Origin of the sequence: Nocardiopsis akebiae, assembly GCF_018316795.1 — a bacterium.
Taxonomy (GTDB): Bacteria; Actinomycetota; Actinomycetes; order Streptosporangiales; family Streptosporangiaceae; genus Nocardiopsis; species Nocardiopsis dassonvillei.
This window is the reverse complement of the sequence record NZ_CP074132.1, coordinates 113383-171053: the sequence shown is the minus strand read 5'-3', so window position 1 is coordinate 171053 and position 57671 is coordinate 113383. Positions and strand designations below refer to the sequence as shown.

Below are 57671 nucleotides of genomic sequence, written 5' to 3'. Positions count from 1 at the left end.
GCGCTCGGACTACGACCGGGTGCTCAAGCAGCGCAACGCCCTGCTCAAGTCGGCCTCCGGCCGGATGTTCCGCCAGCGCTCGGCGCCCGACCTGAGCACGCTGGAGGTGTGGGACTCCCACCTCGCGGAGACGGGCGCGGAGCTGCTGGCGGCGCGGCTGGACCTGGTGGAGGAGCTGCGGCCGAGGATCGCCGAGGCCTACTCCGGGCTGACCGACTCCGGTGGCCCGGCCGTCCCCGACTACCGCTGCGGCGCGGTCCCCGAGGGCGCCGAGCCGCCGACCGGCCGTCCACAGCTTGTGGAAACCCTGCGCGACGCCATGGCCGAGGCCCGCGACCGCGAGCTCCAGCGCGGCGTCAGCCTGGTGGGCCCGCACCGCGACGACCTGGTCCTGCGGCTGGGCGGGATGCCCGCCAAGGGCTACGCCAGCCAGGGCGAGTCCTGGTCGTACGCGCTCTCGCTCAAACTGGCCGCCTTCGACCTGCTGCGCTCGGACGGCGACGACCCGGTGCTGATCCTGGACGACGTGTTCGCCGAGCTGGACAGCGAACGCCGCCGCAGGCTGGCCGAGCGCGTCGGCGACGCCGAACAGGTCCTGGTGACCGCGGCCGTGCCCGAGGACATCCCCAAGGAGCTGGACGGGGCCCGGTTCGGCGTGCGCGAGGGGGTCGTCACGGGTGAGTGAACGCTATCCACACCCTGTGGACCGGGGTCCGGCCCCCGACGCGGCCGATCGCGGCGGCGGAGGACTCCGTCCACAGCCTGTGGACGGAGCGCGGCGCCCGCCGGAGTCGGGACAGTCGGTCCCCCCGGCCCCGTCCGGGGCCGACCTGGCCCGCCAGGCTCTCGCCCGCGCCCGGGCCGAGGCCAAGGACCGCGGCGCGGTGCCCCGGGGGCTCCAGCGCTCGCGTCGGCGTGGCCGGTTGCGGTCACGCAACGAGCCCCAGATGTTCGGTGAGGCCGTGCGCACGTGGCTGATCGAGCACGGCTGGCAGGAGCAGGTGGCCATCGGCGGCGTGTTCGGCCGCTGGGCGGACATCGTGGGCGATTTCAACGCAGAGCACCTCCGCCCGGAGAGCTATTCGGACGGTGAGCTGGTCGTGGTGGCCGATTCGCCCACCATGGCGGCCCATGCGCGAGCGATGGTGCGCGATCTCATGCGCCGTCTCAACGAGGAGCTGGGCGACGGCACGGTCGTCGCCATCAAGGTCCGCGGCCCCGGTTTCCGGCGCCGCTGAGGCGAGCCCGTCCGGGCCGCGGGGCTGGGATGCCCGTTTCCTCCGCTTTCGCGGCCTGTGGATATCCCCAGGTGAACGCCGTTCCAGCGGGTGTCCGCCGAAGCCGGGGAGGGGACCGGGCCGCGTCGGGGCCGCCGGTCGCCGCAGGCGCCACTCAACCGCACCGGAACTTGCGCGCAGCCCCTCCCGCGTGTAGGGAGTCGTCTCCCTCCCTGAACGTTCGTTGTGAGGCGGCACAGGGCCGCCAATGCCACTTTGTCGCACCGTGCGGGGTATCATGGAGACGGTTCTTCAGACGCCTGTAGCCGGTCCCACGCCCCCAGAAGAGGGTGGGCGGACGGCCCCTGTGGCGAACGGTGATCCCCCAGGTGTCGCGGCACGCAGACCCTCCCGATCACCGTGTCACGGGTGACCGTCGCCGCTCGGCCGCGGTCGGCAGGCGTCCCCAGCAGGAGGGTGTTCCCACTTGGCCTACGACGCAGGTTCAATCACGGTTCTGGAGGGGCTTGAGGCGGTCCGCAAGCGCCCCGGAATGTACATCGGTTCCACAGGGGAGCGGGGCCTGCACCACCTGGTCTACGAGGTGGTCGACAACTCCGTCGACGAGGCGCTGGCGGGCCACGCCGACGCCATCGAGGTGACCCTGCTGGCCGACGGCGGCGTGTGCGTGGCCGACAACGGCCGCGGCATCCCCACCGACCTCCACCCGGTGGAGAAGCGCCCCGCCGTCGAGGTCGTCCTCACCACGCTGCACGCGGGCGGCAAGTTCGACGGCAAGTCCTACGCGGTCTCCGGCGGTCTGCACGGCGTCGGCGTCTCCGTCGTCAACGCGCTGTCCACCGCGCTGGAGGTGGAGATCCGCCTCCACGGGCACGTGTGGCGCCAGCGCTACGAGATGACCGCGCCCACCGGCGAACTCGTCAAGGGCGAGAGCACCGACGAGACCGGCACCCAGATCACCTTCTGGCCGGACGGCGGCATCTTCGAGACCACCACGTTCTCCTTCGAGACGCTCGCCCGCCGCATGCAGGAGATGGCCTTCCTCAACAAGGGGCTGTCCATCACCATCCGCGACGAGCGGCCCGAGCACACCGACGGCGGACCGACGGTCAACACCTTCCACTACGACGAGGGCCTGTCGGACTACGTCCGCCACATCAACGCCAAGAAGGAGCCGGCGCACGCGTCGATCATCTCCTTCGAGGAGGAGGGCGACGGCATCTCGGTCGAGATCGCCATGCAGTGGAACCAGTCCTACACCTCCTCCGTGCACACCTTCGCCAACACCATCAACACGGCCGAGGGCGGCACGCACGAGGAGGGGTTCCGCTCCGCGCTGACCACCCTGGTCAACCGGTACGCCCGCGACCAGAAGCTGCTGCGCGAGAAGGACGACAACCTCACCGGCGACGACATCCGCGAGGGCCTGACCGCCATCATCTCGGTCAAGCTGGCCGACCCGCAGTTCGAGGGCCAGACCAAGACCAAGCTGGGCAACACCGAGGCCAAGTCCTTCGTCCAGAAGGTCACCAACGAGCACCTGCGCGACTGGTTCGAGCGCAACCCCGGCGAGGCCAAGGACATCGTGTCCAAGGCCAGCCAGGCCGCCCGCGCCCGCGTGGCCGCCCGCCAGGCCCGCGACCTGACCCGCCGCAAGACCCTGCTGGAGACCACGTCCCTCCCGGGCAAGCTGTCGGACTGCCAGTCCACCAACCCGGAGGAGTGCGAGGTCTACATCGTCGAGGGCGACTCGGCGGGCGGCTCCGCGAAGGGCGGCCGCAACCCGCACAACCAGGCCATCCTGCCCATCCGGGGCAAGATCCTGAACGTCGAGAAGTCGCGCATCGACCGCATCCTCAAGAACGCGGAGGTCCAGGCGATCATCACCGCCCTGGGCACCGGCATCCACGAGGAGTTCGACGCCGAGAAGCTGCGGTACCACAAGGTCATCCTGATGGCCGACGCCGACGTCGACGGCCAGCACATCCGCACGCTGCTGCTCACCCTGCTGTTCCGCTTCATGAAGCCGCTGGTCGAGGCCGGGAACGTCTACCTGGCCGCGCCGCCGCTGTACAAGATCAAGTGGGACCAGAAGGGCAGCGACGCCAGCTACGCCTTCTCCGACGCCGAGCGCGACCGGGTCATCGAGGCCGGGATCGCCCAGGGCAAGAGGGACCCGCGCCCGCGCGACATGGTGCAGCGCTTCAAGGGTCTGGGCGAGATGAACGCCAACGAGCTGTGGGACACCACGATGGACCCGGACCGCCGCGTCCTGCTCCAGGTCAGCCTGGAGGACGCGGCCCAGGCCGACGAACTGTTCAGCGTGCTCATGGGTGAGGACGTCGAGTCGCGGCGCGCCTTCATCCAGCGCAACGCCAAGGACGTCCGCTTCCTGGACATCTAGCGCTCCGCGGATGTCCAGGGCCTCCCGGAGGACCCGGGCCCCGCTCCCACCCGTGCTCAAGCAAGCTTCGTAGAAGGGACCGACATCCGTGACGGATGCGAACAACCCCGACGCCCCTGAGGGCGGGGACTCCAACGTGGAGGCCCCGCCGCGCACGACCGACCGGATCGAACCCGTCGACATCCAGGTCGAGATGCAGCGCAGCTACCTCGACTACGCGATGTCGGTCATCGTCGGCCGCGCCCTGCCCGACGTGCGCGACGGCCTCAAGCCGGTCCACCAGCGCGTGCTCTACGCGATGTACGACGGCGGCTACCGCCCCGACCGCGGCTACTTCAAGTGCGCCCGCGTCGTCGGCGACGTCATGGGCAACTACCACCCGCACGGCGACAGCGCCATCTACGACACCCTGGTCCGCCTGGCCCAGTGGTGGTCCATGCGGATGCCGCTGGTCGACCCCAACGGCAACTTCGGCTCGGCGGGCAACGACCCGGCCGCCGCCATGCGCTACACCGAGTGCAAGCTCGCGCCGCTGGCCATGGAGATGCTCCGGGACATCGACAAGGACACCGTCGACTTCCGGCCCAACTACGACGGCCGCTCCGCCGAGCCCGTCGTGCTGCCCGCCCGCTTCCCGAACCTGCTGGTCAACGGCTCCTCGGGCATCGCGGTCGGCATGGCCACCAACATCCCGCCGCACAACCTGCGCGAGGTCGCCGACGGCGTCAACTGGTACCTCGACAACCCCGAGGCGCAGGACGAGGAGCTGCTCGACGCGCTCATCGCGCGCGTCAAGGGCCCCGACTTCCCCACCCGCGGGCTCATCGTCGGCAAGCGCGGCATCGAGGAGGCGTACCGGACCGGGCGCGGCTCCATCACCATGCGCGCCGTGGTCGAGGTGGAGGAGGACAAGCGGGGCCGCCAGACCCTGGTCGTCACCGAGCTGCCCTACCAGGTCAACCCGGACAACCTCGCGCTCAAGATCGCCGACCTGGTCAAGGACGGCAAGGTCACCGGCATCGCCGACGTGCGCGACGAGAGCAGCGGCCGCACCGGGCAGCGCCTGGTCATCGTGCTCAAGCGCGACGCCGTCGCCAAGGTCGTGCTGAACAACCTCTACAAGCACACCCAGCTCCAGGAGACCTTCGGCGCGAACATGCTCGCGCTGGTCGACGGGGTGCCGCGCACTCTGCGCCTGGACCAGATGATCCGGCACTGGGTCAAGCACCAGGTCGAGGTCATCGTCCGCCGGACCCGGTACCTGCTGCGCAAGGCCGAGGAGCGGGCGCACATCCTGCGCGCGCTGCTGCGGGCCATGGACCGCATCGACGAGGTCATCAACCTCATCCGGGCCAGCGCCTCCGCGGACCAGGCCCGCACCGGCCTGATGGACCTGCTGGAGATCGACGACATCCAGGCCCGCGCCATCCTCGACATGCAGCTGCGCAAGCTCGCCGCCCTGGAGCGCAACGCGCTGACGGCCGAGTACGACGAGCTCATGGCGCAGATCGCCGACTACAACGACATCCTCGGATCGGACACGCGCCAGCGGAGCATCATCCGCGAGGAGCTCGGCGAGATCGTGGAGAAGTACGGCGACGAGCGGCGCACGCACATCATCCCCTTCGAGGGCGACATGCGCATGGAGGACTTCATCGCCGAGGAGGACGTGGTCGTCACGATCTCCCGCGGCGGATACGCCAAGCGCACGCGCATCGACAACTACCGCGCCCAGAAGCGCGGCGGCAAGGGCGTGCGCGGGGCCCAGCTCAAGCAGGACGACATCGTCCAGCACTTCTTCGTCACCACCACGCACAACTGGATCCTGTGCTTCACCAACCAGGGCCGGGTGTACCGCACGAAGGCCTACGAGCTGCCCGAGGCCGCCCGCGACGCGCGCGGCCAGCACGTGGCGAACCTGCTCCCGTTCCAGCCGGGCGAGGAGATCGCGCAGATCATGGCACTGCGCGACTACGAGGCCGCCCCGTACCTGGTGCTCGCCACCCGTGAGGGCCTGGTCAAGAAGTCCCGCCTTGAGGACTTCGACTCGGCGCGCGCGGCGGGCATCATCGCGATCAACCTGCGCGAGGGCGACGAGCTGATCGCCGCCCGGCTGGTCTTCCCCGACGACGACCTGCTGCTGATCTCCAGCGACGCCCAGGCGATCCGGTTCCCGGCCTCCGACGAGTCGCTGCGCCCCATGGGCCGCGCCACCAGCGGCGTGATCGGCATGCGGTTCCTGGAGGACGACTACCTGCTGAGCATGGACGTCATCCGGCCCGGCGACGGCTCCACGGACGTCCTGGTCACCACCGAGAACGGCTACGCCAAGCGCACCCCGTCCGACCAGTACCCGGTGCAGAACCGCGGCGGCAAGGGCGTGCTGACGGCCAAGGTGGTGGAGGCCCGCGGCAAGCTGGTCGGCGCCCTGATGATCGACCCCGAGGTGGACGAGGTCTTCGCGATCACCTCAGTCGGCGGCGTCATCCGCACCGGCGCCGACGAGGTCAAGCGGTCCGGCCGCACGACCATGGGCGTCCGGCTGATGAACCTGGACAAGGGCAACAAGATCGTGGCCGTGGCGCGCAACGCCGAGGCCGCCGAGGAGGAGGCCGTCGAGACGGCCGAGGACGCGGGCGAAGCGGCCGCCGACACGGCCGAGGACGTGAACGAGAACGCCGAAGGCAACCCGGAGGCCTAGACTTCGCGTTAGGCCCCATATGGGCCGCGGGGTTCGTTTTGCGCGGACCCCGCGGACACCCTGGTCGCGCCAATCACCCGTTCTCAAGGAAAGTCCAGCGGTAACGTTTCTATGTCTGACAACCAGCGGAACACCACCACGAACGAAACCGACCCGGACACGGCGGAGAGTGCCAAGGGCGGGGACGTGGAGACGACCGAGAAGGACACGGCAGAAGCGGGGGCCGCCGTGACCGCCGAGGTCGACGACAAGGCCGAGGCGGCGACGGGCGCCACCGAGGCCGACACGGCCGAGGAGTCCGGCGAGGAGCCGGGGCGCAAGCCCGGCGCCGAGGACGAGGGTTCCGCCGACAGGGCGGACACCTGGTCCCAGACCGCCGCCGGACCGGCCGAACCCGTGGCGGAGGACCGCGCCGAAGCGGGGGGAACGCCAGTGTCCGAATCGAAGACCTCGGTGCCTGAGGGCCCGAACGCCGTGAAGGCCAGCCTGTCCAGCCGTAAGGCACACCTGTCGGTCTCCCGTGTGGAGCCGTGGTCGGTGATGAAGTTCAGCTTCGTCGTCTCCCTGGTGTGCTTCATCATCCTGTTCGTGGCGATCGCGGTGATCTACGCGACGCTGTCGATGCTGGGTGTCTTCGACGAGCTGACCAACATGCTCACGGCGCTCCTGGAGGGCGACGGGACCGAGGACGAGCTCGGCCTCGACCCTGCCTCCTGGTTCTCGCCGGGCCGCGTCCTGGGGTACACCGGCGTGGTCGGCGCGCTGAACATCGTGCTCATCACCGCCCTGTCCACGGTGGGCGCCATGCTGTACAACCTCGTCGCCGACCTGGTCGGCGGCGTCGACGTGACGCTGTCCGAGGCCGAGTAGCGCCGCCGTGAGGGCCCGGTCCCCGCTGGGGCCGGGCCCTCACGCGTCGGTTCCGAGCACTTCCGCGCCCGGGTAAAATGGGAGGTGGAAAGGGACGCGTGCGCCGCGTCCCGCCTCGCGTCCGCCCCGGATCACCGGTTCGCCCCGGTCCCGCCGATGCGGTAGAGTTCCACACGCAGCAAGGGCGTATAGCTCAGTCGGTTAGAGCGCATCCCTGATAAGGATGAGGCCCCAGGTTCAAGTCCTGGTACGCCCACACACGAGAAGGCTCCCCACGGGGGGCCTTCTCTCATGTCCGGGTGTCAGCGCCGTACGGCGCGCGGCCCGGCCGAGTCGCCGTGTCGACGACGGGACGTGTCGACCTGTCGATTCGTGCACGTGTCGATTCACGTACCTGTCGATTCGGGGGCCCGGTGCGAACACGGGCACCTGTAGGATGCGGCGCATCGGGAGGGCGTCGCCGCCTCCGCCCCGGAGCGCGGGACGCGGACGGCCTCCAGCGCGAGGACGGAGAAGCGTGGCGACGACATTCGACTACCGGCTTCCGTTCCACATCAACCAGGTGTGGAACATGCTCCCCCACTCCGTGTCGCGCACCAAGGGGGCCTCGGGCCCGGGGAACCCGGTGCCCGGCGCCGGTTACCGTTACGCCTTCTCCACCGGCATGAGCCTGCTCACCTGGGGGTTCAACGTGTACGTCGACCTCTTCCCCCACCCCCAGGGCACGCACATGAGGGTGACGCCCAGCATGAAGTTCGGCATCGTCGACTGGGGCGAGGGCAGCGAGGTCGCCGCCAGCCTGCACCACCACCTCAGCAACATGCTCCAGATCCAGATCAACCAGGGCTACGGCCGGGGCGGGCGGTAGAACCCGCGCCGGGACCGACCGGCGGAACGGACACCGCTCGGCTCCGCCGCCGGGCACGCCGCCCCGACCGGTGGGGCCGGGGAGGTGCTCCAGGCCGGGTTGGCCGAGCGAGCGGAACGGCCGCGGTCCGTCCGCCGAGAGCCTCCCCCAGCGCACGGAGGGAAGGCGCTGGGGCTCCTCCAGCCGCAGCAGGGCGGCGTCCGTCCTCCGGTCCGGCCAGACGACGGAACACCGCGGGAAACCGTTCGGCGGGTCGGCTCCCACGCGCACGTCGACACGCTCGTGGCCGTCGAGCACGTGGGCCGCGGCGAGCACGAGGGAGGGCCCGACGAGGTAGCCGGTCCCTCCCGGGGAGGCGCCCCCGCCCCTGACGACGCCGACGTCCGCGACACACCTCGGGTCCATCAGTCCAGGTCCCTGCGGTCCTCCCGGACCGCTCCGCTCTCGGAGGCGATCGCGAGCTTCCTTCCGTCCGCGTCGGTCGGTGCGAGCTTCAGCGTGATCCGGTGCGTGTCCCTGCGGCCGGCCTTGCCCTCGGCGTCGAGGGAGAGCACGCCGAAGCGCACACCGGCCCTCCCTGCCCCTCCTGGTGCGCCTCCAGGAGGAGTCCGACCTCGGTCTCGACGATCTCGACGCCGATCTCGCGGCTCTCCCCTCCGGCGCGCGGCGGCGACCTCCCGGCGCAGTTCGTCGATGGCCTGGGGCAGCCCGGTGGCGGGCACCTGATGACTCCCTGGGGGCGTTCCGTCGTGGGGACGGCGGGAACAGGGCTGTGATCCAGGCCACCTGACTGGTGTGACAGTCAGTTTTCCCCGCCGGTCCGCCGCCAGCCGCGTGTTTTCCGCTTTGCGTAACCGCTCCCGGGCGGGTGCCCGGTTTCTTCCTGTTCACGGCGTCCCTCCGCCGGAAGGCCGACTCGGCGCCATGTCGACTCGTCGATCCGCCGACATGTCGTCCGACCTGCACGGGGTCGTGGCTGGTTACGGGCCGCGAGCCACCGACAGTGCCATGCATCCAACCGACCGTTCGGTCAGTGCATGGCTTTCGAGCTGCGAAAAGTAGCCCCCGGTGTAGAAAGTGCCTTGAGTCACATGGCATGGTGTCCTGGGGCTCAGTCCGGTGTCGGACATGTCTTTCCTGTCGCTTGTGCGACTGGAGGGGTGGGTGGTTGTCACCGTGACTGCCGATACCAGGAGCCCACGAGCGGAATCCGACCCCCGGTCGGCAGAGAACATACGGAGCACCAATGGCAACTTCCGACTCGACGGCCCCAGGGCCGGGCAGCGCGATCGAGACCAGGGAGCGGCGGCGCGTCCTCGCCGGGACCATGGTCGGCACCACGATCGAGTGGTACGACTTCTTCATCTACGCGCAGGCCGCCGGCCTCGTGCTCGCGCCCCTGTTCCTGTCGCCGCTGACCGAGGACAGCCCGGGCCTGGCCCAGATCCTGTCCTTCGCGACCATCGGCATCTCCTTCCTCTTCCGGCCGCTCGGCGCGATCGTCGCGGGCGCCCTCGGAGACAGGTTCGGCCGCAAACGCGTGCTCGTGGCGACCCTGGTCATGATGGGGCTCGCCACCTGCCTGATCGGCGTGCTGCCCACCTACGCCCAGATCGGCGTGGCCGCACCCGTCCTGCTGATCGTCCTGCGCATCCTCCAGGGCTTCTCCGCGGGCGGCGAGTGGGGCGGCGCGGCGCTGATGTCGGTGGAGCACGCGCCGGTCGGCAAGCGCGGCTTCTTCGGCGCCTACCCGCAGATCGGCGTTCCCTGCGGCATGATCCTGGCGACCTTCGTCGTCTGGGTGATCACCGCGTCCATCGGCCCGGAGGCGTTCCTGGAGTGGGGCTGGCGCATCCCCTTCCTCCTGTCCTTCCTGCTGATCATCGTCGGCCACCTCATCCGCAAGTCCGTGGAGGAGTCCCCGGTCTTCAAGCTCATGCAGGCGCGCAAGGCCGAGGCCTCCGCCCCGCTGGGCCGCCTGTTCCGCAAGCACACCCGTGAGGTCGTCCTCTCCGCGCTGATCTTCATCGCCAACAACGCCGCCGGGTACCTCGTCATCGCCTACCTGGCGACCTACGCCTCCCGGCCGGTCGAGGACTTCGGCCTCGGCATGGAGCGCGGCCCCGTGCTCCTGGCGACCACCCTCGCCTCGTTCGGCTGGCTCGTCTCCACGCTCTACGGCGGCATCCTGAGCGACAAGCTCGGCCGGGTGCGGACCTTCCAGCTCGGCTACGTGCTGCTGGCCGCCTGGTCCGTGCCGATGTGGTTCATGGTCGACACCGGCAACATCTACCTGTACTTCGCGGGCGTCTTCGTCTTCACGCTCACCCTGGGCCTGAGCTACGGCCCCCAGTCGGCGCTGTACGCGGAGATGTTCCCGGCCGAGGTCCGCTACTCCGGCGTGTCCATCGGCTACGCCCTCGGCGCGATCCTCGGCGGCGCCTTCGCGCCCACGATCGCCGAGCTGCTGCTCACCGAGACCGGCGCCTCGTGGTCGATCGGCGTCTACATCGTCGTGGCCTGCGCGGTCTCCTTCCTGGGGGTCACCCTGGTGAAGGAGCCCAAGGGCGTGGACCTGTACGCGGACGGCACCAAGCCGTCCACGATCGGCGAGTAGGGGGCGCGACGGGGCGGCGGACCCGGTCCGCCGCCCCGTCCTCCGTCGCCTTGTCGCCTTGTCGTCGCGTCTCCTTGTCGCTCCGTCGCCTTGTCGACCCGCCGCCCCGGGGCGCGCTCACCGCCCCCGCGACTCCGCGCGCTGGCGCGCCGGGCCCCGGCGGTCCCGGTCCAGCTCATGGGCGGTGTTGACCAGGGCGATGTGGGACAGTGCCTGGGGGAAGTTGCCGACCAGCCGCCGCGCGCCGGTGTCGTACTCCTCCGCCAGCAGCCCCACGTCGTTGCGCAGGCTCAGCAGGTGCCCGAAGATCCGTCGGCCCTCGTCCACACGGCCCTGGAGGACGAGGTTGTCCACCAGCCAGAACGTGCAGGGCAGGAACACGCCCTCACCGGGTGGCAGGCCGTCCACGTGCCGGGTCCCCTCGTCCATGGAGTAGCGCTGGACCAGGCCGCCGCTGCACAGCTCCCGCTGGACGGCGTCCACCGTCCCCCGCATGCGCTCGTCGGTGGCCGGGAGGAAGCCGACGGTGCTCGCCATCAGGAGCGAGGCGTCCAGGGACTCGGAACCGTAGTACTGGGTGAAGGTCCGCCGACCGGGGTCGTACCCGTGCTCGCACACGTCCCGGTGGATCTCCCCGCGCAGGCGCTTCCAGTCGTCCACCGGGCCCTCCAGCCCGAACCTCTCCACGGCGCTGACGGCCCGGTCCGCCGCGGTCCACGCCATGACCTTGGAGTGGGTGAAGTGCCGCCGGGGCCCGCGCATCTCCCAGATCCCGTTGTCGGGCTCCCGCCAGTGCGACTCCAGGAAGTCCATCAGGTGCCGCTGGAGTCGCCAGGCCGGCTCACGCGGCGGGATGCCGTGCTCCCTGGCCTGGTGGAAGACGTCCATCACCTCGCCGTAGACGTCGAGCTGCCACTGCTGGGCCGCCTCGTTGCCGATCCTGACGGGGCGGGCGCCCTGGTAGCCGGACAGCCAGCCCAGCTCCAGTTCGGGCAGCCTGCGCTCCCCCTCGATCCCGTACATGATCCGCATCTGCCCGGGCTCACCGGCCACCGCACGCAGCAGCCACTCGCGCCATCCGGCCGCCTCCCGTTCGTACCCCGACTCCAGCAGCGAGAGCAGCGTCAGCGTCGCGTCTCGTATCCAGCAGTAGCGGTAGTCCCAGTTGCGCACGCCGCCCAGCTGCTCGGGCAGCGAGGTGGTGGCCGCGGCCACCGTGCCCCCGCCGGGCGCGTGCGTCAGGGCCTTGAGGGTGATGAGCGACCGGACCACCGCGTCGCGGTACTCGCCCCGGTAGGCGCACCTGGAGGCCCACTCCCGCCACACCTCCTCCGTGTGCCCGATGAGCGCGCCCACGTGGGGCGGGTCCGGCTCGGGGGCCCGCACCGGCGTCCACACCAGGGAGAAGTCCACGCCGTCCCCCGAGGCGACCGTGAACTCCGCTACCGGCCTGGACGGGGCCACGACCTCGAACTCCACGTCGGAGTCCAGGTAGCAGCTGTCCGGACCGGCCACCATGTGCAGCCGCCGCCCGTCCTTGCGCACCCACGGGACGATGGACCCGTAGTCGAAGCGCGGCACGGCCTCCGTACGCATGCGCACGCGGCCCTCCACCCCCTCGACCCGGCGCACCAGACCGGTCCCGTGCGCGCCGACGGGCATGCAGTCCACGACCCGCACCGCGCCGTCCGCGCACCGGAACTCGGTCTCCAGCACCAGGCTGTCGGAGCGGTACCGCCGCGCCGAGACCCGGTGCTCCCCGACCGGGGCCATGGTCCAGCGCCCGTTGCCCCCGTCGCCCAGCAGGGCGGCGAAGCAGGCGCCGGAGTCGAACCTGGGCAGGCACAGCCAGTCCACGCTCCCGTCCCTGCCGACCAGCGCCGACGTCCGCATGTCGCCCAGAAACGCGTAGTCCTCGATGGGCGGAGCCACGTCCCGCCTCCCTTCCGCCCCCCGGGCGGTGCCCGCGTCAGCGGTCTCCTCGCCCGCCTCCGGGCAGGAACTCCTGCGCCTTGGACACGACGCCCCGCTTGACCACGGACCACGCCTCGGGGTCGCCCTTGGCCAGGGCCTTGGCCACGCTCTCCATCTGGTCGAGCGTCGCGTGCGGCGGGATCGGCGGGACGGCGGGGTCGGTGACGAACTCGACCACGCAGGGCCGGTCCGCCGACAGCGCCCGCTGCCAGGCGTCTCGCACGTCGGAGGGGTCCTCCACCCTGATCCCCCGCAGGCCGATGCTCTCGGCGAACCCGGCGTAGGGGAAGTCGGGGATGCGCTGCGAGGGGAGGAACTGCGGCGCGCCGCCCATCGCGCGCAGCTCCCAGGTCACCTGGTTGAGGTCGCGGTTGTTGAGGACGGCGACGACCACCCGCGGGTCCTCCCACTCCCTCCAGTAGTGGCCGATGGTGATCAGCTCGTTGATGCCGCTCATCTGCATGGCGCCGTCCCCGACGAGCGCGACCACCGGCCGGTCGGGGTGGGCGAACTTCGCCCCCGTGGCGTAGGGGACGCCGGGGCACATCGTGGCCAGCGTGCCCGACAGCGTTCCCCGCATGCCCTCGCGGAACACCAGGTGGCGCGCGTACCAGTTGGCCGCCGAACCGGAGTCCGCGGTCACCATCACGTCGTCGGGCAGCAGCGGGGACAGTTCGTGGAAGACGCGTTCGGGGTTGACCGGGTCGGCGTCCACGTGGGCGCGCCGTTCGAGGACCTGCTTCCACCGCGCGACGTCGTCCTCGATCTTCTCCCGCCAGGAGCGGTCCGTCTTGCGGTCCACGAGCGGCAGCAGCATCCGCAGCGTCTGCGCGGAGTCGCCGACCAGGTTGCACTCGAACGGGTAGCGCATGCCGACCATGGTCGGATCGATGTCGATCTGGACGGCGCGCGCCTGGTCGAACTCGGGCAGGAACTGGCTGTACGGGAAACTGGAGCCCACCACGAGCAGGGTGTCGCAGTCCCGCATCATCTCGTAGGAGGGCCGGGTGCCGAGCAGACCGATCGACCCGGTCACGAAGGGCGGGTCGTCGGGGAGGACGTCCTTGCCCAGCAGCGCCTTGGCCACCCCGGCGCCGAGCCTGTCCGCCATCTCGACGACGGCGTCCGCCGCTCCCCTGGCCCCCTGCCCGACCAGCATGGCGACGCGCTCGCCGGAGTTGAGGATCTCGGCGGCCTCGGCCAGCCCCTCCGGGGACGGGGTGGACCGCGGGGAGGGGAGGCCGAGGCTGGAGGGCACCATCTTGAACTCGTGCTCGGGCGGTGAGTACTCCAGGTCCTGGACGTCGGCGGGGATGATGACCGCCGTGACCGTGCGCCTGCTCGCGGCGATCCGGATCGCCCGGTCGAGCACGTTGGGCAGCTGCTCGGGGACGGTCACCATCTGGAGGTAGTCGCTGGCCACGTCCTTGTACAGCGACATCAGGTCGACCTCCTGCTGGTAGGAGCCGCCCATCGCGCTGCGCGCGGTCTGGCCGAGGATCGCCACCACCGGCACGTGGTCGAGCTTGGCGTCGTAGAGGCCGTTCAGCAGGTGGATGGCGCCGGGGCCCGATGTGGCCGCGCACACCCCCACCCGGCCGGAGAACTTGGCGTACCCCGTGGCCTCGAAGGCCGCCAGCTCCTCGTGCCGTGACTGGATGAAGCGGGGCTGGTCACCGGCCCGCTCCCAGGCGGCGAGCAGGCCGTTGATGCCGTCGCCCGCGTATGAGAAGACGCGCTCGACCCCCCACTCGCGCAGACGCTTCAGTACGTGGTCGGACACCAGTTCCGCCATGACCGCTTACCTCCCGGGTTCGACGCCGTCGGTCGGCACCGTTCCCGCGGCGCCGCGTCCGCCGCGCGCAGGGCCTCGCCCCGCCGGCTCGCGGCCCCCGGTCCGCCGCGGGAGTGCCTCGCTGGCGCGACTACCCCGACTCCCGCGTCCGCACTCACCGCGCTGGCGGCGCTCCGCCCGCCGCGCTCCCCCGCTCCGGTCACCGCTCCCCCGCGTCGCGGGCCGGACGCTTGTTCCTACCCGGGGCAGGTCAGCGGCGTGTGGCGGTGGGCGGCACCGCCCGTCAAGGCGAGTGACACGAATCACGCCGGGTATCGGTTCACCATCAGCCCCTTGCGTCACGGGGACCCATGAAACGGACGCGACACGGTGGAGGTGACCATGTCCAACCGGACATCGGCCCAGGGCGTGACCAGGATTCCCGGAAAGCCGATCCGTATCGCCGCGCTCGTCTACGGCATCGTCTTCCTGCTGGTGGGCGTGCTGGGCTTCATTCCCGGACTGACCACGAACTACGACCAGATGCAGTTCGCCGGACACCACTCCGAGGCCATGCTGCTGGGGATCTTCCAGGTGTCGGTCCTGCACAACCTGCTCCACCTGATCCTCGGCGCGGCCGGGGCGGCGATGGCGCGCACCGCCGGTCTGGCGCGCGTCTACCTCATCGTCGGCGGTCTGGCCTACCTGGTGCTGTGGGTCTACGGGCTCCTGGTCGAGTCCGGCGACCCGACGAACATCGTGCCGCTCAACGACGCCGACAACTGGCTGCACCTGGTGCTGTGGGTGAGCATGCTCGCGCTCGCCATCGTCCTCGCGCCCTCCCGGCGCAGCCGCGCCGGGCGCTGACGCGTCCGCGCGGCTCCCGCCCGGACCGGGAGTGACACGGTGACGGCCGCCGCCCCGCACGGGGCGGCGGCCGCGTCGTTTCGCTCGCCCGTGCCGGGGCCGGACGCGTGCGGGTCAGCGCCGGTCGAGCCACTCGTAGGCGGCGCTGGCGGCGCAGGCGTAGACCGTGTGGTGCAGCAGGTCCACGCCGACCTCCTCGGCGCCCCACTTCCATGCCGGGGGCGCCGTGCCCGTGGCCGGGAGGGCGACCTGCTCGCCGCCCCACACCAGTGCCAGGTGCGCGGCCGCCGCCGCGGTCCCGTGCAGTCCGGCGGCGCCCAGCAGCCCCCGGACCGCCCCCCACGAGACCCCGTAGCCCCAGTGCACCGCGGTGTTGAACCGCTGCTCGCCCGAGGGGCCCTCCGGGCGCACCCCGAGCACCTTCCCGGCGGCGTCGGCGGGCGAGGTGCTGCCTCCCCTGCCGCGCAGCCTGGCCTCGGCGGTGCTGGAGACCGTCATCGCCGCCGTGCCGACCAGCCCCGCCAGCAGCCCCCTGCCGACGGCGGACGAGGTGTGCGCGAGGGCCCGTGCCAGCCTTTCCACCACGCCCGCCTCAGCGCTCCACCACGTGCCGCTTGTTGGGCACGCAGTGGGTCATCGTCAGCCCCGACACGTCCCGGGGGCCGTTCTTGCCCAGGTTGGCCATGCGCTGGCGCTCCCCCTCGTCCAGGGTCTGGCTCCGCAGCGGCCCCAGGCGCGCCACGTCGCCCGGGCCGATGCCCAGCCCTTCACCGACGCGCAGCCCCAGGTCGTCGTCGACCATGAGGAAGTGCCAGACCATCCGCTCCTGGATCGGCCGGTCGCACTGGGAGAGCTGCCCGGTGAAGTTGCGCACCAGGTCGTCGCGCTCCCACTCCTCCATCAGCGTGTACCGCTGCCCCGCCTGCTGGTAGTCGTTGGTGCGGGAGATGCGCTTGCGGGTGAGCCGCCCCCGGATCTCCGGCCCCTGCTCGTCGTGCGTGGGGTACTGCCCCTCGCGCAGGCCGCCGTTGATGGAGGGCTCGTAGTTGACGTGCGGGTTCTCGCCCCCGGAGTCCTGGTGGTAGGCCATCAGGCCGTCGCGCTGGTTGGTGCGCACGTCGGCGTTCTTGGCCTGGTTCACCGGCAGTTGGAGGTAGTTGGGCCCCACCCGGTAGCGCTGCGTGTCGCTGTAGGAGAAGGTGCGCCCGACGAGCATCTTGTCGTCGGAGAAGTCCAGGCCGTCCACGAGCACGCCGGTGCCGAAGGAGATCTGCTCGTTCTCCGCGAAGTTGTCCGACACGTTCCGGTCGAGCACGATCCGCCCCACCGCCTTGGGCGGGAAGTCCTGCTCCGGCCAGGTCTTGGTGTCGTCCAGCGGGTCGAAGTCGAGTTCGGGGTGCTCCTCGTCGCTCATCATCTGTACGAGCAGCTCCCACTCGGGGTACTCGCCGCGGTCGATGGCCTCGTGCAGGTCCTTGGTCGCGTGCCCGGTCTCGTCCGCCTGGACGTTGGCGGCGTCGGCCTCGGTCATGCTGCGCACGCCCTGCTTGGGCATCCAGGTGTACTTGACCAGGACGGTCCCGCCCACGTCGTTGACCCACTTGTAGGTGTTGACGCCGAAGCCCTGCTGGTGCCGGTAGTCAGCCGGGATGCCGCGCGGGCTGAACAGGTTGACCAGCATGTGCATGCACTCGGGGGTCTGCGACATGAAGTCGAAGATGCGGTTGGGCTCCTGGCGGAAGGTCACCGGGTCCGGCTTGAGGGAGTGGATCACGTCGGGGAACTTGATGGCGTCGCGGATGAAGAACACCGCCAGGTTGTTGCCCACCAGGTCCCAGTTGCCGTCCTCGGTGTAGAACTTGATCGCGAACCCGCGCGGGTCGCGCGCGCACTCCGAGGAGTCCCTGCCACCGATGACCGTGGAGAAGCGCAGCGCGATGTCGGTCCGCTTCCCCTTGCCCTGGAAGAGCTTTGCGCGCGTGTAGCGGCTGATCGGCTCGTCGCCCCACGCGCCGTAGGACTCGAAGTAGCCGAACGCGGTCACCCCGCGCGCGTGCACCACCCGCTCCGGGATGCGCTCCCGGTCGAAGTGGCTGATCTTCTCCAGGAACTGGTAGTTCTCCAGCGTCGCCGGCCCCCGCTCGCCGACCGTGCGCTGGTTCTGGTTGTCGTAGACCGGGTGCCCCTGCCGGTTCGTGAGCACCTCGCGGTCGTCTCCCGGCGCGGATCCCTGGCTGGATACGTCGGTCATGGAACTGGTCCCCCACCACGTCGTCATGATCCCTGTCCCGGTGCCCCCTGCCCACTGCCGCGGTGCCGGACGCGCGTCGGGGGAAGTTCTTACCAACTGGAGGGGGTACCGCAACCCTCCCCCCGTCTGGGAAGTCCGGAAAGGGGGATTTTCGGCCCTCTCCGCTGCCGCTGTTTCACGTGAAACACCGCTGTCCGGGCCGCGTCACAAAAGCCCCATGGAACCGCCACGGGCGGCGTGTCCCCGCCCGCCCGGAGGCGCGTCCGGCGCACGGTGGGAATTCCGGACCCATGCTCCCCCTCGTCGGTGGGTAGCGGCAGACCTGGAGACCATCGACGGGCCCCGGGCCCGAGGCGGAGGCGAGCATGGGCGTGCGCACCTGGATCGAGTCGTGGCCGGTGTACCGGCAGTTCACGGGGGACGACCCGACGGGACGCGGGGCCGCCGCGAAGTCCCGCCGGTCGGAGGACCTCAGGTCCCGCACCGAGGAGGCCGACCGGGTCGTGAAGTCGGTCTGCCCCTACTGCGCGGTGGGATGCGGGCAGAACGTCTACGTCAGGGACGAGAAGGTCGTCCAGATCGAGGGCGACCCGGACTCGCCGATCAGCCGCGGTCGGCTGTGCCCCAAGGGGTCTGCCAGCCTCCAGCTCACCACCGGCTCCGCGCGCGAGGAGAAGGTCCTGTACCGGCGCCCCTACGGCACCGAATGGGAGGAGATCGACCTCGACACCGCCATGCGGATGGTCGCCCACCGCGTGGTCCGCACTCGCGAGCAGACCTGGGAGCGGGAGCACGAGGGGCAACGGGTGAACCGCACGCTGGGGATCGCCAGCCTCGGCGGCGCCACACTGGACAACGAGGAGAACTACCTCATCAAGAAGCTCCTGACCTCGCTCGGCGTCGTCCAGGTGGAGAACCAGGCCCGTGTGTGCCACAGCTCCACGGTCGCCGGGCTCGGGACGTCCTTCGGGCGCGGCGGGGCGACCATGTTCCTCCAGGACCTGCAGAACTCCGACTGCATCGTCATCGAGGGGTCCAACTTCGCCGAGGCCCACCCGGTCGGCTTCCAGTGGGTCATGGAGGCCAAGGCCCGCGGCGCGGTGGTCATCCACGTCGACCCCCGCTTCAGCCGCACCAGCGCGCTCGCCGACATGCACGTGCCCATCCGCGCGGGCACCGACATCGCCTTCCTCGGCGCGATCATCAACCACGTCCTCACCGAGGAGAAGTACTTCCTCGACTACGTGCGCACCTTCACCAACGCCGCCACGATCGTCGGCGAGGACTTCCAGGACACCGAGGACCTGGACGGCCTGTTCTCCGGCTTCTCGGAGGAGGACAAGAGCTACGACGCCAGCACCTGGAGCTACGAGGGGGCGGAGGTCGCGGCCGCCTCCGGCAACCGCAACCAGCTGTTCAAGGAGCGGCTCGAGGAGAACCTCGGCACCAGCCACTCCGGGCGGCCCGAGCAGCAGGGGTCGGGCGGCGCGGCCATCCGGGAGAAGCCCAGGGAGGACCCGACGCTCACCGACCCGCGCTGCGTGTTCCAGGTCCTCAAGCGCCACTACGCGCGCTACACGCCGGAGCTGGTCGAGCAGGTCTGCGGCATCCCGCGGGAGACCTTCCGGAGGGTGTGCGACCACCTCACCGAGAACTCCGGCCGCGACCGCACCAGCGCCTTCTGCTACGCCGTGGGCTGGACGCAGCACACGGTCGGCTCCCAGTACATCCGGGCCGCCTCCATCCTCCAGCTGCTGCTGGGCAACATCGGCCGCCCGGGAGGAGGCATCCAGGCGCTGCGCGGACACGCCAGCATCCAGGGCTCCAGCGACGTGCCGACCCTGTTCGACCTGCTGCCGGGCTACCTGCCGATGCCCCACGCGCACGAGGAGCAGTCCCTGGAGACCTACATCATGGCCGCCGGCAACCCCAGGAAGGGGTTCTGGGACGGGATGGAGGCCTATACCGTCAGCCTGCTCAAGGCGTGGTGGGGCGAGCACGCGACGGCCGAGAACGACTACTGCTTCGACCACCTGCCCCGGCTCACCGGCTCCCACAGCCACTACGACACCGTGATGGGACAGATCGCCGGGAAGTGCAAGGGCTACTTCCTCATGGGCGAGAACCCCGCCGTGGGTTCGGCCAACAGCAGGGCCCAGCGCATGGGCATGGCCGAGCTGGACTGGCTGGTCGTGCGCGACTTCTCGCTGATCGAGAGCGCCACCTGGTGGAAGGACGGTCCGGAGATCGAGTCCGGCGAGATGCGCACCGAGGACATCGGCACCGAGGTGTTCTTCTTCCCGGCCGCCGCGCACACCGAGAAGTCGGGCACCTTCACCAACACCAACCGGCTGCTCCAGTGGCACGACCGAGCCGTCAGCCCGAGCGGTGACCAGCGCAGCGACCTGTGGTTCATGTACCACCTGGGACGCGAGATCCGCGGTATCCTCGCCGGCTCCGACGACCCCAAGGACCGCCCCGTCCTCGACCTCACCTGGGACTACCCCCTGGAGGAGGACGGCGAGCCCGACGCCGCCGCGGTCCTGCGCGAGATCAACGGCCACGACGCCGAGGGCCGCCCGCTCACCGTCTACACCGAGCTGCGCGACGACGGATCGACCTCGTGCGGCTGCTGGATCTACTGCGGCGTCTTCAAGGACGGGGTCAACCAGGCGGCGCGCCGGAAGCCCCACACCGAACAGGACTGGATCGCCGGGGAGTGGGCCTGGGCGTGGCCGGACAACCGGCGCGTCCTGTACAACCGCGCCTCCGCCGACGAGAACGGGGAGCCCTGGAGCCCCCGCAAGAGCCTCGTGTGGTGGGACGCGGAGCGGGAGCGCTGGGTCGGGCACGACACCCCCGACTTCGAGAACCGCAAGGCCCCCGACTACGTGCCGCCGGAGGACGCCGAGGGCGTTGCGGCGCTGACCGGGCGGGACGCCTTCGTCATGCAGGCCGACGGCAAGGGGTGGCTGTACGCGCCCGCGGGCCTCAACGACGGCCCGATGCCCACACACTACGAACCGCAGGACACCCCGTTCGAGAACCCGCTGTACGGTCACCAGCGCAACCCGACGCGCCTGCTGTACCCGCACGAGTACAACCGCTACCACCCCGCCCCCGGCACGCCCGGCTCCGACGTCTTCCCGTACGTGGTGACGACCTACCGGCTCACCGAGCACTTCACCGCGGGCGGGATGACCAGGTGGACGCCCTACCTGGCCGAACTCCAGCCCGAGTTCTTCTGCGAGGTCGGGCCCGAGCTGGCCGAGGAGCGCGGGCTGGAGCACGGCGGCTGGGCCACCGTCGTCACGGCGCGCAACGCCATCGAGGCCCGGGTCATGGTCACCGACCGGATGGCGCCGCTGCGGGTGCAGGGACGGGTGGTCCACCAGATCGGGATGCCCTACCACTGGGGTCCCAACGGGTACACGACCGGGGACGCGGCCAACGAGCTGATGCCCATCGCGCTCGACCCCAACGTGCACATCCAGGAGGTCAAGGCGATCACGGCCGATATCCGGCCGGGGCGCAGGCCCCGGGGCGCCGAGCGCCTCGACCTGGTGCGCGAGTACCGGGAGCGGGCCGGAATCACGGAACAGACGGGACTGGAGGTGTGAGCGTGTCCGCGGAGAGCAACGGGGACGGCAGGCACGAGAGGGTCGGCTTCTTCACCGACACGAGTGTGTGCATCGGCTGCAAGGCCTGCGAGGTCGCCTGCAAGGAGTGGAACATGGTCCCCGAGGACGGCTTGGACTTCACGTCCATGTCGTTCGACAACAGCGGCGGACTGAGCGCGGACACGTGGCGGCACGTGGCCTTCGTCGAACAGCGCGAGCCCCTGGGCCACCAGGACCCGGGCGTGGGACGCCCCGGGGCCGTGGACCTGGGCATGCCGTCCTTCGAGCTGCCCGGCGCCGCCACGGGTGCCGACGAGCGCGGCGAGTTCCGCTGGCTGATGTCCTCGGACGTTTGCAAGCACTGCACCAGCGCCGCCTGCCTGGACGTGTGCCCGACCGGCTCGCTGTTCCGCACCGAGTTCGGCACGGTGGTGGTGCAGGAGGACATCTGCAACGGCTGCGGGTACTGCGTTCCGGCCTGCCCCTACGGTGTCATCGACAAGCGCGAGGAGGACGGCCGGGTCTGGAAGTGCACCCTGTGCTACGACCGGATCGGCGACGGCCTGGAGCCCGCCTGCGCCAAGGCCTGCCCCACCGACTCGATCCAGTTCGGCAACCTCGACGAACTGCGTGCGCGCGCCGAGGCGCGGGTGGCCGACCTGCACGAGGCCGGGGTGTCCTCCGCCCGCCTGTACGGCGAGGACCCCGAGGACGGGGTGGACGGCGCGGGGGCGTTCTTCCTGCTGCTGGACGAACCCGAGGTCTACGGGCTGCCGCCGGACCCGGTGGTGACCACCCGGGACCTGCCGTCGATGTGGCGGCACGCCGGTGTCGCGGCGGCGGCGCTGGTGGTCGGAGCGGCCGCGACGTTCGCGGGGAGGCGCTGATGAGCTCGTCGGACGTGACCAAGGAGGGCATGCGCGGGCAGCGCCCCGGACGGGAGGCGGTCACGGGGGCCGCCGACGTCGTCGGGGAGGAGCAGCGCCGCGAACACGGGGAGGGGCGGCGCAGGAGGAAGGGGCGCGGCGAGCCCACGCGGGTGCCCGACGCCGACTTCCGCTCCTACTACGGCAAGCCGGTCCTCAACCAGATCGTGTGGAAGGCCTCCGACATCGGCGGCTACCTGTTCCTGGGCGGGCTCGCCGGGGCCTCGTCGGTGCTGGCCGCCGGCGCCGAGCTGACCGGCCGCCCGGAGCTGGCCCGCCCCCTCAAGTACACGGCCCTGGGCGCGATCTCCGGTTCGACGGCCGCGCTCATCCACGACCTGGGGCGCCCCGAGCGCTTCCTCAACATGCTGCGGGTGGTCAAGCCGACCTCGCCGATGAGCGTCGGGTCCTGGATCCTCATGACCTACGGCCCCCTCGCCGGGGTCGCCGCGGTGACCGCCGCGACCGGGTGGTTCCCGCGGATCGGCCGGGCGGCCACCCTGGGCGCCGGGATGGTGGGGCCGCTCGTGGCCACCTACACGGCGCCGCTGGTGTGCGACACCGCGGTGCCCTCCTGGCACGACGGCTACCGGTACATGCCGTTCGTGTTCGCCTCCTCGGCGGCCTCGGCCGCGGGCGGGATGGGCCTGGTCACCGCGCCCCTGGCGCAGAGCGGCCCCGCGCGCCGCGCCGCCGTGGGCGGCGCCCTGGTGGAGACGGCGGTCTCCGGCGCCATGGAGCGCCGGATGGGGTTGTCCGGCGAGCCCTACCGGCAGGGGAAGGCGGGTGCCCTCATGCGCGCGGCCAGGACGCTCACCCTGGCCGGGGCGGCCGGTGCGGTGCTGGGCCGCCGCAGCCGGGCGGCCTCCGCGGTGAGCGGCGCCGCCCTGCTGGCCGGTTCCGCGTGCACCCGGCTGGGCGTCTTCCAGGCCGGCAAGCAGTCCGTGGCCGACCCCAAGTACACGGTGGTGCCCCAGCGCCGCAGGCTGGCCGAGCGGGAGGCGGAGCGCGTGGGCACCGGCGCGGCCGCCGTTCCGCAGGCCCGTACGGCCGGGGACTGAGGAGCGGCCGTCCTCCCCCCGCGGCTCGGGCGGGGGGAGGACGGCCGTGCTGCGGTCGGGACCGCCGGATGCGGTCAGGCGTCGCGGACCTGGTCGGGGCGGCTGACCACCGGGGGCTCCACCGACCAGGGGAAGTCGATCCAACGGTCGGTGCGCCGCCACACGTACTCGCACTTGACCAGGGACCGCGGCTTCTCGTAGACGACCGCGCTGCGGACCTCGGCGACGTGCTCGGCGCAGAAGTCGTGGACGAGCTTGAGGGTCCTGCCGCTGTCCGCGACGTCGTCGGTGACCAGGACCCTCTTGCTGCCGAGGTCGACCACGTTGGGCACCGGGGGGAGCATGACGGGCATGTCGAGCGTGGTTCCGACCCCGGTGTAGAACTCCACGTTCACCACGTGCAGGTTCTTCACGTCCAGCGCGTATCCCAGGCCGCCCGCCACGAAGAGGCCGCCGCGCGCGATGGAGAGGATCATGTCGGGCTCGAACCCGTCGTCGGCGATCGCGCGGGCCAGGTCGCGGATCGCGGTGCCGAAGAGCCCGTAGTCCAGGTTCTCGCGCTCGTCGCTCACGGGGTCGCCTCTTCCCGGTGGTGTGGTGTGCGCAGCGGCTCGGTACCGCCCCAGGCTAACCACCGCGGCGCCGCTCCGTGCCCGCCCGGGGACGCGGCGCGGCGGTGCGGACCACTTGTCCACACCGAAGGGTGTTCTGAGTCACACGGTTGGACGCTTGGCCAGGAAAATGGGCGAAATCCTCGACGTTTTCTTGATTTTTGCGTGGTTGTGGCGAACAGATGGCAATGAACAGCACCATGTGTCTGAACACATCTTTCTGACACAGGAGGCTGGCGCCATGGCTGATGACCGGGACCTTCTCCCCTCCGGGCAGCCGGTCCGGCTGCTCGACGAGACCGGAAGCCCGGTGGACGGGGCCGCCCTGCCGTTCCCGGACCGGGAGCGGCTGCTCGCCGCGTACACCTCCCTGGTGATCGGCCGCCGCGTCAACGACCAGGCCAGCGCCCTCGTGCGGCAGGGCCGCCTGGCCGTGTACCCCTCCTCACACGGGCAGGAGGCCTGCCAGACGGGCGCGGCCATGGCCCTGGCGGAGGGCGACTGGCTGTTCCCGACCTACCGCGACACCGCCGCCGTGGTCGCGCGCGGGGTGGACCCGGTACAGGTGCTCACCCTGCTCAAGGGCGACTGGCACTCGGGCTACGACCCCTACGCGCACCGCGTCGCCCCGCAGGCCACGCCGCTGGCCACCCAGCTCCTGCACGCGGTGGGCGTCGCGCACGCCGCCCGCCTGCGCGGTGAGGACACCGTGGTCATGGCGCTGTGCGGCGACGGAGCCACCAGCGAGGGAGACTTCCACGAGGCGCTGAACTTCGCGGCGGTGTTCCGGGCCCCGGTCGTGTTCTTCGTGCAGAACAACGAGTACGCCATCTCCGTCCCCCTGGCCCGCCAGACCGCCGCCCCCTCGCTCGCCCACAAGGGCGTCGGCTACGGGGTGAACGCGGAACGGGTGGACGGCAACGACACCCCCGCCGTGCTCGCCGTGCTCGACCGGGCCGTGGCCGCGGCGCGGGCGGGCGAGGGACCCCGGCTCGTGGAGGCGCACACCTACCGCATGCAGGCGCACACCAACGCCGACGACGCCACCCGGTACCGCGCCCAGGAGGAGGTGGACCCCTGGGAGGCCCGTGACCCCCTGCTGCGCATGGAGGCCTACCTCACCAGGAAGCGCGTCCTCACCAAGGCCCGCAAGGCGCGCATCGCCGAGGACGCGGAGGCCGTGGCCGCCGCCATGCGCGAGGGCGTCGCCAGGGACACCGACCCCGAGCCCGCCGAGCTGTTCGCGCACGTGTTCGCCGCCCCCACGCCGCAGCTCGACGAACAGGCCGCCTTCCTGGCCGACGAACTGAGCAGAGAGGGCAACTGACATGGCGACCGACCCCATCAAGCTCTCCATGGCCCAGGCCCTCAACCGGGCCCTGCGCGACGCCATGGCCGAGGATTCGACGGTCTACGTCTTCGGCGAGGACGTCGGCCCCCTCGGCGGCGTCTTCCGCATCACCGACGGCCTCACCGCCGAGTTCGGCGAGAACCGCTGCTTCGACACCCCGCTCGCCGAGTCCGGGATCGTGGGCATGGCCGTGGGCATGGCGATGAACGGTATGCGCCCCGTGGTGGAGATGCAGTTCGACGCGTTCGCCTACCCGGCCTTCGAGCAGATCGTCAGCCACGTGGCCAAGACGCGCAACCGCACCCGCGGCCGGGTCGGGCTGCCCATGGTCATCCGCGTCCCCTACGCGGGAGGGATCGGCGGCGTCGAGCACCACTGCGACTCCTCCGAGGCCTACTACGCCCACACGCCCGGCCTGACCGTGGTCACCCCGTCCACGCCCGCCGACGCCTACTTCCTGCTGCGCGAGGCGATCGCCTCCGACGACCCGGTCGTGTTCATGGAGCCGAAGAAGCTCTACTGGGGCAAGGACGAGATCGACCCGGCCGCGCCCGAGCCGCCCATCGGCCGCGCCGTGGTGCGCCGCCCCGGCACCGACGCCACCCTCATCGCCTACGGCCCCTCGGTGCCCACCGCGCTGGAGGCGGCCGAGGCCGCCGTCCAGGAGGGCCGCAGCCTCCAGGTGGTGGACGTGCGCTCCCTCGTCCCCTTCGACGACGCCACCGTGTGCGAGGCGGTCCGCTCCACCGGGCGCGCCGTCGTGGTCGCCGAGGCCAGCGGGTTCGCCAGCGTCGCCTCGGAGATCGTCGCGCGGGTGACCGAGCGGTGCTTCCACTCCCTGGCCGCGCCGGTGCGCCGCGTCACCGGCTTCGACATCCCCTTCCCGCCGCCGAAGCTGGAGCGCTTCCAGCTCCCGGGCGTGGACCGGATCCTGGACGCCGTCGACGACCTTCAGTGGGAGGACCAGTGACGACGCAGACCTTCGACCTCCCCGACCTGGGCGAGGGGCTCACCGAGGCCGAGGTGGTGCGCTGGCTCGTGGCCGTCGGCGACGCGGTGGCCCTGGACCAGCCGATCGTGGAGGTGGAGACCGCGAAATCGATCGTGGAGGTGCCCTCCCCCTTCGCGGGCACCGTCAGCGAGCTGCACGGCGAGGAGGGGCGGGTCATGGAGGTCGGGCGCCCCCTGATCAGCGTGACCGACGGCTCAGGGGCCGACGCCGCGTCCGGGTCCGCCGCCGCGAAGGCGTCGGCGGAGGGGGAGCGCTACCGCGAGGAGGAGCGCGCCGGAACGGGTTCGGGCAACGTGCTGATCGGCTACGGGACGCCGGAGGCAGCGGCCTCCGGGCGCCGTCGGCGTCCGCGCGAGCGCCCGCCCGCGCGCCCGGCGCAGCCCGCCGCGCCGGCCGCCGCAGCACCGGTCCGATCCGCCGTGCCCGTCTCCGCCGCACCGCCCGCTCCCGCGGCCGCGCGTCCGCCGCTGGTCACCTCGCCCCTGGTGAGGCAGATGGCCCGTGAGGCGGGGCTGCGGATCTCCGAGGTCTCCGGGAGCGGCCCGGGCGGACTCATCACCCGGCGCGACGTGCGCGAGGCCATCGACGCGGCACGGGCCCCGGCCGCCGATCCCGCCGCCGGACCGGAGCCCGTCGCGGCGGGCTCCGTGGACGCCCGCACGGGACTGGCCGAGTCCCGGCGCGTGGCCATGAGCGGTTTCCGCCGCAGCGTGGCGGCGTCGCTGTCCCGCAGCCGCAGCGAGATCCCCGAGGCGACCGTCTGGGTGGACGTGGACGCGACCGAGCTGGTCCGCCTCCGGCAGTCCGACCCGTCCGGACCCGGCCTGATGTCCTACGTGGCGCGGTTCGTGGTCGCGGGCCTGCGGGCCCACCCCGAGCTCAACGGCAGGGTGGACGCCGAACGCGGTGAACTGGTCCAGTACGACGGGGTCAACCTGGGCCTGGCGGTGCAGACCGACCGGGGCCTGGTCGCCCCGGCCGTGCTGGGCGCGCACCGGCTCACCACGACGGAGCTGGACCGCGAGATCCGACGGCTCACCGCCGCCGCGCGGGAGGGCAGGGCCTCCTCGGCCGAGATGACCGGTGGCACCTTCACCCTCAACAACTACGGGTCGCTGCGTGTGGACGGCAGCGCCGCCATCATCAACCACCCGCAGGTGGCGATCCTGGGCCTGGGCCGGATCATGGACCGCCCTTGGGTGGTGGACGGCGAGCTGACCGTCCGCAAGATCACGCAGCTGTCGTTCGCCTTCGACCACCGCGTGTGCGACGGCGGGGCCGCCGCGGGCTTCATGCGCGTGGTGGCCGACGCCATGGAGAACCCGGCCGCGGCCGTCGCCCGCCTGTAGACCGGGACGGAGCGGGCGCCCCGGGACACCGGATCCCGGGGCGCCCCCGCGTGTGCCGGTCCGGTCGGCGCCGGAGCGGTCGGCCCCGCGCTCGTCGGGGCGCCGCGTGTCGACTCGTCGCCATGACGACTCATCCCCATGGCGACTCATCCCCATGGCGACCCGTCCACACGTCGTCCCGGGCGGGGCCGGGCGCTGCCTCCCTACCTGCCAGCGATCCGCGCCATGAGGCCCGCAACCAGGGCGACCTGGTGCGGCGTCCCGCCGACCAGGACGTGCTCGTCGCGCGAGTGCGGACCGGCGCCCACCGCGCCCAGTCCGTCGAGCACCGGGCGTCCCAGCGCGGAGACGAAGTTGGCGTCGCTGGCCCCGCCCACCGAGACCTCCTCCAGGGACGCGCCCAGCTCCCCGGCCACTTCGCGCAGCAGACCGAACGCCTTCTCCGAGGGCGGGTTGGGGTTCATCGGAGGACGGTTCCACCCGCCCGTGACCTCGACCGCCACGCGCGGGTCGGCGGCGGCGAGCGCGGCCAGCCCGGTGTCCACGCGGGCCATCTCGGCGGGGTCCTGCACCCGCACGTCCACCCCGCAGCGTGCGTGCCCGGCGACGACGTTGTACCCGGTCCCCCCGGAGACCAGGCCCACGTTCACCGTGGTGCCCGCCTCCGGCGCGGACAGGGCGGTGAGCGCGGGCACGACCTGGGCCAGGGCGTGCACGGCGCTCGCCCCGGCCGCGGGGTCCAGGCCCGCGTGGGACTCCACGCCGCGCACGTCCACGTCGAAGATCCCCATGCCCTTGCGCCGGGTCTTGGGCATGCCCTCCCGGCTGGGTTCGAGGACCAGGGTCAGGTCCACGCCCTCGCTGGCCCGCTCGATGTGCGGGCGCGACGCGGGGCTGCCGATCTCCTCGTCCCCGGTGAGCAGCATCCGCACGGTGGGCCGGGGCAGGTCCAGTTCGCGCAGGAGCCGCAGAGCCCAGGCGCTCTGCACGATCCCGGCCTTCATGTCGAAGCAGCCGGGGCCGCTGAACCGGTCGCCCTCGACCGTCACCGGCCACTCGGCCAGGGTTCCGGCGGGCCAGACGGTGTCGTAGTGGCTGACGAAGAGCACGGTCCCCGCACCGGTGCCGGGGTAGGACACCTCCAGCACGTCGCCGAAGGAGCCGCCGTCGTAGCGGACCCGGGTCTCGGGCGCGCCCAGCCGCCGGGCCAGCCACCCCTCGATGCCGTCCAGTCCGGCGGACAGCAGGTCCCTGTCGCCGCTGGGGGTCTCCAGCTCCACGAGGGCGCGCAGGTCGTCGATCATGCCGGGCAGGGCGCGCTCGGCCGCGTCCGCCAGTCTCGCGGTCACCGTCTGGCTCATCTGTCACTCTCTTCGTTGCGGTGTGCAGGGGATCCCGCGCGGGGCGGGGAGGGACGCGGTCAGCGCACCGGGACACCCGGTCCAAGCGGGATGCCGAGCGTCCACCAGCCCAGGAACAGCAGGGTCCAGCCGACCAGGACGGTGAGGCACAGCGGCAGCGTCAGGGAGATCAGCGTGCCGATGCCCGCGTCCCTGCGGTAGCGCTGGAGGAAGCCCAGCGCCATGACGAAGTACGGGCTCATCGGGCTGATGACGTTGGTGCTGGAGTCGGCGATGCGGTAGACGGCCTGGGTCGTCTCGGGCGGCACGTCCAAGAGCATGAACATGGGCACGAAGACCGGCGCGATGAGGGCCCACTGCGCCGAACCGCTGGTGATGAGCAGGTTCAGCACCGTGGAGAACACGATCATGCCGAGGAAGAGCGCCAGGGGGTGCACCCCCGCCGAGTCCAGCAGCGCGGCGCCGCGGACGGCCACGACCTCGCCGATCCCGGTCCAGCGGAAGTAGGCGAGGAACTGCGAGGCCGCGAAGAACAGCACGACCACCGGCGCCAGGTCCCGCACTCCCGCGGTCATCGCCTCGGGGACGTCCCGCGCCGAGGCAACGGTGCCCGTGGCGCGCCCGTACACGACTCCGGCGAGCAGGAACAGGACGCCCAGCACGTAGGCGACCCCGGTGATGATCGGCGAACCGAGGACCGTTCCGTCCTCCCCGCGCAGGGGCGAGGCCGGGGGCACGAGCGCCGCCGCGAGGACCGCCACGGCCGCCAGCACGGACAGCCCCGCGTTGCGCAGCCCCCGGCGCTCGGCGTCGGTGAGGTTCATCGATCCCAGCTCCTGCGCCTCCCGGTCCCCCTCGCCGTCGCCGTCCTCGGCCAGGCCCTCGGAACGCCTGCTCAGCAGGAACTCGGTGACGAGGGTGATCAGGACGGCGAGCACGACGGCGGAGACGACGCTGAAGAAGTAGTTGTCCAGCGCGGTGACCGTGTAGCCGGGGTCGATGATCGAGGCCGCCTCGGTGCTCAGGGCGGCCAGGAGCGCGTCGGTGGGCGTGATGAGCAGGGACGCGTTGTACCCGGCGGAGACGGAGGCGAAGGCCACGACCAGGCCCAGGACGGGGCTTCGCCCCGCGGCCTTGAAGAGCAGTGCGCCCAGCGGGATGAGCACGACGTAGGCGGCGTCGGAGGCGACGCTGCCGGTGATGCCGGTCAGCGCCACGGCGAAGGTCAGCCACCGGGCCGGGACCCTGGTGACGCTGCCGCGCAGCATCGCGTTGAGCAGGCCGCTGCGTTCGGCCACCGAGACACCGAGCATGACGACGATGATGATCGCCAGCGGCGGGAAGGTCGCGAAGTTGTCGATCGCGTCGCCGACGATGGTCTGCACGCCCTCGGGCGAGAGCAGGCTGCGGACCGCGATGCGCTCGCCGTCCACCGGTGAGACCGCGGAGACGCCCAGCGCGTTGAGCAGGGCGCTGAGCGCGACGACTATCCCGGCCATGATCGTGAACAGCCAGAACGGGTGGGGCAGCTTGTTGCCCACCCGTTCGATCACCTGGAGGGAGCCCAGGAGCAGCCGCATCGGCAGCCTGGGGCGTGTGGAATCGGTCGTGGTCACCCGTGCTCCCCTGACGTCCGGGCGGGCTGGCGCCCCTCCCTCGCTGCGTTGACCAGTACATTGCATGTGTGGTGGATGGATATGTCAACCACCAGCGATAAAGTGGTGGAATCATTCATCTCATGCGGCATATTTGGTGACAGCGGTCTTGGCGAAGGCGGAAGCGGTGCTGGACGAACTCGACATGGACTTGGTCGCCGCCCTCCAGCTGGCGCCCCGTGCGCCGGTCAGCGCCCTGGCCGAGGCGGTGGGGAGTTCGGCGAGCACCGTGGGGCGGCGGCTCCAGCGCCTCCAGGCCGAGCGGTCCGTGCGCGTGGTCGGCCAGGTGGACTGGCCGCTGCTCTCCGACGCCCACCCGCACCACGTGTGGATCACCACCGCCCCCGGCCACTCGCGGCGGGTGGCCCGCCGCCTGGCGGAGCGGCCCGAGACGCAGTTCACGGCCGTGACCAGCGGCGGGTCCGACGTCTACTGCGTCGTCCACCCCTTCCGCCGCGACCGGGCGGCGGACCTGCTCGCCGACGGGATCCCCTCGGTGGAGGGCGTGGCGGCCACACGGTCCGACCTGGTCCTGCGCGCGGTGAGCCGGGCCGACTCCTGGCGGCTGGACCGGCTCGGCCCCGCGCGGTCCCGGGCGCTGGAGCCCTACACCGACACGGGGGAGAACGGGGCGGCGGAGCAGCCCCGCGGCCCGCTCGGCGCGCAGGAGGCGCTCGTGGTGCGGATGCTGCACCGCGACGCGCGCGCCGGTTCGGGAGAGGTCGCCCGCGCGCTCGGGGTCAGCCAGTCCACGGCCTACCGCCTCGTCCAGTCCGTGCTGGAGCGCCGCATGGTGCGTCCCCGGGTGGAGGTGGAACCCGCCCTGCTGGGCATGGGCGTGGAGGCGGTGCTGGCCCTGGAGGTCAGCCCGCGCGAGATCGGCGGCGTCGCCGACGCGCTGGGGGCGCACCCCTCCGCGCGCTACGTCTCGGTCGTGGCCGGGACCTCGTCCGTCATCCACCACGCGGTGTTCCGCGACGAGGCGGAGTTGGCCGGTTTCCTCTCCGCGGACCTGGGGCGCCTCTCGGGCATCACGGGCCTGCGGGTCTCGGTGGTGCTGGACGTGCTGCGCCGCTACTGGACGGCGCGCGAGGGGGTGCGGCTCGGGCCGCCCGGCCCGTCGGCGCTGCTGGACGGGGAGCCGTCCGCCGGGGGGTGAGCGGAGCCCCCGGCCGCGCCACCGCCGGGGGCACCGTCTGTCGGCGGGCCGTCGCGTCCTTTCGCCGTCGTGGCCGTTCGCCGCCGTGCCGCCCGGCGACACGACGTGTCGGTTTGACGACATGCCTGTTCGGCGACCCGTCCACTCGTCGGTTCTCCCGCTCGCGGACTCGTCCGTGAGCGGGAGAACCGACGCGCCTACCCCTCCTCGCCCTTGGCGACCAGCGTGAGTACGTCGTAGGTGGCCACGGCCTCGCCGTCCTGGTCGGTGACCAGGGCGTCCCAGCGCACCTCGCCGTAGTCGGCGTTCGTGCGCGGAGTGATCTGCTTGGCGGTCAGCGTCACCCGGATCGTGGCGTCCTCCTTCACGGGGGTGAGGAAGCGCAGGTTGTCCACGCCGAAGTTGGCGAGCACCGGGCCCGGGGCCGGGTCCACGAACAGGCCCGCCGCCAGCGACACCACCAGGTAGCCGTGCGCCACGATCCCGCCGAACAGCGGGTTGGCGGCGGCGGCCTCCTCGTCGGTGTGCGCGTAGAACGTGTCGCCGGTGAACTCGGCGAAGTGGTCGATGTCGGCCCGGGTGACGGTGCGCTCCGCCGACCGGATCGTGTCGCCGATCCGCAGCTGCGACAGGTCCTTGCGGAACGGGTGCACGTCGCCCACGGTCCGCTCGGAGCCGGTGGTCCAGTGGCCGGTGATCGCGGTGACCATGTCCGGCGGGGCCTGCACCGCGGTGCGCTGCATGTGGTGCTTGACGCCGCGCACGCCGCCCATCTCCTCGCCGCCGCCCGCTCGGCCGGGGCCGCCGTGCACCAGCACGGGCAGCGGGGAGCCGTGGCCGGTGGACTCCTTGGCGTCGTCGCGGTTGAGCACCAGGATGCGCCCGTGCCAGGGCGCCAGTCCCAGGACGACCTCGCGCGCAACGTCGGGGTCGCGGGTGACGAGCGACCCCACCAGGCTCCCGCTCCCCCGGGCCGCGAGCTCCACGGCCTCGGCGACGCCGTCGTAGGTGATCACGGTGCTGACGGGACCGAAGGCCTCCACCTCGTGCGGCTCCCGCGCGCCGGGCTCGGCGCGCAGCAGGATCGGGGACATGAACGCGCCCGCCTCGTCGTCAGCCCCGGCGACCTCCACGCTCTCCGGATCGCCGTAGACGACCTCGCTGGTGGCGCGCAGGGCCTTGACCGCCTTGCGGACCTCCTCGCGCTGGTCGAGCGAGACCAGGGCGCCCATCCGCGTGTCCGGGTGGTCGGCCGCGCCGACCACCACCTTGGCCAGTCGTTCGGTCAGGGCCCCGGTGACGGCCTCCGCCATCGCCGCGGGCACGATGACGCGGCGGATGGCGGTGCACTTCTGTCCGGCCTTGACCGTCATCTCGGTGACGACCTGTTTGACGTAGAGGTCGAACTCGGGGTCCTCCTCGGTCACGTCCGGGCCGAGGATCGAGCAGTTGAGGGAGTCGGCCTCGACGTTGAGCTGCACGCCTCCGCTGACCACGTTGGGGTGGTTGCGCAGGATGGCGCCGGTGGCGGCGGACCCCGTGAAGCCCACGACGTCCTGCGGGCCCAGGGCGTCGAGCAGGCCCCGGTGGCTGCCGACGAGGAGCTGGAGGGAGCCCTCGGGCAGCAGACCCGACTCGACCATGCGCCGCACGACCGCGACGGTGAGGTAGGCGGTCTGCCCGGCGGGCTTGACGATGCTGGGCATCCCCGCGAGGAAGGCGGGGGCGAGCTTCTCCAGCATGCCCCACACCGGGAAGTTGAAGGCGTTGATCTGCACGGCCACGCCCGGGCGGGACGTGTACACGTGCTGGCCCACGAACGTGCCCTGTCCGCCGAGCGGCTCCAGGGGCCCGTCCAGGATGACGGTGGAGTTGGGCAGCTCGCGGCGGCCCTTGCTGGAGAAGCTGAAGAGCGTGCCGAAACCGCCGTCCACGTCCACGGCGGTGTCCCGGGCGGTCGCACCGGTCCGGTGGGAGAGGGCGTAGAACTCCTCCTTGTGCCCCGTCAGGTGCTTGGCGACCTCCTTGAGGATGTTCGCGCGCTGGTGGAAGGTGAGCGCGCGCAGCGCGGGGCCGCCGACGGTCCGCGCGTGGTCGACCATCCCCGCGACGTCGGGGCCTACGGACGAGATCCGGGCGACTGTCTCCCCGGTGTTCGCGTCGGCCAGGGGCGCGCCCCCGTCCGCGGGGGTGAACCATGTTCCCCGCGCGTAGCTCTGGAGTGTTTCGGGCACCGGACGGTCCTCTCCTCGGGCTGTGCTCTCTGACGAACAGTATTACAGACCGATCGGTCAGTAAATAGTCACGGGGGAACCGCGCCGCCTCCCACCTGCCCTTTCCCCCGTTGTCCACAGGTCCGCGCGGAGGGCTGCCAGGACCCCCGGCGGGAGAACCCGCGCGCCCGTGCGCAAACCCCGGCCCGACGCTGTAACACGGGGGCCCCACCGGACAGAAGGGGGTGGGACCGCACGGAGGGAAGTCGATGAGCAGTGAGGACACGGACGCGGGCGAACCCGCGAAGAGCGGGTTCACCCGGTTCTTCGAGCGCTACCACGGCGACGTGTACCGGTACGCCGTGCGCCGCCTGGGCCCGGACCGCGCGGACGACGTCGCCGCCGAGACCTTCGGCGTCGCCTGGCGCAGGTACGACCGCCTGCCCAAGGACCAGCCCCTGCCCTGGCTCTACGGGGTGGCGCGCAACGTCATCCGGACCCGGCTGCGCGGCGAGCGCCGCCGAGGCGAGGTGCTCAGCGCCCGTGCCTCCGCGGACGTCCCCGGCACGGCCGACACCGTCCGCCAGGTGGAGGAGCGCGACGCCGCGCTGCGCGCCCTGGACCGGCTCAGCGCCACCGACCGCGAACTGGTGATGCTCCTGGCCTGGGAGGGCCTGGAACCGGCCGAGGCGGCCCGGGCCCTGGGCTGCACCACCGCGACCGTGCGCGTGCGCCTGCACCGGGCCCGCCGCCGGATCGAGCGCTTCCTGGACTCCTCGCCCCCGGCCTGCCCGGACCGGCCCCCACCCGGTCCGGCGACGCCGGGCCCCGCGCACGTCCGAGTTCCCCTGGAGGAGAAGTGAACCGCAACCCCGCCGACCGCGGCTCGCGCGGCGACACCGAAGCCGTGCGCGGGATGCTCGCCGCGCACGACCCCGCGGCCTCCGTCCGGCCCGGCCCCGCGGCCCGCGACCTCGCCCGGATCGAAGCGATCGCCTCGGGCGACCGCCTCCGGGCCCGCGGCCTGAACCCCCGGCGCACCGTCCCGCGCCTGGCGCTGGGCGCCGCCGCCGCGCTCACCGCCGTGGCCGTGCTCGGGGCCCTGGGCTGGAACTCCGTCCAGCCCGCGTACGCCGGTCCGCCCCCCGCGCCGCTGGAGGTTCCCCAGGCCGCCGACGCGCCCGCGGGCCGCGAGCACCTCCTCGCCCTGGCGGAGGCCGCCGGGGAGCAGCCCCCTCCGCCAGTCGGGGGAGAAGTCGCCTACGCGCACACCGCGGAGTGGACTCTCACCTACTCCCAGGACGCCGACACCGGCGAGGCGGGCTGGGGCGTCCTGCCGACGGACGAGCAGGTCTGGCGCACCCCGCACCGGTCCGGGCGCAGCGTCTCCACGCCGAGCCTCCCCGAGCACGGGGGCGGCGACCCCGCCCCGCTCCGGTGGCTCTTCGAGAGCGGGCCCCAGGAGTTCGAGTGGGGCGGCGGCGAGGGCGGGAACGGCATGTTCTTCACCTTGGAGCCCGCCAGCCTCTCCGCGGACCCGGACCAGCTCGCGGAGCAGCTCCTGGCGGTCGGCGGCCAGGCCTCCGGGGCCACGCGGGACCCCTCCCCCGCGGTCGGGCTCGTGTACGCCCTCCAGCTGCTGTACGAGGAGGCCCCGGTCGGCCCCGACGTGCAGGCCGCCGCGCTGCGCGCGCTCGCCGGGCAGGAGGACGTGCGGTACGCGGGTACGGCCAGGGACCGCGAAGGGCGCGAGGGCGAGCTGTTCCTGGTCGAGGAGGACGCCGGGGACGGCAGCGTCCTGGAGCGCAGGATCATGTTCGACGCCGACACGGGCGCGCCGCTCTACCACGAGACGGTCGCCGTGGAGTCGCCCGGGGAGGAGGGGCTGCCGAGGGTGAACAACTACACCGTGCTGGTGGAGACCGCCTGGGTGGCTGAGGTCGGCGCCGCCCCCTGACCGGCGCTCCCGGCGCGGGGACCGGCACCGGTCCCCGCGCCGGGAGCACACCGCTCGGTACCAGCTCGGAACCAGCCGCAACCGGGGCGGAGCACGCCGAAACCACACATCGATTTGTCGACATTCGTACCCGCATGGCGACGAGTCCGCAGGTGGACGTGTCGACACGCGGCCGGGCGTCCCGCCCGGCCGCGTGGCCGCTCCCCTACCTGGTCAGCGCCAGGACCTCGGCGCCCGGCAGGTCCGCGAGCAGCTTGCCGGGCACCAGCAGCTTGGAGCGGCGCACCCCGCTGCCCACCACGACCTCGGCCTCGGCGGCGACCGCCTCGTCCACCAGGACCGGCCACCCCTCCGGCAGGCCGAGCGGCGTGATGCCGCCGTACTCCATCCCGGTCAGCCCGGTGGCCTCGTCCATCGGCGCGAACGAGATCTTGCGGGCGCCGAGGCGGCGGCGGACGATCCCGTTGACGTCGGCGCGCTGGGTGGCCGGCACCATGCACGCCGCGTAGGACACCTCGCCGCCGCGCCTGGCCGCGACCACCACGCAGTTCGCGCTGGTGGCCAGGGGCATCCCGTACCGTTCGCAGAACTGCGCCGTGTCCGCGAGCTCCGGGTCGATGGGCGCCACACGCGCGTCCTCACGGCCGCGCACCGCGGCCAGGACCGGGTCGGCCAGCAGCTCCGGGTGCTCGTCCGCACGTACCCAGTTCAGTCCACCGGACATGGCACACCTCGATGTCGTCGTGAAGGTCGTTCGGAGGGGGTCCTCCGACGAGGGGACACCGCCAGGCTAACCGCCGCCTCAGCGGCGCCCGGCGATCCCCAGCGCCAGGTCGGCCAGGTCTGCGGCCCGGTAGCCGGGCCACCCGTGCACCGCCTCCAGGTACTCCCCCGGGATCGCGCCCGCGCCCCACCGGGCGCCGAGCAGCGCCCCGGCTATCGCGGCCACGGTGTCGGTGTCGTCGCCCGCGCGCACGGCGGCCCGCAGCGCCGGGGCGAACCCGTCCGGGTCGCGCACCACGGCCGACCACGCCGCCTGGAGGGCGGTGACCACGAACCCGTTGGGGCTGAAGGCCCGCGGCGGGCGCTCCTCGGCCTCGTCCAGCCGCGCCGCCCACTCGCCGCGCCGCTCGGGCGGCAGCAGATCCAGACCCGCGCGCACACCCGCCAGGTCGCCGTGCGCGACCGCGTGCCGGATCCCCTCGCACCACAGCACGCAGGCCTCGGAGGCCAGCGGGTCTCCGTGGGTGAGGCGGCTGTAGCGGTCGGCCGCAGCGGCCAGGCCCCGCGGGTCGTCCGGGTAGGCCAGGGCCAGCGGTCCCGTGCGCATGAGCGACCCGTTGCCCGCGCTCGGCACCCCCTCGGCGAAGCGCTCCGCCGCCACCCGCTCCATCACCTCGGCCACCTCCGGACGCCGGTAGGCGTGCCCGGCGCGTTTCATCACCCACGCCGTCTGGTTGCCGATGTCGGTGGCGCCCTCGTTCCTCCAGCGCAGGAAGGCGTCCGCGGTGTGCCGCAGCGCCTCCGCGGACAGCGGGTCGCGGTGCTCGCGCAGGGCCTCGGCGATGCACACGGCCATCTGGGTGTCGTCGGAGTACTCGCCCGGGGCGTAGGGGCCCAGGCCGCCGCCGACCATCTCGGGGACCCTGTCCTCGGTGAGCGGCGGACCGAACTCGTAGGGAACGCCCAGGGCGTCGCCGCACGCCGCGCCGAGCAGGACGCCGACCGCGCGGTCCTCGCGGGTTCCGGGGGAGGGGAGGTTCACAGGGGCCTCACAACGTTTCGGTACCAGGGGTGCTGCGAGTCGACCCTACTGTTCGGCGCATGTCCGCAAAGGGCCGGGAACGGGGGGTTGGGGAGGGTACGGGGACATAGAATCCGTCCCATGGAGACCCCCACTCCCGATCCCCTCTTCGGCATTACGCTGCACGAGCGCTACATCCTCGGGAAGCGGCTGCGCAGCGGCGCCTCGGGAACCGTCCACGTCGCGCACGACCTCGGCGGCGACCAGACCGTCACGGTCACCGTGCTGCACCCCTGGCTGATGGGCGACCACGGCGCCGTGCACGCGTTCCTGGACCGTGCCCAGACCCTGGAGGGCCTGTCCCACCCGGGGATCGCCCGGGTCCTGGGCCACGGCCGCGACGGCGACCACGTGTACGCGGTCGGCGAGTACCTGCCGGGGCACACCCTCGCGGAGGCGCTGGACGAGGGCGGCGGCGGGCTGCGCTACCCGGTGCAGGCGGCACTGGCCATCGTGGCCGGGACGCTCACCGCGCTCGACGCCGCCCACGGCGCGGGCGTCGTGCACGGCGCGCTCGACCCCCGCACGGTCGTGGTGGACGGTGCGGGAGGCGTGCGGGTCACCGGTTTCCCCCTGCTCTTCGACGCGGAGGAGGACGCCGGTCCCGAGACCCCTACCGACGTGCACGCCGTCGGGCGGCTCCTGTACACGCTCCTGACCGGCGTGCCCGCGGACCCGGAGGCACATCCGCTGCGGCCCTCGGCCGTCATCCCCGGCCTGCCGTCCGACCTGGACATGCTGGTCGCCAACGCCACCGACCCCAACCCGCGCTACCGCCCGCGCGACGCGGGACAGTACCTCACCGTGGTCGAACAGGTGCTGCGGTCGCTGCCCGGGGCCCCGGTGGACACCGCCGACGTCGACACCCGGCCCATCCCCGTGATCACCGACGCCCCGCCGGAGCGCGGGGAGGAGCGCGCCGCGCCGGTCCCGCTGTGGCGGCGCGTCCCCGTGCTGGTCACCGCGGGCGTGCTGGCGCTGGTCCTGTTCGCGGCCGGGTGGGCGCTGGCCCCGGAAGACCGCGTCGCGCTGCCCGACCTCGTGGGCGCCTCCAGCGAGCAGGCCGAGGAGCGGCTGACCGGGCTGGGCATGGACCTGGCCGTGCGCTTCGAGGACGCCTACAGCGACACCGTCGGCGCCGGGGCGGTCGCCGACAGCACGCCCGCGCCCGGCAGCGACGTGGCGCGGGGAGCCGAGGTCCTGCTGCACGTCTCCACCGGGCCGCGGCACTCCGAGGTCCCCGACGTGGTCGGCGGCACCGAGAACGAGGCGCGCGAGACCCTGCGCCAAGCCGGGTTCACCGGTATCGAGATCGTCCAGGAGCACTCCCCCGACCAGCCCCCGGGCACCGTCCTGTCCACCGAGCCCGCGGCGGGCGAGGAGGGCGACCGCGAGGAGCCGGTCGTGCTCAGCGTGAGCGAGGGCGTCATCGTGCCCGCGCTGATCGGTATGGGCCGGGAGGAGGCCGCGACCGCCCTGGCCGGGCTCGGCCTGGTCGTACAGGTCACCGAGGAGCACCACGACACCGCGCCCGTCGGCGAGGTCAGCGGGCAGACCCCCGAACCCGGCACGATCCTGCCGGAGGAGGCCGCCGTCTCCCTCACCGTCTCCCTCGGACCGGAGCCGGAGGAGGAAGAGGAGGAGTCCGGGGAGGAGGCGTCCCCCTCCGACGAGGACGACCCCCGCGCCGACGAGGAGGAGCAGAGCGGCCGGGGCGGACAGGACGGCTGGGGCGGCCGGGGGGATGACGACGACCGCGGACGCGGCGACGGCGGCGGCTCCTGCGACGCCCCCCAGTGGAACGAGGGCACCGTGTACGACACCGGCGACCGCGTCCAGCACGAGGGCCGCGAGTACGAGGCGCGCTGGTGGATCCAGGGCTACCCGCCGAGCAGCGACCTGTGGGGCGTGTGGGAGGACAAGGGCTCCTGCTGAGGCGCGCCGCCGCCCCGTGCCGGGGCGTTACCACGTCGCCCACCGTGCCACCGGGAGCACGCGCCCGGAGCCCGTCAGGCCCCGCCCCCGCCGCGCGCCAGTCGCCCGAAGTGGCTCACCGCCGCGCCCAGGGCGAAGTGCGCGGCCTGGTGCTCGGTCATCGGGACCACCCCGGCCGGAACGGTCACCCGGAAGGGGAACTCCTCGTCCGGCCGGATGCGGAAGTCGTCAATCACTCCCTGGGACAGGAGCATGGTCAGGGCCTCACGGACCTGACCGCTGCGGTTGTCTGACGCCCAGATCGACATGTCCCCAACCCTAGCCCGGCGGCGGTCCTCCCTCGGGTGGAACGGCGGACACTCCCCCGGGCCGACAACGGAGACGGGCGGGCCGCGACCGCGACCCGCCCGTGCTCCGGGGACGGACACGACCCCCGTGGTGTCCGTCCCCGCCGCCCGCCGCTGCCGTCCGTCGTCCCCCGACGGCGGACGCGGCGGACGGAGTCCGTGGCGCCTCAGCCGCCCTCGGGCAGCCGGGCCTGTCCCGCGAGGACGTTCGCGGTCAGGCGGCGCAGCGCCAGCCTGGTGGCCTCGAACTCCTCCTCGGGGAGGTCGATGACCCTTCCGATCGCCTCCGGGATCCCCTCGGCGCGCTCCCTGAGCCGCCGGCCCTCCTCCGTGAGGACGACGAGGACGGAGCGCTCGTCCCGCGGATCGCGTCCCCGGACCAGCAGTCCCCGGGCCTCCAGCCGCTTGAGCAGCGGCGTGAGGGTTCCGTAGTCCAGTTGGAGCACGGAACCGAAGTCCTTCACCCAGCACTCGCCGCGCTCCCAGAGCAGCATCATCACCAGGTACTGGGGATAGGTCAGCCCCAACGGCTCGAGCAGCGGCCGGTACAGGTTGGTGACCGCACGCGACGCCGCGTAGAGGGCGAAGCACATCTGCTCGTCCACTGCGGGAAGAGGGAAGCCGCCCGCGGGGGCGGGGGATCGGTCGGCCATCGCCACCATCGTAGTTACCCCGCGCCCGATTTCCAAAGCCCGCAATTACCTTGCGCACAAAGAAAAGTGGTACGGGGTCCCCCATGCGCGCCGAACGGGGTCGTCGCAGGTCGGACCGGGCGCCGTCGCCGCGTCCCGGAGTCCCAGCCGTCACCCGCCGTCGCACGGGCGCCGCCGCGCGAGGACGGCGCGAGTCCACCGAGGGCGGTGCGCCCACGGCGGACGCCGGCGGCGCGGTGTCCCCCGCCCCGTATCTGTTCGCGCACCCGCGCGTCCGGCCGAGCGGGCACGAGGAACCCCCGGACTATCCGCGATCCTCCCGGCGGGGCAGCAGGCGCTTGACCACCTTGCCCGTGGCGTTGCGCGGCAGCTCGTCCACGACCACCACGTCGCGCGGCACCGAGAACCGCCCGAGCACCCGCCGCACGTGCATCCGCACCCGGTTCGGGTCCACTCCCCGGCCCTCGTGCGGCACCACGTACGCCGCGAACCGCTGCCCGAACTCCTCGTCGGGCACACCCGTCACCACGACCTCACGCACCTCGGGAAGCGTCACGATCGCCTCCTCCACCGGCCGGGGAAACACGTTCTCCCCGCCCGAGACGATCATGTCGTCGTCCCGCCCCGCCACGTGCAGCAGCCCGTTCGCGTCCACGTGACCCCGGTCGCCGGTCTCCATCAACCCGTCCGCGACCCTCCTGCTCCGACCGTCCGTGTAGCCGTCGAAGAGCATGTCGTTGCCGACGTGGATCGACCCCTCCGTCCCCGGAGGCACCTCCGCCCCGCCGGAGTCCAGGACCGCGATCCGCGTCCCCAGGGGCGGACGGCCCGCCGTCGTCGGAGACAGCCGCATCTCCCCGGGCGTCGCGATCGTCGCCCACGACACCTCGGTCGACCCGTACAGGTTGTAGAGCACGTCGCCGAACGCGTCCATGAAGCCCGTGATCAGCTGCGGGCTCATCGCCGAGCCGCTGCACGCCACGATCCGCAGCGACGACGTGTCGTACCGCTCGCGCGTGGAGCGGGGCAGGTCCATGATCCGCCGCAGCATCACCGGAACCGCGAACAGCGCCGTGCACCGCTCCTCCTGGACCGTGCGCAGCGCGTCCTCCGGCTCGAACAGCCGCCTCATCACCAGCGTCGCCCGCATCGACATGCCCAGCTGCACACCCGCCAGCCCCCACGTGTGGAAGATCGGCGCCGACACCAGGATGCGGTCCGAGGAGCGCAGCGGGATACGCGACAGCACCGACGCCGCGTCCTGCGGACCCCTCGGAGTGGGCCTCCGCGCCCCCTTGGGCGCGCCCGTCGTCCCCGACGTCAGCACGACCAGCCGACCGGGACGCTCCGGCGGCTCCGGATCGGCCTCCGAGACCTCCCGCGCCCGCCACGGCAGCCCCGACCCCCCGTCGGAGGTCTCCCCCCAGGCCGTCACCCGCGCGACACCGGGACCGAGCTCGGCGCACACCCCCTCGAACTCGGCGTCGGCGACGACCACCGACACCCCGTTGTCCCGCACGGTCGCGGCCAGCTGACCCGACGACAGCCCCGTGTTCAGCAGCACGGTGTCGGCCCCCAGGCGCCCGCAGGCCACCATCGTCTGCACGAAACCGCTGTGGTTGCGGCACAGCACGCCCACGCGCGCACCCGCGCCCACACCCGCGCGACGCAGGTCCCGGGCCAGCTCGCGGCCGCGCAGGTCCATCTCTCGGAAGGTCGTGGGACCCCGCTCGTCGACGACCGCGACGGCGTCGGGCACGCGCTCGTTCGCGGCGGCGTAGCCCCCGGCGATCGTGGCGCCCCAGACGCGCAGCGCGCGGAGCTGGCGGGCGACCCTGTCGGGGCGTCCCGGGCTGAGCACACCGGCGCGGACGAGCACCCGCACCGTTTCCAGGACGTGTCGCGTGCGGGAGGGGGCGGGCGGGCCTTCGGCGTTGGGCGCCATGGTGTCTCCGAGGGGCCGACGGGGACGGGCGAAGCGTTCCGCGCCTCACCGGGGAGCCTTCGCCGCGTGACTCCCCGGAAGTACTGCGACCGTAGGCGAGGAACCCCCGCCGTTTCTCCGTCCCCGGATGAGTCCCCGTCGGCGCGCGGTTGTCACCCCCGCACGAAGGACGGGTGCGCGGCAACCCCCGGGCACCGCGGCGGGGCCGCCGCGCTCGCCGGGCGCCCGCGAACCCCGGACGCCCGGCGGCGTTCCTCCCCGTCCCGAGCGGCGTCGCCCGCCGCGCACGGTTCCCGAGGACCGAGGGGCCCGCCCGGTCCACCGGCCGACGCGCACGGGCCCCGGCCCGAGGGAGGGGTACGGGACCCGCCCGGTTCACATGTCGATGACCATCTGCTCACCGGTCGGCTCCGTGCTCCCCGCCTCCGCCTCCAACGACACGCGCAGCTCGTCCGGGTGCCCCATGTCGTCGGCCATCCCCGCGTGCCTGCCCTCCGCCGACGGCTCCAGCGTTCCCGCGGGGCGCACACCGCCCTCGTCCGCCCACCACATCCGGTAGGTCATCCCGGACGGAGCCGACGGCAGCCCCTCCACCATCAGCACCGCCGCGTCCTTCTCGTAGGAGGCGAAGACCGTCGCCCGCGCGTCCCCGAGCGGAGCCTCCAGCATGTTCGTGTCGGAGGCGGCGAGCAGCGCCTCCAGTTCCGCCGCGTGCCGGGTCTGGGATTCCAGCCGCTGACTCACCGACACCAGGGAACCCGCCAGCACCACCGCGACCAGAGCGCAGGCCGCCGCCAGGGTCCACGGAAGCCAGCGGGCCCGACCGCGCAGCGGCACGACCCGGGCTCCCGCGGGCCGCTGCGCGGCGGGCGGCAACTGCCGGGTCCGCAGGGCGTCCGAGCGGATCGCCTCCCACACCCGCGGACGCGGCTCCCGCGTCTCGGCGGCGGCCAGGAGCAGCGCGGTCTCCCGGAAGTCCGCCAGGTCGCGGCGGCAGTCCTCGCACTCCGCCAGGTGCCGCTCCGCGGCCTCGGCCTCCTCGCGCTCCAGGGCGTCGACCGCGTACCCCGCCGTCAGCCCGTGCGCGTCCGCCTCGTTCACGCGCCCACCCCCAGGCAGTCGCGCAACCGGATCAGGCCGTCGCGCAGCCTTCCCTTCACCGTGGTCAACGGAACCTCCAACAGGTCGGCGGCCTGCCGCTGCGTGTATCCCGTGTAGTACGTGAGCCGGACCGCCTCGCGCTGGGCCTCGGTGAGCCCGTGCAGGCACCTGCGCACCCTCTCCCGCTCCAGACGGTGCTCGACCTGGTCGGGCACCGCGTCCGGGGACGTCGCCCCGGACTCCCGGCGCCCGGCGGCGGCGAGCCGGGACGACGCCGCCTGCTCCGAGCGCACCCGGTCCACGGCCCGCCGGTGCGCGATGGTCAGGACCCACGCGGCCGCGCTCCCCCTCGACCGGTCGTAGCGGGAGCAGGTCCGCCAGACCTCCAGGAACACCTCCTGGCAGACCTCCTCCGCTTGGGCCTCGTCCAGCACCACCCGCCGGGCGATCCCGAACACCCGGCCCGACAGCTCCCGGTAGACCCCCTCGAAGGCCGCGAGATCACCCGTCGCGGTCTGCTGGAGGAGCCGCGCCAGGGGATCGCCCCCCGCTTCATCGGGGAGACCGGGCTCTCCCCGGTCCCACTCGGCCGTACGCTCCATCGGCCACCACCTCTTCTCCGACCTCCCCCCGCATTCGGCACCGGAGGGGGTCCGGCGACTCCAGCCTGACGCACGTTATGCAACCGTTACGAACATTGCCGTCGCCTCCTCCGGACCGGCACCGAACCGGGGGCATGCCCGACACCACACGCAGCACCCGCCGGGGGCCGGCCGCGCTAGCCGGACTCGTGGCCGCCGCGTCCGCGCTGGCCGTGGCCGAGGTCGTCGCGGCGGCTCTGTCCCTCCCCGCCAGCACACCCCTGCTGGCCGTCGGGGACGCGGTCGTCGACCTGGCCCCGCCGCCCGTGAAGCAGTTCGCCGTGGACGCGTTCGGCACCGCGGACAAACCCGCCCTCCTCCTGGGGACCGCCATCCTCCTGGCCGCGGCGGCCGCCCTACTCGGCGCGGCCTGCGCACGGCGCAGGGCCGTCGGACCGGTCGGCGTCGCCGCCTTCACGGCCGTGGGCCTGGCCGCCGTGCTCACCCGCCCCGCGAGCGGCCCGCTCGACGCGCTGCCCACCCTGGCGGGCGGCGCCGTCTGCGTCGTAGTCCTGCTCCGGCTGGTCCACGCCGCCACCCCCGAGGCGAGCGCCGCCGACCCCACCGCCGACCCGACGGCCGGTACCGGATTCGACCGGCGCCGGTTCGCCCTGCTCGCCGGAGCCGCGGCCGCCGCCTCCGCCGGTGCCGGAGCCGGCGCCCGCCTCCTGGCCGCGTCCTCCCCCACCGCCCGGCTCACCCCCGCGGACGTGGTGCTCCCGCGCCCGGCGGACCGGGCGGCCCCGCTCCCGGAGGGCGCCGAACTGGAGCTGGACGGCCTCTCCCCCTTCTTCACGCCCAACGAGGACTTCTACCGGATCGACACCGCGCTGTCGGTACCGCGCCTCGACGCAGCCGCGTGGTCCCTGCGCGTCCACGGCCTCGGGGTCGAACGGGAACGGGTGTTCACCTACACCGACCTGCTCGACCACCCCGGGCTCAGGGAACGCGACATCACCCTGGCCTGCGTGTCCAACCCGGTCGGGGGACCCTACGTCGGCAACGCGCGCTGGACCGGCGTGCCGCTGGCAGCCCTGCTCGCCGAGCTGGGCGTCCGCTCCCCCGCGGACGGCGGCCCGGCCGACCAACTGGTGGCGCGCTCGCAGGACGGCATGACCATCGGTACGCCCGTCGCCGACGTCATGGACGGCAGGGACGCCCTGCTCGCCGTCGGCATGAACGGCCGCCCGCTCCCCTACGAGCACGGGTTCCCCGTCCGCATGGTCGTCCCCGGGCTGTACGGATACGTGTCCGCCTGCAAGTGGATCACCGACATCGAGCTGACCACGTTCGACGCCTTCGACGCCTACTGGGTGCCCCGCGGCTGGTCCGAGCGCGGCCCGGTCAAGACCCAGTCCCGCGTCGACACGCCCCGGGACGGCGCCGGCCTGAGGCCCGGCCGCGTCATGGTCGCCGGGGTGGCGTGGGCCCAGCACACCGGCATCGACCGGGTCGAGGTGCGTGTCGGCGACGGCCCGTGGACCCCCGCCCGGCTCGCCGAGGAGGACACCGCCGACACGTGGCGGCAGTGGGTCCTCGCCTGGGACGCCGAACCCGGCGAGCACCGGATCTCGGTCCGCGCCACCGACCGCGACGGCGCCACCCAGACCCGCGTCGGGGCGCCGGTCGCTCCCGACGGGGCGACCGGACACCACACCGTCACCGTGACCGTGGCCTGACTCCGGCCGCCACAGCAGACTCCGGGCCGCACCGGCCCGGTCCACCCATCACCGAGGAGAGGAACGACATGCACACGATCACCAGGGGACGGCTCCAGCGGCTTCTCGCGTCCGGGGCGCTGAGCCTCGTCGCGGCGTTCGGTCTCGCGGCGTGCAACGACGGTGCCGCTGGGGAAGGCGACGGCGTGGAGAGCCAGGAGGCGTCCGAGGAGCCCATGGAGGACGGGGCCTCAGAGGAGCCGATGGGCGAGATGGACGAGGAGCCCATGGAGGAGGGGATGTCCGAGGAGTCCATGGACGAGATGGACGAGATGGACGAGATGGACGAGGAGCCCATGGAGGAGGACATGGAGATGGAGGACGAGGGGATGTAGTGCGCTCCCTTCGCCCCCGCACCCGCGGCGGGGCCGCCGCGCGCACCGCGCGGCGGCCCCGGGCAGCTGCCACGGTCGGTGGGAGCTAGCCGGTCACTGTGATGGGCGAGGACGGGTCATCGGCGTTGGTCACCTCGTAGACCGCCTCGAAGGGGGCCTCCGTAGCGCTCGTCGGGCAGCCGAACCCGCCCGTCACCTCGACCGGGGCCGCGGTGTCGAAGGCCAGGGTCGAGGAGGGGGAACCGTTGGTCCACGTGCCGCCGATGGCGGCGGGCGCGTCAGGGCTGACCGTCGCGGTGCACGAGGCCAGGCCGCTCGTGTTCACCACGATGCCCCCGGCGGGGATCACCATGGTGCCGACGGTCGGCGACCCGTGCTGCATGGTCATCTCCCACACGGGGTCGGCCACGGTGACCGTCGCGGACACCAAGGGGACGTTGGTCGAGCAGTCCGTGAAGTCCGGGGCGTTGATGGTCGAGGAGACCGCGCCGCCGGGGTTGTGGTTGCCGGGAGCCGCGGGAACCAGGTTGTTCCCGTTGCCCGGAGAGGTGGACGACGCGTCGCAGGTCACCACGACGCCGCCGGCGGTGAAGGTGGCGCTGCCGCTCAGGGCGGCCTCGAAGGCCGCCCCGGCGGGCGTCACCGTGGTCGGACCCTGCTGGGCGGAGGCGCTGCCGCCCCAGGCCAGGGCCAGGACACCCGCCGCGACCGTCGCCAGGAGGGCGCGGGCGGGGGATATCGGTCGCGGAACCGACATGGGTACTCCTTGTGTGTGACGGCCGGACGGCACACGGACGCGCCGCACGGCGGGGTCGGGGGGTTGTACGCGCCGAATCGGTAGACGTGGTTTTCCTGTGGCCTCCGGGGACACACGGGCCCGTGACGCTCTCCGCGCTTGTCCCCGGTGGTACGGGGCCGGTTCAGTCCCCGGCGCGGGGGTCCGGAGGAGCCTCCCCGCCCTCCTCCTCCCGCTCCCGGCGCCTCCGTCCCCGGCCCCTCCGCCGGGGCGGCCGGACGACCGGCCGCCAGGAGAAGGCCAGCCCGCCACCGGCCAGCGCCAGCAGGGTGCCGACCACCAGACCGCCCAGGTTGGACAGGATGAGCGCGCCCAGACCGAGGAACCCCGCCAGCGAACCGGTGATGACGTGCTGGTTCGGGGTGAACCAGGTGACCAGGCCCAGAACGGCGAGCATGCCGCCGAACATCAGCGAGGAGACCCCGCCGACACCGGTCTGGATCATCAGCTCCACCGGCATCGCGACGAGCGAGGCCATGACGGCGCCGGAGAGGATCATCAGGAGCCCTCCCGCGAAGGGGCGGCGCTTGCGCCATCCGCGCCAGCGCGCACCCGCGCTCCGCGACGGCTTCAGAAGCACTCGTCGTCCCCCATGCTGATGCCCAGGCTCAGGCCGGAGAGGCGAAAGGTCCCGGCGCTGGCGGCCCTGGCCGTCTGCTCCAGGTCCTCGATCACGATGGTGTCGGACTGCATGCCGAACAGGTCGTTGAACCCCCGCGACCCCTCCGGGCCCTGGTCGAGGGTGCCCGCGTCGCGGCCGATCTCGATGTTCTCGAAGGAGGCGTTGCCGTCCATCTGCGACATGTCGATCACCAGGTTCTCCGCGACGACCGGGGTGCCCCGGTCGCCGGCGGTCAGCCGGAGCGAGATCTGCCCGACGATGGGGAACTCGGTGAGGACGGACTGGCACAGCCCCTGGATCTCGGCCTCCCGGATCCCGGCGACGGCCACCGGCACGGCCTCCTCGCGGACCGTCTGGTCCAGCCAGCCGTACTGGACGAAGCCCTCGCCGTTCAGCTGCTCCGCGGAGATCTTGAAGTCCTGACCGGAGACGGTGAAGGAGGCGGCGAGGGCGCCCTGGGCCATGGCGACCAGGATGCCGCCCACGGCCACGCCCGCCGGGATCGAGAAGAGCGCGAAGCGCTTCCAGCTGGTGTGGCTCTCGGGAGTGTCGGGGGATGTGGTGTCCATGCATGTCCTTCCATGGGTGCATGGCCGCGCTGCGCCTGCCGTCCCCCCGAACCTTCGGCACGCGGCCTGGTCGCGGTCGTCCCCGTCTGTCGGGGCTCCGGACCAGAGTCCGTTCCGGTAACGCTGCACATCATGTATTGCATCCGAGGGGATTTCAAGGGTTTTCTCCGAACTTTCCCGCCTTTTTCGATTTTCACGCCAAACGCGGGCATGGCGCTGTTTGTGACTGCCCTGAGCTGCGAGAACGTACGAATGTGCTTGTCGGGGGCGCGGTACGGCATTTGACGGTGAGCGCTTTTTGTCATTCCGGTGAGTGTTCTTCCCCGCCCGTCTCCTCAACCGGGTGAGTCGTCGGTGGCCGCTCCCGATGTCCGTGCCCGGGTGCGCGCGCGGGTCGATGTGTGAGCGGCGACACGTGGGATGCGGTTTGCTCGGTGTTCACGAGGGGGGTAGTGTTCTCCGAGTCGCCACGGGACGGCGAGCGGCCCTCGGGCCGACTCGGAACCGGACCGGGTCCGGCGACACCCCTCCTCCCCTCAACCGAACCGGTTCGAGCACCGCTCTGCATCGGCTAGGCTTCGGGAGGCGCTTCCAAGGAAACACGGAAGCGGAACAGGAAACGGGCTCTACCCCGATCAGAAACACCGCAAACCGCCGATTTGGCGGGGCGCGGAACACCTGATAAAGTAAAGACACAACAAAGCGGAAACGCACAACGCCTTCGGCGGAAAAGCTCACAGCAGCTTGTACACGAAGAGCGGTTGTTTCTTGAGAACTCAACAGCGCGTGTTTGATTTTCTTTAAGCCATGTTTGTTTTGGCCCCGTCACACGGAACCACACCGGTTCGTGTGCGGAGGTTCCTTTGATTAGCCGGGGTGACCCGGTTGGTCAGGATTACTTCTAGGTTTACCCGCCCGAACGGACCCTCCGGGGAACGCGGGCCGGGTTGAGTGACCTTTATGGAGAGTTTGATCCTGGCTCAGGACGAACGCTGGCGGCGTGCTTAACACATGCAAGTCGAGCGGTAAGGCCCTTCGGGGTACACGAGCGGCGAACGGGTGAGTAACACGTGAGCAACCTGCCCCTGACTCCGGGATAAGCGGTGGAAACGCCGTCTAATACCGGATACGACCCGCCACCTCATGGTGGAGGGTGGAAAGTTTTTCGGTCAGGGATGGGCTCGCGGCCTATCAGCTTGTTGGTGGGGTAACGGCCTACCAAGGCGATTACGGGTAGCCGGCCTGAGAGGGCGACCGGCCACACTGGGACTGAGACACGGCCCAGACTCCTGCGGGAGGCAGCAGTGGGGAATATTGCGCAATGGGCGAAAGCCTGACGCAGCGACGCCGCGTGGGGGATGACGGCCTTCGGGTTGTAAACCTCTTTTACCACCAACGCAGGCTCCCAGTTCTCTGGGGGTTGACGGTAGGTGGGGAATAAGGACCGGCTAACTACGTGCCAGCAGCCGCGGTAATACGTAGGGTCCGAGCGTTGTCCGGAATTATTGGGCGTAAAGAGCTCGTAGGCGGCGTGTCGCGTCTGCTGTGAAAGACCGGGGCTTAACTCCGGTTCTGCAGTGGATACGGGCATGCTAGAGGTAGGTAGGGGAGACTGGAATTCCTGGTGTAGCGGTGAAATGCGCAGATATCAGGAGGAACACCGGTGGCGAAGGCGGGTCTCTGGGCCTTACCTGACGCTGAGGAGCGAAAGCATGGGGAGCGAACAGGATTAGATACCCTGGTAGTCCATGCCGTAAACGTTGGGCGCTAGGTGTGGGGACTTTCCACGGTTTCCGCGCCGTAGCTAACGCATTAAGCGCCCCGCCTGGGGAGTACGGCCGCAAGGCTAAAACTCAAAGGAATTGACGGGGGCCCGCACAAGCGGCGGAGCATGTTGCTTAATTCGACGCAACGCGAAGAACCTTACCAAGGTTTGACATCACCCGTGGACTCGCAGAGATGTGAGGTCATTTAGTTGGCGGGTGACAGGTGGTGCATGGCTGTCGTCAGCTCGTGTCGTGAGATGTTGGGTTAAGTCCCGCAACGAGCGCAACCCTTGTTCCATGTTGCCAGCACGTAATGGTGGGGACTCATGGGAGACTGCCGGGGTCAACTCGGAGGAAGGTGGGGATGACGTCAAGTCATCATGCCCCTTATGTCTTGGGCTGCAAACATGCTACAATGGCCGGTACAATGGGCGTGCGATACCGTAAGGTGGAGCGAATCCCTAAAAGCCGGTCTCAGTTCGGATTGGGGTCTGCAACTCGACCCCATGAAGGTGGAGTCGCTAGTAATCGCGGATCAGCAACGCCGCGGTGAATACGTTCCCGGGCCTTGTACACACCGCCCGTCACGTCATGAAAGTCGGCAACACCCGAAACTTGCGGCCTAACCCCTTGTGGGAGGGAGTGAGTGAAGGTGGGGCTGGCGATTGGGACGAAGTCGTAACAAGGTAGCCGTACCGGAAGGTGCGGCTGGATCACCTCCTTTCTAAGGAGTCTTTACAGGTCGGCATTACTTCTACAGCCGGCCGGACTCGAAAGTGGACCTGGTGCTGCGTGCAGCATCCAGGATGGCTCAAAGACGAATCGAACTTGACCTCGGGCGACTAGAAGCGTCCGGGGGCGCGCTGTTGGGTGTCTGAGGAAGCAACCTCTGCTCCGTTCGGGAGTGGGTGTTGGTTCCCGCGGACCGCCTCTGAGAACTCTCGGTGGGTGTGCGGACCTTGATGTTCGCTGCTTGTGGCCGATGTGGTGTTGGGGTATGCGGTTGGTGTTTTGATTTGTGAATAGTGTGCGCGAGCATCTTATTATCTGTAGTGGCCAAGTGATAGTGGCACACGGTGGATGCCTTGGCACCAGGCGCCGATGAAGGACGTGGGAGGCCGCGATAGGCCACGGGGAGCTGTCAACCGAGCTGTGATCCGTGGGTGTCCGAATGGGGAAACCTAGCCCGAGTTGTGTCGGGTTGCCGCCATCTGAATGTATAGGGTGGTTGGTGGTGACGCGGGGAAGTGAAACATCTCAGTACCCGTAGGAAGAGTAAACAACAGTGATTCTCCTAGTAGTGGTGAGCGAACGGGGAAGAGGCTAAACCGTAGGCGTGTGATAGACGGCAGTCGTTGCGTTTGCGGGGTTGTGGGACATGTCTGTTCAGGTCTGCCGGCCTGGAGCGTTGATGTCGGTGGTAGTTGAAACCGTTGGGAAGCGGTACCGGAGTGGGTGAGAGTCCCGTAGATGAAGGTACCGGCTAGACGTTGATGTGTTCCCGAGTAGCGCGGAGCCCGTGAAAGTCCGTGTGAATCTGGCAGGACCACCTGCTAAGCCAAAATACGTCCTGGTGACCGATAGTGCACTAGTACCGTGAGGGAAAGGTGAAAAGTGCCCCGGTGAGGGGTCGTGAAATAGTACCTGAAACCGTGTGCTGTCAAGCCGTCAGAGCTGGACCTTCGGGTGTGGTGATGGCGTGCCTTTTGAAGAATGAGCCTGCGAGTCATGGTGTGTGGCGAGGTTAACCCGGGTGGGGTAGCCGTAGGGAAACCGAGTCTGAATAGGGCGGTTGAGTCGCATGCTGTGGACCCGAAGCGGAGTGATCTACCCATGTCCAGGGTGAAGCGGGGGTAAGACCTCGTGGAGGCCCGAACCCACCAGGGTTGAAAACCTGGGGGATGAGGTGTGGGTAGGGGTGAAAGGCCAATCAAACTCCGTGATAGCTGGTTCTCCCCGAAATGCATTTAGGTGCAGCGTCGCGTGTTTCTTGCTGGAGGTAGAGCTACTGTTTGGCTGATGGGCCCGACAAGGTTACTGACGTCAGACAAACTCCGAATGCCGGTGAAGTGAAGCGTGGCAGTGAGACTGCGGGGGATAAGCTTCGTAGTCGAGAGGGAAACAGCCCAGATCATCAGCTAAGGCCCCTAAGCGTGTGCTAAGTGGGAAAGGTTGTGGAGTTGCTGAGACAACCAGGAGGTTGGCTTAGAAGCAGCCATCCTTTAAAGAGTGCGTAATAGCTCACTGGTCAAGTGGTTCTGCGCCGATAATGTAGCGGGGCTAAAGCACACCGCCGAAGCTGTGAAGCTCAAGACTTGTTCTTGGGTTGGTAGGGGAGCGTCGTGCGTCCGGTGAAGCTGCCGAGTGATCGTGTGGTGGAGGGCGTGCGAGTGAGAATGCAGGCATGAGTAGCGAAAGCAACGTGAGAAACGTTGCCGCCGATTGACTAAGGGTTCCTGGGGCAGGTTAATCCGCCCAGGGTGAGTCTGGACCTAAGGCGAGGCCGACAGGCGTAGTCGATGGATAACGGGTTGATATTCCCGTACCCGTGCACGAGCGTCCAGTACTGAATCAGGTGATGCTAACCACGCTGGTGGTCTTGGGTCCCTTCGGGGAGCTTTGGCTTACTGGTCTGGGAACCGAGCTTGTAGTAGGTAAGTGATGGGGTGACGCAGGAGGGTAGCTCTACCCGGCGGTGGTTGTCCGGGGGTAAGCGTGTAGGCTGAGGGGTTGGCAAATCCGCCTCTCGTGTGAGCTGAGACGTGATGCCGAGCCGTTTTTGGTGAAGTGAGTGATCCCATGCTGTCGAGAAAAGCCTCTAGCGAGTTCGTGTGTGGCCAGTACCCTAAACCGACGCAGGTGGTCAGGTAGAGAATACCGAGGCGTTCGGGTGAACCATGGTTAAGGAACTCGGCAAATTGTCCCCGTAACTTTGGGAGAAGGGGAGCCCTGTCTGGTGACGGATCTTGCATCCTGAGCTGGGTGGGGTCGCAGATAGCGGGGGGAAGCGACTGTTTATTAAAAACACAGGTCCGTGCGAAGTCGTAAGACGCTGTATACGGACTGACGCCTGCCCGGTGCTGGAACGTTAAGAGGACTGGTTAGTGGGGGTTCGCCCCTGCGAAGCTGGGAATCTAAGCGCCAGTAAACGGCGGTGGTAACTATAACCATCCTAAGGTAGCGAAATTCCTTGTCGGGTAAGTTCCGACCTGCACGAATGGCGTAACGACTTCCCCACTGTCTCAACCATGGGCCCGGTGAAATTGCACTACGAGTAAAGATGCTCGTTTCGCGCAGCAGGACGGAAAGACCCCGGGACCTTCACTATAGCTTGACATTGGTGTTTGGGATGGTTTGTGTAGGATAGGTGGGAGCCGGTGAAGCTGTCACGCTAGTGGCGGTGGAGGCGTTGGTGAAATACCACTCTGACTGTTTCGGGCATCTAACTTTGGACCGTGATCCGGTTCGGGGACAGTGTCTGGTGGGTAGTTTAACTGGGGCGGTTGCCTCCCAAAGAGTAACGGAGGCGCCCAAAGGTTCCCTCAGCCTGGTTGGTAATCAGGTGTTGAGTGTAAGTGCACAAGGGAGCTTGACTGTGAGACGGACGTGTCGAGCAGGAGCGAAAGCTGGGACTAGTGATCCGGCACCGGCGTGTGGAAGCGGTGTCGCTCAACGGCTAAAAGGTACCCCGGGGATAACAGGCTGATCTTCCCCAAGAGTCCATATCGACGGGATGGTTTGGCACCTCGATGTCGGCTCGTCGCATCCTGGGGCTGGAGTTGGTCCCAAGGGTTGGGCTGTTCGCCCATTAAAGCGGCACGCGAGCTGGGTTTAGAACGTCGTGAGACAGTTCGGTCCCTATCCGCTGTGCGCGTTGGAGACTTGAGAAGGGCTGTCCCTAGTACGAGAGGACCGGGACGGACGAACCTCTGGTGTGCCAGTTGTCCTGCCAAGGGCATGGCTGGTTGGCTACGTTCGGGAGGGATAACCGCTGAAAGCATCTAAGCGGGAAGCTTGCTTCGAGATGAGGTCTCCTGCCTCCTTGAGGGGGTAAGGCTCCCTATAGACGATGGGGTTGATAGGCCGGGTGTGGAAGCCCTGTGAGGGGTGGAGCTGACCGGTACTAATAGGCCGAGGGCTTGTCCGCTGCAGATAATTGGATGTTCGCGCACACTTTTCACGGAGCTTGCTGCTCGCTGTGATTCCCTGCCTTGTGGGGTGGGTTGAGTTGGGGTGGGTGGTGTGTGGTTTCCGTGGTGGTTATTGCTGGAGGGTCACACCCGGTCTCTTTCCGAACCCGGTCGTTAAGTCTCTTTGCGCTGATGGTACTGCCCTGTGGTGGGGTGGGAGAGTAGGTCGCTGCCACGGTTTTTCTTGAAGGAGGGGTGGGGTTGCCTGTTAGGGCGGCTCCGCCCCTTTTTTTTGTGTGGGGGTTTGTGCGTTTGTGAACGTTGGGGTGGGCGTGCGGGGGTGTGGGTGCCTGGGTGGGTCCCCCTGTTTCCAGTCAACCGGGTGCGGGTGTGTCGGTGCCAGGACCTGTTCCGCGCTGTGGACAACCCACACCAGTCCCTCGTCGGGAGACGCGCGGGCTGACGCGGCACCCGGGGGCGGGACGTGGCAGGCCTCCGCTCAGTGCGCCGCCCAGGTGAGGAACGGACTCCCGTCGCGGCACGGACGGCCGCCGGGCGCGTTCGTCCTCCTCGCCCGGCCCGACGACATGCACGCCGGGGAGCGCAACACGGAGGCGCGAGTCACGGAGGCCCTTCGCGGCGCACGCTGAGCACCGCGGTCACGGTCTCGTCGTGGGCCTGGGGGTGAGAAGGGGTGGGGGACCCGCGTCGGGGGACTGCCTCTGGTCAGTCCTCGTCGGCTTCCGGAATGTCGATGAGCTGCCGCAGCAGCGCAAAGAAGTCTTCTTCGCTCATCGCCGACCAGTCCACGTACTCGTTCATGGTCTGCGATTTTCCCCAACCCGGGGCTGATAAGCCTGTGTTCGCCGTATTGGTTCGAGAAGTCTCGGTTAACGAGCCGTTAGCGCAGGTGGTCGGCTTGGTCCCCGGAACCCCGAAGGGCCCGCCGGATCGACTGAAGGGCCTGCCGGATCACATTCACGACCCCGGCCGAAAGAAACCGAAACCTGTCCCCGGGCGCTCCCCCGAGGACGCGCTCAGGGCGTACGGGACACCGGGAGGCGGCGCGGGAACGGTCGGCTGTTCGACAGGCCGTTCGAGCCCCCGCAGCCAGACGTTTCGGACTCCCGCCGACCAGGTGTCCGCTCCCGCTGCTGCTCTCCTCCGCCGGTGGCGCCTCCGAACCCCCCGACAGTGCCTCAGACGCGCTGCTGGAGCGCTCCCCGGCACTCGGGGCACCGGCACCGCTTGTTGTACCCGGTGACGGTCCCGTGCGGCAGGGAGGGGTCACGCTGCTCGGTGAGCGTGAAGTCGAGCTGGTCGCCGAAGGCAGTGAGGATACGGCCCGTCGAGAAGACCTGGGCCGGGCTGACGTCGAGTTCGGCCGCGGCCTCGTCGATGTGCTTCCCCATCCGGAGTTTCGCGATGAGACGGGAGCGGGTGCTCGGCGGCATCTCCGCCTCCGCGTTCGCGATCAGCTGCTCGGCGTCGTCAATGGGGTAGCTCATGGGTTTCCTCTATGTGTACGGTTACGCCCGCCGAAGCAGGCACCTCAAGCATCGTACGCGGTTTCTCCACGCTGGCATCAAGGTGAGACATACAGGACAGGAGTGAGCAGGCGTCGCTGCCGTCTCTTCGATCACCGCGCCTCTGGGGCGCCGCGGCTCTCAGTTCACTGTTCACGGCTCCGCCGAGGACACCGCATCCGCCGGATCGCTGTCCCGGAACAGGTCGGCAGAGCCGGGGCACACCGACGGTCACGATCTTCCCCGGAGTTTCGGTCGTGTTCGGGGAACCCGGATTTCGCGGAGGTCCCAGAACCCGGCGGCCGATGTGATTCCTGGTGCACTGGCCTGCTGCGCTTGTTATTACTGTTACGCCTGTTGTTCCCGTTGCCCTTGTTCCTCAAGCGCCCGGAGAAACAACCTTCCGTCTTCCTCCTTCAGCCTTCCACATCCTTGCCGCCACTCGTCCTCGCCCCCACCCGTGTTCCGCTCAGTCTTCGCCGCCACTCGCCGTTCCGTTTCCCCCCACAGTCCCGTTCCCCTGTCACACCCGCCGGGACCTCGTCCGCCTTCGACCCCGTTCCACTCTCCCCCGCTTCCGCGCCAGGTCTCCCCCGCTCCCCGCCCTCATGACGAAAGGCGGGTTTGCCGTTCCACCGCCCGGGTTTCCGCCCTCCGTAATGCATCGAATCGGCAGCGGTTTTCTAGAAACTCATTGCTAGATGCTAGGTGGCGTGTTTCGCTGGTGGTACACCTCCGCCACTCTGCGTCATGGGATCATCGTTATGGCCAGTCCCACGGTCCGTCGTCGACGGCTGTCCGCCGAACTCCGCCGCCACCGCGTACGGGCGGGTATGACCCTCAGCGATGTCGCGGACGAGCTGGAGTGGTCCCCGGCCAAGCTCGGCCACATCGAGACCGGCATCCGCAAGTGGCCGTCGGTCATGGAGATCTCCGCCCTCCTGCGCCTGTACGGCGTGACCGGAGGGCAGCGGGAGGCCATCCTGACCCTCGTCCGGGAGTCGCGCCTGCGTCCCTGGTGGACCGAGTACGAGGACGTCCTGTCCTCCGCGTACGTGGGCAACGAGGCGGGCGCCGTCTCCATGCAGTCCTACGCGGGCATACTCGTCCCCGACCTCCTCCAGACGCCCGACTACACCGCGGCGGTGGCGCGGGCCCTGGGCCACGGCGAGCGCACCGTGGAACGCATGGTGGCCGCCTACCTCAAGCGTCAGGAGGTCCTGGACCACGGCGGCCCCGACCCCGGCTCCTCCGGAAGCCTCGTCCGCTACCACGCCATCGTCGAGGAGGACGCCCTCCAGCGGGTGTCCGGGAACCGCGAACTGCTGCGCGCGCAGACCAGCCGCATCGTGGAGCTGGCCACGGGCTCCGATCGGGTGACGGTCCAGCTCCTGCCTACCTCGGCGGGCCCGCACCCCGGCGTCGCCGGGCCCTTCTCCGTCCTGGAGTTCGACGAGGACGAGGCGGCCCTGGTCTATGTCGAGGCCACCCAGGGCGGTTCCATCGTGGAGGCGGAGGAGTCCGTCGCGGCCTGCAAGCGGGTGTGGTCCGAACTCACCCGGATCGCCGCTCCTCCGCAGGCCAGCCTGGGTATCCTGCGCCGGATGGCGCTGCTGACCTGAGGTCCCGCGTGCGCTCCTCACGTATCGGGGGCAGAAGTTGGTGGAAATCGGTCCACTGTGGCGGGGACCGCTCCCGACGGCTTGCTAGTCTGCTTGGTGACAACCTCATAAAGTTCTCTGCGGAGCCCCCGTCCCGGACGGGAGCCCGCGTTGACGCACCGGATTAACGAAAGGGTCCAGACAGTGAAGAAGATCATCGTTCTGGCGCTGGTGGCCCTCGGGGCTTTCGCCGTCTACCGCAAGATCCAGGCGGACCGCGCCGAGCTCGACCTGTGGACCGAGGCCACGGCGGCCAGCGAGAGCTGACCGACGGACCTCCTGG

At 70.8% G+C, this 57671-nt stretch carries 42 protein-coding genes, 1 tRNA gene and 3 rRNA genes (1 of these 46 running past the window's edge); 26 read left to right on the top strand and 20 right to left on the bottom strand.

Features of this window, described 5'->3' with window-relative positions:
* The 7 genes from recF to KGD83_RS00745 all read left to right on the top strand — a co-directional run.
* A protein-coding gene (gene recF / locus KGD83_RS00775; protein WP_212642054.1) for a DNA replication/repair protein RecF crosses the window boundary here: on the top strand, positions 1-685 show its 3' portion. The gene continues 449 nt to the left of window position 1, outside the view; the window shows 685 of its 1134 coding nt (coding positions 450-1134); the start codon falls outside the window, past its left edge; its stop codon occupies positions 683-685.
* 79 nt (positions 686-764) lie between these two features.
* The gene (locus KGD83_RS00770; RefSeq protein WP_212642053.1) at positions 765-1238 is read left to right on the top strand and encodes a DUF721 domain-containing protein; all 474 of its coding nucleotides are present in this window, start codon (positions 765-767) and stop codon (positions 1236-1238) included.
* 466 nt (positions 1239-1704) lie between these two features.
* Positions 1705-3642 (top strand): DNA topoisomerase (ATP-hydrolyzing) subunit B, encoded by a 1938-nt coding sequence (gyrB, locus tag KGD83_RS00765; RefSeq protein WP_212642052.1) that lies wholly within the window; start codon positions 1705-1707, stop codon positions 3640-3642.
* Positions 3643-3730: 88 nt separating this feature from the next.
* A complete protein-coding gene (gene gyrA / locus KGD83_RS00760) occupies positions 3731-6343 on the top strand; it encodes a DNA gyrase subunit A (RefSeq protein ID WP_212642051.1) in 2613 nt (870 codons plus the stop codon).
* A gap of 111 nt (positions 6344-6454) precedes the next feature.
* On the top strand, positions 6455-7213 hold the full coding sequence (locus KGD83_RS00755; RefSeq protein ID WP_212642050.1) for a DUF3566 domain-containing protein: 759 nt from the start codon (positions 6455-6457) through the stop codon (positions 7211-7213).
* Between the two features lie 182 nt (positions 7214-7395).
* A tRNA-Ile gene (locus tag KGD83_RS00750) sits at positions 7396-7469 on the top strand.
* 261 nt (positions 7470-7730) lie between these two features.
* Complete coding sequence (locus tag KGD83_RS00745) at positions 7731-8081, top strand: hypothetical protein (RefSeq protein ID WP_212642049.1); 351 nt, start codon at positions 7731-7733, stop codon at positions 8079-8081.
* Positions 8082-8485: 404 nt separating this feature from the next.
* On the opposite strand, the gene KGD83_RS28910 is transcribed toward KGD83_RS00745, so the two are convergent.
* Positions 8486-8803 carry a trypco2 family protein gene (locus KGD83_RS28910; RefSeq protein ID WP_256448840.1) on the bottom strand — a complete coding sequence of 106 codons (318 nt, stop codon included), beginning with the start codon at positions 8801-8803 and terminating at the stop codon, positions 8486-8488.
* 524 nt (positions 8804-9327) lie between these two features.
* Between KGD83_RS28910 and KGD83_RS00735 the strand changes: the two genes are divergently transcribed.
* Positions 9328-10698, top strand: coding sequence for an MFS transporter (locus KGD83_RS00735; RefSeq protein WP_212642048.1), 1371 nt, complete (start codon positions 9328-9330; stop codon positions 10696-10698).
* A gap of 117 nt (positions 10699-10815) precedes the next feature.
* Here the strand turns inward: KGD83_RS00735 and KGD83_RS00730 are convergent, their stop codons facing one another.
* Together KGD83_RS00730 and KGD83_RS00725 are read right to left on the bottom strand one after the other, a co-directional pair.
* Positions 10816-12630 carry a glycoside hydrolase family 15 protein gene (locus tag KGD83_RS00730; RefSeq protein ID WP_249352064.1) on the bottom strand — a complete coding sequence of 605 codons (1815 nt, stop codon included), beginning with the start codon at positions 12628-12630 and terminating at the stop codon, positions 10816-10818.
* Positions 12631-12667: 37 nt separating this feature from the next.
* Positions 12668-14467: a thiamine pyrophosphate-requiring protein gene (locus KGD83_RS00725; RefSeq protein ID WP_212642047.1), complete on the bottom strand. Its 1800-nt coding sequence runs from the start codon at positions 14465-14467 to the stop codon at positions 12668-12670.
* 381 nt (positions 14468-14848) lie between these two features.
* Here KGD83_RS00725 and KGD83_RS00720 point away from each other — a divergent pair, with 381 nt between their 5' ends.
* The gene (locus KGD83_RS00720; RefSeq protein ID WP_212642046.1) at positions 14849-15313 is read left to right on the top strand and encodes a DUF4383 domain-containing protein; all 465 of its coding nucleotides are present in this window, start codon (positions 14849-14851) and stop codon (positions 15311-15313) included.
* A 114-nt stretch (positions 15314-15427) separates the two neighbouring features.
* Here the strand turns inward: KGD83_RS00720 and KGD83_RS00715 are convergent, their stop codons facing one another.
* Both KGD83_RS00715 and KGD83_RS00710 read right to left on the bottom strand, forming a co-directional pair.
* The gene (locus tag KGD83_RS00715; protein ID WP_212642045.1) at positions 15428-15895 is read right to left on the bottom strand and encodes a hypothetical protein; all 468 of its coding nucleotides are present in this window, start codon (positions 15893-15895) and stop codon (positions 15428-15430) included.
* A 10-nt stretch (positions 15896-15905) separates the two neighbouring features.
* Positions 15906-17564: a catalase gene (locus KGD83_RS00710; protein ID WP_212642044.1), complete on the bottom strand. Its 1659-nt coding sequence runs from the start codon at positions 17562-17564 to the stop codon at positions 15906-15908.
* Between the two features lie 365 nt (positions 17565-17929).
* Between KGD83_RS00710 and fdh the strand changes: the two genes are divergently transcribed.
* The 3 genes from fdh to nrfD are packed head-to-tail and all read left to right on the top strand — an operon-like array spanning position 17930 to position 23171.
* Positions 17930-21184, top strand: a complete 3255-nt coding sequence (gene fdh / locus KGD83_RS00705) for a formate dehydrogenase (RefSeq protein ID WP_212642043.1) — start codon at positions 17930-17932, stop codon at positions 21182-21184.
* Positions 21181-22071, top strand: a complete 891-nt coding sequence (locus tag KGD83_RS00700; protein WP_212642042.1) for a 4Fe-4S dicluster domain-containing protein — start codon at positions 21181-21183, stop codon at positions 22069-22071. Before fdh ends, KGD83_RS00700 begins: the two co-directional genes overlap by 4 nt.
* Entirely contained in the window at positions 22071-23171 is a 1101-nt protein-coding gene (nrfD, locus tag KGD83_RS00695) for an NrfD/PsrC family molybdoenzyme membrane anchor subunit (RefSeq protein WP_212642041.1), read from the top strand. The genes KGD83_RS00700 and nrfD overlap by 1 nt, the downstream gene beginning before the upstream one ends.
* Positions 23172-23245: 74 nt before the next feature.
* Here nrfD and KGD83_RS00690 read toward each other — a convergent pair whose 3' ends face one another.
* Positions 23246-23743: a phosphoribosyltransferase gene (locus KGD83_RS00690; RefSeq protein ID WP_212642040.1), complete on the bottom strand. Its 498-nt coding sequence runs from the start codon at positions 23741-23743 to the stop codon at positions 23246-23248.
* Positions 23744-24023: 280 nt separating this feature from the next.
* Here KGD83_RS00690 and pdhA point away from each other — a divergent pair, with 280 nt between their 5' ends.
* From pdhA to KGD83_RS00675, 3 genes are read left to right on the top strand one after another with little or no spacing between them, the layout of a single operon-like run.
* On the top strand, positions 24024-25109 hold the full coding sequence (gene pdhA, locus KGD83_RS00685) for a pyruvate dehydrogenase (acetyl-transferring) E1 component subunit alpha (protein WP_212642039.1): 1086 nt from the start codon (positions 24024-24026) through the stop codon (positions 25107-25109).
* Position 25110: 1 nt separating this feature from the next.
* Complete coding sequence (locus KGD83_RS00680; protein WP_212642038.1) at positions 25111-26103, top strand: alpha-ketoacid dehydrogenase subunit beta; 993 nt, start codon at positions 25111-25113, stop codon at positions 26101-26103.
* Entirely contained in the window at positions 26100-27494 is a 1395-nt protein-coding gene (locus tag KGD83_RS00675) for a dihydrolipoamide acetyltransferase family protein (protein WP_212642037.1), read from the top strand. The genes KGD83_RS00680 and KGD83_RS00675 overlap by 4 nt, the downstream gene beginning before the upstream one ends.
* Positions 27495-27697: 203 nt before the next feature.
* On the opposite strand, the gene KGD83_RS00670 is transcribed toward KGD83_RS00675, so the two are convergent.
* Together KGD83_RS00670 and KGD83_RS00665 are read right to left on the bottom strand one after the other, a co-directional pair.
* Entirely contained in the window at positions 27698-28855 is a 1158-nt protein-coding gene (locus KGD83_RS00670) for a M20 family metallopeptidase (RefSeq protein WP_212642036.1), read from the bottom strand.
* Between the two features lie 59 nt (positions 28856-28914).
* Positions 28915-30435 (bottom strand): AbgT family transporter, encoded by a 1521-nt coding sequence (locus KGD83_RS00665; protein ID WP_212644216.1) that lies wholly within the window; start codon positions 30433-30435, stop codon positions 28915-28917.
* Positions 30436-30637: 202 nt separating this feature from the next.
* Between KGD83_RS00665 and KGD83_RS00660 the strand changes: the two genes are divergently transcribed.
* Entirely contained in the window at positions 30638-31669 is a 1032-nt protein-coding gene (locus KGD83_RS00660) for an Lrp/AsnC family transcriptional regulator (RefSeq protein WP_212644215.1), read from the top strand.
* 197 nt (positions 31670-31866) lie between these two features.
* On the opposite strand, the gene paaZ is transcribed toward KGD83_RS00660, so the two are convergent.
* Complete coding sequence (gene paaZ, locus KGD83_RS00655; RefSeq protein ID WP_212642035.1) at positions 31867-33903, bottom strand: phenylacetic acid degradation bifunctional protein PaaZ; 2037 nt, start codon at positions 33901-33903, stop codon at positions 31867-31869.
* Positions 33904-34151: 248 nt separating this feature from the next.
* Between paaZ and KGD83_RS00650 the strand changes: the two genes are divergently transcribed.
* Both KGD83_RS00650 and KGD83_RS00645 read left to right on the top strand, forming a co-directional pair.
* Positions 34152-34745 (top strand): RNA polymerase sigma factor, encoded by a 594-nt coding sequence (locus tag KGD83_RS00650; protein WP_212642034.1) that lies wholly within the window; start codon positions 34152-34154, stop codon positions 34743-34745.
* Entirely contained in the window at positions 34742-35839 is a 1098-nt protein-coding gene (locus tag KGD83_RS00645; protein WP_212642033.1) for a CU044_5270 family protein, read from the top strand. Before KGD83_RS00650 ends, KGD83_RS00645 begins: the two co-directional genes overlap by 4 nt.
* Before the next feature lie 205 nt (positions 35840-36044).
* On the opposite strand, the gene KGD83_RS00640 is transcribed toward KGD83_RS00645, so the two are convergent.
* Positions 36045-36563, bottom strand: coding sequence for a YbaK/EbsC family protein (locus tag KGD83_RS00640; protein ID WP_212642032.1), 519 nt, complete (start codon positions 36561-36563; stop codon positions 36045-36047).
* Between the two features lie 78 nt (positions 36564-36641).
* Positions 36642-37604, bottom strand: a complete 963-nt coding sequence (locus KGD83_RS00635; protein ID WP_212642031.1) for an ADP-ribosylglycohydrolase family protein — start codon at positions 37602-37604, stop codon at positions 36642-36644.
* A 120-nt stretch (positions 37605-37724) separates the two neighbouring features.
* On the opposite strand from KGD83_RS00635, the gene KGD83_RS00630 reads away from it, so the two are divergent.
* Positions 37725-39578, top strand: coding sequence for a PASTA domain-containing protein (locus tag KGD83_RS00630; protein WP_212642030.1), 1854 nt, complete (start codon positions 37725-37727; stop codon positions 39576-39578).
* A 74-nt stretch (positions 39579-39652) separates the two neighbouring features.
* Here the strand turns inward: KGD83_RS00630 and KGD83_RS00625 are convergent, their stop codons facing one another.
* From KGD83_RS00625 to sigK, 5 genes are all read right to left on the bottom strand, one after another.
* Positions 39653-39886 (bottom strand): hypothetical protein, encoded by a 234-nt coding sequence (locus KGD83_RS00625; RefSeq protein WP_212642029.1) that lies wholly within the window; start codon positions 39884-39886, stop codon positions 39653-39655.
* Positions 39887-40092: 206 nt separating this feature from the next.
* On the bottom strand, positions 40093-40587 hold the full coding sequence (locus KGD83_RS00620) for a MarR family winged helix-turn-helix transcriptional regulator (protein ID WP_212642028.1): 495 nt from the start codon (positions 40585-40587) through the stop codon (positions 40093-40095).
* A 295-nt stretch (positions 40588-40882) separates the two neighbouring features.
* On the bottom strand, positions 40883-42523 hold the full coding sequence (locus KGD83_RS00615) for an AMP-binding protein (RefSeq protein WP_212642027.1): 1641 nt from the start codon (positions 42521-42523) through the stop codon (positions 40883-40885).
* Between the two features lie 375 nt (positions 42524-42898).
* Positions 42899-43624 (bottom strand): anti-sigma factor, encoded by a 726-nt coding sequence (locus tag KGD83_RS00610; protein ID WP_212642026.1) that lies wholly within the window; start codon positions 43622-43624, stop codon positions 42899-42901.
* Positions 43621-44226: an ECF RNA polymerase sigma factor SigK gene (sigK, locus tag KGD83_RS00605; RefSeq protein ID WP_212642025.1), complete on the bottom strand. Its 606-nt coding sequence runs from the start codon at positions 44224-44226 to the stop codon at positions 43621-43623. Before sigK ends, KGD83_RS00610 begins: the two co-directional genes overlap by 4 nt.
* Positions 44227-44360: 134 nt before the next feature.
* Here sigK and KGD83_RS00600 point away from each other — a divergent pair, with 134 nt between their 5' ends.
* Both KGD83_RS00600 and KGD83_RS00595 read left to right on the top strand, forming a co-directional pair.
* The gene (locus KGD83_RS00600) at positions 44361-45944 is read left to right on the top strand and encodes a molybdopterin-dependent oxidoreductase (RefSeq protein ID WP_212642024.1); all 1584 of its coding nucleotides are present in this window, start codon (positions 44361-44363) and stop codon (positions 45942-45944) included.
* A 68-nt stretch (positions 45945-46012) separates the two neighbouring features.
* Positions 46013-46318: a hypothetical protein gene (locus KGD83_RS00595; RefSeq protein WP_212642023.1), complete on the top strand. Its 306-nt coding sequence runs from the start codon at positions 46013-46015 to the stop codon at positions 46316-46318.
* Positions 46319-46403: 85 nt separating this feature from the next.
* Here the strand turns inward: KGD83_RS00595 and KGD83_RS00590 are convergent, their stop codons facing one another.
* The 3 genes from KGD83_RS00590 to KGD83_RS00580 form a co-directional block, all read right to left on the bottom strand.
* Positions 46404-47075, bottom strand: coding sequence for a hypothetical protein (locus KGD83_RS00590; RefSeq protein WP_212642022.1), 672 nt, complete (start codon positions 47073-47075; stop codon positions 46404-46406).
* A gap of 163 nt (positions 47076-47238) precedes the next feature.
* Positions 47239-47694 (bottom strand): DUF6114 domain-containing protein, encoded by a 456-nt coding sequence (locus KGD83_RS00585; RefSeq protein WP_275956944.1) that lies wholly within the window; start codon positions 47692-47694, stop codon positions 47239-47241.
* Entirely contained in the window at positions 47685-48305 is a 621-nt protein-coding gene (locus KGD83_RS00580; RefSeq protein ID WP_212642021.1) for a DUF6230 family protein, read from the bottom strand. The genes KGD83_RS00585 and KGD83_RS00580 overlap by 10 nt, the downstream gene beginning before the upstream one ends.
* A 957-nt stretch (positions 48306-49262) precedes the next feature.
* On the opposite strand from KGD83_RS00580, the gene KGD83_RS00575 reads away from it, so the two are divergent.
* From KGD83_RS00575 to rrf, 3 genes are all read left to right on the top strand, one after another.
* Positions 49263-50795 (top strand): 16S ribosomal RNA (locus tag KGD83_RS00575).
* A gap of 329 nt (positions 50796-51124) precedes the next feature.
* Positions 51125-54219: ribosomal RNA gene (locus KGD83_RS00570) — 23S ribosomal RNA — on the top strand.
* Between the two features lie 104 nt (positions 54220-54323).
* Positions 54324-54439, top strand: a 5S ribosomal RNA gene (gene rrf, locus KGD83_RS00565).
* Together the 16S, 23S and 5S rRNA genes form the textbook arrangement of a ribosomal RNA operon.
* Positions 54440-55400: 961 nt before the next feature.
* On the opposite strand, the gene KGD83_RS00560 is transcribed toward rrf, so the two are convergent.
* Entirely contained in the window at positions 55401-55709 is a 309-nt protein-coding gene (locus KGD83_RS00560; RefSeq protein WP_047869472.1) for a hypothetical protein, read from the bottom strand.
* A 782-nt stretch (positions 55710-56491) separates the two neighbouring features.
* Here KGD83_RS00560 and KGD83_RS00555 point away from each other — a divergent pair.
* Positions 56492-57349, top strand: a complete 858-nt coding sequence (locus KGD83_RS00555) for a helix-turn-helix domain-containing protein (protein ID WP_212642020.1) — start codon at positions 56492-56494, stop codon at positions 57347-57349.
* Positions 57350-57532: 183 nt separating this feature from the next.
* Complete coding sequence (locus tag KGD83_RS00550; protein WP_014912962.1) at positions 57533-57655, top strand: DLW-39 family protein; 123 nt, start codon at positions 57533-57535, stop codon at positions 57653-57655.
* The last annotated feature ends 16 nt before the right edge of the window (positions 57656-57671 follow it).

What these genes read in the sequence shown, in the direction of transcription:
- fdh (WP_212642043.1), top strand. Translation starts at nt 17,930, where the DNA reads ATGGGCGTGCGCACCTGGATCGAGTCGTGGCCGGTGTACCGGCAGTTC.
- KGD83_RS00560 (WP_047869472.1), bottom strand. Translation starts at nt 55,709, where the DNA reads ATGAGCTACCCCATTGACGACGCCGAGCAGCTGATCGCGAACGCGGAG.
- KGD83_RS00590 (WP_212642022.1), bottom strand. Translation starts at nt 47,075, where the DNA reads ATGTCGGTTCCGCGACCGATATCCCCCGCCCGCGCCCTCCTGGCGACG.
- KGD83_RS00640 (WP_212642032.1), bottom strand. Translation starts at nt 36,563, where the DNA reads ATGTCCGGTGGACTGAACTGGGTACGTGCGGACGAGCACCCGGAGCTG.
- KGD83_RS00665 (WP_212644216.1), bottom strand. Translation starts at nt 30,435, where the DNA reads ATGCGGCTGCTCCTGGGCTCCCTCCAGGTGATCGAACGGGTGGGCAAC.
- KGD83_RS00735 (WP_212642048.1), top strand. Translation starts at nt 9,328, where the DNA reads ATGGCAACTTCCGACTCGACGGCCCCAGGGCCGGGCAGCGCGATCGAG.
- KGD83_RS00710 (WP_212642044.1), bottom strand. Translation starts at nt 17,564, where the DNA reads ATGACCGACGTATCCAGCCAGGGATCCGCGCCGGGAGACGACCGCGAG.
- KGD83_RS00720 (WP_212642046.1), top strand. Translation starts at nt 14,849, where the DNA reads ATGTCCAACCGGACATCGGCCCAGGGCGTGACCAGGATTCCCGGAAAG.
- KGD83_RS00755 (WP_212642050.1), top strand. Translation starts at nt 6,455, where the DNA reads ATGTCTGACAACCAGCGGAACACCACCACGAACGAAACCGACCCGGAC.
- nrfD (WP_212642041.1), top strand. Translation starts at nt 22,071, where the DNA reads ATGAGCTCGTCGGACGTGACCAAGGAGGGCATGCGCGGGCAGCGCCCC.
- pdhA (WP_212642039.1), top strand. Translation starts at nt 24,024, where the DNA reads ATGGCTGATGACCGGGACCTTCTCCCCTCCGGGCAGCCGGTCCGGCTG.
- KGD83_RS00625 (WP_212642029.1), bottom strand. Translation starts at nt 39,886, where the DNA reads ATGTCGATCTGGGCGTCAGACAACCGCAGCGGTCAGGTCCGTGAGGCC.
- KGD83_RS00595 (WP_212642023.1), top strand. Translation starts at nt 46,013, where the DNA reads ATGCACACGATCACCAGGGGACGGCTCCAGCGGCTTCTCGCGTCCGGG.
- KGD83_RS00620 (WP_212642028.1), bottom strand. Translation starts at nt 40,587, where the DNA reads ATGGTGGCGATGGCCGACCGATCCCCCGCCCCCGCGGGCGGCTTCCCT.
- KGD83_RS00600 (WP_212642024.1), top strand. Translation starts at nt 44,361, where the DNA reads ATGCCCGACACCACACGCAGCACCCGCCGGGGGCCGGCCGCGCTAGCC.
- KGD83_RS00680 (WP_212642038.1), top strand. Translation starts at nt 25,111, where the DNA reads ATGGCGACCGACCCCATCAAGCTCTCCATGGCCCAGGCCCTCAACCGG.
- KGD83_RS00630 (WP_212642030.1), top strand. Translation starts at nt 37,725, where the DNA reads ATGGAGACCCCCACTCCCGATCCCCTCTTCGGCATTACGCTGCACGAG.
- KGD83_RS00725 (WP_212642047.1), bottom strand. Translation starts at nt 14,467, where the DNA reads ATGGCGGAACTGGTGTCCGACCACGTACTGAAGCGTCTGCGCGAGTGG.
- KGD83_RS00580 (WP_212642021.1), bottom strand. Translation starts at nt 48,305, where the DNA reads ATGGACACCACATCCCCCGACACTCCCGAGAGCCACACCAGCTGGAAG.
- KGD83_RS00670 (WP_212642036.1), bottom strand. Translation starts at nt 28,855, where the DNA reads ATGAGCCAGACGGTGACCGCGAGACTGGCGGACGCGGCCGAGCGCGCC.
- KGD83_RS00555 (WP_212642020.1), top strand. Translation starts at nt 56,492, where the DNA reads ATGGCCAGTCCCACGGTCCGTCGTCGACGGCTGTCCGCCGAACTCCGC.
- KGD83_RS00615 (WP_212642027.1), bottom strand. Translation starts at nt 42,523, where the DNA reads ATGGCGCCCAACGCCGAAGGCCCGCCCGCCCCCTCCCGCACGCGACAC.
- KGD83_RS00650 (WP_212642034.1), top strand. Translation starts at nt 34,152, where the DNA reads ATGAGCAGTGAGGACACGGACGCGGGCGAACCCGCGAAGAGCGGGTTC.
- sigK (WP_212642025.1), bottom strand. Translation starts at nt 44,226, where the DNA reads ATGGAGCGTACGGCCGAGTGGGACCGGGGAGAGCCCGGTCTCCCCGAT.